Here is a 49,958-nt window from a genome sequence, read left to right on the forward strand (position 1 = left end):
GCTGGACGACGGCGCGAGCGCGACATCGGCCGCCGATCCGCGCCCGCGCATCCTCTTCCACGGCAGTTCGATCACCCACTGCATGGAGGCCGAAGGCGCCAGCAACGGCTGGCCGGCGGTCGCCGCCCGCTTGGCCGGCTTTGATCATCTCAATCTTGGCTGGGCCGGCTCATGCCTGCTCTCGGGCCAAGCCGCCCGCATCATCCGCGACACCCGGGCGGACGCCATCGTGCTGAAGCTGGGGATCAATGTGTTCGATGGCGGGCAACTGCGGGAACGGACCTTCCCGGATTCGGCTCACGCGATGATCTCGATCATCCGAGAGCGGCACAAGACGACGCCGCTGGTCGTGGCCTCGCCGATCTACTCCCCGGGCCGGGAGGATGAAGGCTCGCTAGGCGGTCCCTCGCTGGTGCGGATGCGGCAGTTGTTGCAGGACGTGGTCGCCGCACGGGTGGCGGCCGGCGACGCCGCGATCCGATACCTGGACGGACTGTCGCTGTTCGGGGCGGCCGACGCGCATATGCTGCCCGACGACCTGCACCCGAACACCGAAGGCTATCGGCTGATGGGCGAGCGCTTCAACGCCCTGATGCTATCAGGCGATCAGCCCCTGATCAGGGCTTAGCGCCCGACCAGGGCTTGGACTTCGCGGCCGACCGCGCAGAGGCGGCCTTCTCGCTGCGGTGGATGCCGCCTCTGTTGTTCAGGTTCGCATTGGCGAAGCCACCGGGACGGTGACGAAGAGCGGACATGGGGGCGGCGGCAGGCTTCTCGACTGTTTTTTCGTTCATTTCGGCACCTTAGCACAGTTCCGGCGAAACTCAGCGCGAGGGGCGCAGATGCCCTCGCGCCGAGTCGCAGTCCCGCCCCTAGGCGAGGGCGACCAGGGTCCGGCGACGGGTGACCCGGATGGCGCCTCCGGTCACGCCAAAGCCGACGATCATCATCGCCCAGGCCGCCGGTTCCGGAACCGCCGAGACGCCGCCGAGCGAGAAACTCGCCGAACGGCCGTCATAGAACTGGCTAGGCTGGAAGAAATTCCCCTGATGATAGAGCTTGCCGCCCGGGTCGGCGTAGGCGGGAATTCCAAGACCGTTCGGGTTGTAGAAGCTGATGTCGTAGCTGCCGGCGTCGAGGGCCAAGGCGCCGATGTCGAAGGTCACCAGCTTGATGAAATCGGTCTGGGTGTCGGTCAGCAAATAATTGGCCGCGCTAATGGTGAAGTCGGCGATCGCGGTCCCCGGCAAAGCCCCATTCAGATTGAAGAACCCGACATTGGTCGAGCCTCCCGGCGAGAAGCGGGTGTCGATGGCGAAGGTCACCGAATTGATGGTGGAATCCGCGGCCAGTTCGAAGGTGTCGTAAATCCGGAACGGCAGCAACGCGTTGCAACTGCTGCAATAGCTGGCCTGGACGGGCACAGCCGTCAGGTCGGGAATGGATTGAAAGAGCGTCGCGGCGTTGGCCGACGATGCGGTGGCCAACGCCAAGGCGGCGGCGGCGAGTATCGACTTCATTGTGAGACCCCGATGAAACCGGCCGGCAAATCACTGGCCGTTGGGGTTACGGGCGCGCGGAAGGAGCGGACGCAAAGTCCGCCCACGCGCCCCTAGTTTCACCCGGCGCGCGAAGAAACCGCCCTCAAACGCCAAACAATTCCTTCAGATAGGGGTTCAGCAGGCGTCCATCGGGGTCGAGGCGCCGACGGACCTCCAGGAAGTCGTTCCAGTTGGGATAGAGCAGCGCCAGTTCGCGCGCCTTCAGGCTGTGCAGCTTCCCCCAATGCGGGCGGCCGCCATACTTCAGGAAAATCGGCTGGATGAGTTCGAACAGGAAGTCGTAGTCATCCTTGTAGTGGCAATGGACGGCGACCGACCCGCGCGGACCGCCCTGGAACGGTGAAAGCCAGACATCGTCGGCGGCGATGCGCCGAATCTCGATCGGGAAGAATACGTCGGGGCGCTTGGCCTCGATGGTCGCCACGACCTCCTTCAGCGCGGTCAGGTGATTCTCGAGCGGGAGGTGATATTCCATCTCGTTGAAGCGCACGGGACGCTCGGTCGAGAGCAGTTTCCAGCCCTGGTCGATGGCCTCCTCCGGCTCGGCCGAACCCAGCAGCGCCTGGGCGGCGGACTTGCGCAGCGGCGCGGAGAACCTGGTCAGGTTTCGCAGTTGCTTCAACACCTCCAGGAAGGCGCTGTCGGTGTCGGGACCCCGCGGCTTGGCCGGGGCGTCGGTCTCGTCATGCGAGATGTTGGCGGCCAGGCCGGTGAACGGCACGGCGTAGAATTCGAAATTCCGGTGCTTGGCCCAGCGCTCCTCGGCCTTCGCCAGGGTCTCCTCGAAGGGTTCGACCCAGACTCGGCGATGCAGGTTGCGGTTGGCGATGGTCTTCAGGCGCGCCTGGGTGATGACGCCGAGCGCGCCGAGCGAAACCCGCGCGGCCTGGAAGATGTCGGGGTTCTGGCTCGCATCGCACTCGATGACCTCGCCAGAGACAGTGGCCAGCCGCAGGGCGGTGACGTCGCCGTGGATCGCCTGGATCGTCGCGCCCGTCCCATGGGTGGCGGTGCCCAGGCAGCCGCCCAGCGACTGCTTGTTGATGTCGGGTAGATTGGCCATGGCGCGGCCGCGCTCAGCCAGGGCCGGGCCAAGAACGCCCAGCCGAGTTCCAGCCCAGACCACCGCCTCGTCACCCTGCCAGTCGGACACCCCGGCGACATTGTCCAAGGTCATCAAGGTGCCGTTGGTGGGCACCAGGGCGGTGAAGGAATGACCCGCGCCGGCGACCCGGACCGGGGCCTTGGAGGTCTGCAACACGCCAGCCACGCCAGCCTCGTCGCGCGGCGCGCTGCGCACGGCGGGATAGGCGTAGGCGATGCCCGACCAGTTGCGCCACAACAGATGGTTCTGGCCATCGACGCTGGGCGGCGCCGGTGGCTCAGGCTTGTCTCGGCTGGCGAGATAGACCCCGCCGCCCGCCGCGGCGATGACGCCGGCGCCACCGGCGACCAGAGCTGTCCGACGCGAGATCATTGCTGCCCCTCCTTGCCGGCCATGAAGCGGGTCAGGGCCTTGAAATCATCGGGGGTGCAGGACGCGCATTGACCCATGGCGGGCATGGCCTTGTAGCCCTGGACCACGTGATCGAGCAGCACCGCCTCGCCTTGTTTCCAACGCGGAGCCCAGGCCTTGGCGTCATGCACCAGCGGGGCGCCGGAATCGGCGACGACATGGCAGGCCTTGCAGGAACCGGCATAGAGTTCGGCCAGGCGCGGATCGGCGGGCGCGAGACTGGCCGGATCGGCCGGCGGCCCCGCCTGCGGCGCGCAGGCGGCAAGGATCAGGCTGGCTACGGCCAGCGAGACAAAGTGTTTCAAGCGTCCTCCCCCAAGGCGGCTTCGTCGTCTTTTATATGCGTAGCGCCGCCCGATAATCTGGATGCACCAGGTCGTGATACTCCGGGTGGCGGGTGATGAACCCGGCCACAAACGGGCAGGTCGGGATCACCTTCTCTCCCCGCTCACGCGCGAACGCCATGGCGGCCCGGACCAGCTTGCCGCCGACGCCCTTGCCCTCAAAGGCAGTGGGGACCTCGGTGTGCGGGAACAGAATGCCGGTCTTCAGCAACCGGTACTCCGCATAGGCGACGTCGTCGCCCACCCGCACCTCAAAGCGCCCGTCGGCCTCGTTGTTCACGACCTCAAGGTCATCCGTCCCGGCCATGCCGAAGCTCCTTTTTCACTGAGGCTCAGGACATCACGCGGGACGGCGAAGCGCAAACCTCATCCCAGCCGCCCGATCGCCTCGACCACGGCCGGCGTCTTCTCGACGATGACCATGTGACCGGCCTCGGGAATTGAAACCAGTTCAGAGCCGGCGATCCCCTTCTTGAAGCCGTGCGCGTAGAAGGGCGGCACGAGCCGGTCGCTGTCGCCCCAGACGATCACGGTCTTGGCCTTGACCCGGTAGAGCCGGTCGACCAGTCCGCGCTCCGGGATCGGGAACAGGATGCGGCCGGCCATGCCGAGCTGTCGGGCGTTATTGACGAGGTACGTCTGCAGGAAGTTCGGGTCCTCGACATTGCGGCCCGCCGTCATCATCGCCGCGCCGGCCACCGCGTCGTGGAACAGGATTTGCGGCATTTCGAACGGCAGCAGTGAGAAGATGTCGGCGATCGGATGATCGTCGTCCCAAAGGCCGGCCGGGCAAATCAGCGCCAGCCGTGAGACGTCGTTCGGGGCCACGGCCGCCATCTCGGCGGCTATCATGCCGCCCATCGAGTGACCGACAAGGATCGGATCCTTCAAGCCCAGCGCCTCGATCACGTCCCAGGTGTGGAGGGTGAAATCCAGCATGTCGCGGATGGTCGGCGCTTCCTCGCTGTCCCCATAGCCTGGGATCAGCGGCGCGTAGACATGATGGTTTGCGGCCAGGGCGGCGAGGAACGGATCCTCCGCCGTGACGCCCCCAGCGCCGTGCAGATAGACTAGGTCGGGACCGGTCCCGCCTTCGAAGTAGCGGACCGGGACGTGACGGGTCTGGACGGTTTTCAGTTCCATGTTTCCCCCTCCCCTTACGCGTAGGTCTTGGCGAGCGAGGCGCTGGTCGGGAACTCGCCCGGCAGCGAACCGGACGTCACCCGGTTCTCCAGCGGCTTGGCCCAGAACCGGTCGTCGTCGGCGAAGTCCGGGAACATGTTGCGCAGCTTGGGCATCACCTTCTCGGCGAACAGCCGGGTCGAGTACATGCACTTGTCGGCCGGCATGTTCCCCACATGCATCAGGCAGAAGATGTTGCCGACGTTCAGGCCCTTGATCAGGTCTTCCATCCGTTGACGGACGGTTTCGGGGCTGCCGGCGATGATGTGCCCCTGCTCGACCAGATCCTTCCAGGTCAGCTCGGTGTAGCCGCCGCCCTTGGGCGGAGCGTATTGCGAGAGCGCGCCGGACTGGATGGTCTTGATGGTCCGGTAGCCCGGCGCGTCGGCGAAGCCCGGATAGACGTGTAGGCAGCGATTGTAGAAATAGCTGACGTGTTCGGAATAGAGCCGCTCAGCTTCCTCGTCGGTCTCGGCCACCAGGATGGTCTGGGCGAAACCGGCGCGATAGGGCGACTTGTCAGGCGCGCCGCGCTCCTCGACCCGGTCCCAATATCCCTGCATCAGCGCCTTGGCCCGCAGGTAGCCCGAGAAGCTGAGGTAGGAGTACGAATAGGTGTTGTCGATGCAGAAGTCGTAGGTCTCGACCGAACCGCCGCCGGGGATAAGCACCGGGGGATGGGGCTGCTGGATCGGCCGCGGCCAGATGTTGACGTGCCGCAGCTTGTTGTAGCGCCCGTTCCAGGCGAACGGATCGCGCGTGGTCCAGGCCTTGATGATCAGGTCGTGGGCTTCCTGATACTTCTCGCGGGTCAGGGATGGGATCTGGCCATAGCAATAGTTGGTGTCCATCGAGGTCCCGACCGGGAAGCCCGCCACCAGCCGCCCGCCGGAAATGCAGTCCAGCATGGCGAATTCCTCGGCCACGCGGACCGGCGGATTGTAGAGCGCGATGGAGTTGCCCAGCACGACGATGGCGGCGTTCTTGGTGCGACGCGCCAGGCCGGCGGCGATGATGTTGGGGCTGGGCATGATGCCGTAGCCGTTCTGGTGGTGCTCGTTCACCCCGACCCCGTCGAAGCCGAGCGTGTCGGCGTATTCGAGCAGGTCCATATAGGTGTTGTAGACCTCGTGGCTCTTGGCCGGGTCGAACAATCGCTGGTCGATATCGACCCAGACCGACCGGTTCTTCTCCCGGAAATCATCCGGCAGATACGGCCATGGCATCAGGTTGAACCAGGTGAACTTCATCGCTTGCTCCTCCCATGCCGCCTCTATCGGGCGGTCAGGTGAACGACGATAAGCCAAATGCCTCCGGCGCCAAGCGATAAGCGGCGGCGAGACCACCCAAAGAAAATCTGATCGAGAAGACCCTTCCCATCAGTCGTCACGAGGATATATTGATAATCAATCGCAACTAGGTGACACACGATGCACACCGCCAAGAAGACGTTTAGCTACAGTATGATGCACCTTGTGGTGGCCATCACCGTGGCCTACGCGCTAACTCGCGACTGGCGTGCGGCCTTGGCGATCGGGATGATCGAGCCGATCTTCCAGACCATCGCCTTCGCGCTGCACGAACGCGCCTGGGCGCGAATCGAAGCCAAGGGAACTTCGCCCAAGGACGCTCGTTTGGCGGGCGTCGAAGCTTAAGAATGGGAGCTATGAGATGAGCGTGAACGCCGGACCCAGCGCCAAGGACCGCAAGGCGGTTGCTGAAGGCCTGTCGAAGCTGCTGGCTGACAGCTACGCGGTCTATCTGAAGACCCATGGCTACCATTGGAACGTTCGGGGCCCGAACTTCTCCCAGCTCCATTCACTGTTCATGGCCCAGTACACCGAGATGTGGACGGCCATCGACGAAGTCGCCGAACGCATCCGCGCCCTGGGCGAACTTGCGCCGCAGGGCTACGGCGCCTTTGGCAATCTGTCGGCGATCAAGGACGGCGATCCGTCGAAGAACGCCGAGGCCATGCTCAAGGACCTGATCGAGAGCCACGAGACCCTGATCGCCACGCTCTACGCCAGCCTGCCGGCGGCGCAGGAAGCCGGCGACGAAGTCAGCGCGAGCCTGATTTCAGATCGCCTGACCGCTCACGAGAAGCACGTCTGGATGCTGCGCTCTTCGCTGGGCTAGGCGCAGGGCGTCTTGGCCGCCGTCTCCGCCACCGGGCGCACGACGGCGGTCCAAAGCGCGTAGCCAGCCGAGGTCATGTGCAGGCCGTCGGCGATGAAGATGTCCTTTGGGGTCCCATCGGCCTGCAACATGGTCGGGACCACATCCACATAGTCCAGGTCCGCGCGGGTTGACGCCATGGCGCGGATCTTGGCGTTGACGGCGTCCTGGTCGGTCTTCTGGGCCCAGCGCGCCTTCGACGGCTTGAGCGAGATGAAATAGACCGGAGTCGCGCCGAGCTTGGCGGTCTTCAGGGTCATGAACCGTTCGAAGTCGACGACTACATCAGAGCCCGCCTTGCCCGCATGCAGGTCGTTTTCGCCAGCGTAGAAGAAGATCGCCCGCGGATGATACGGGCCGACCACCCGGTCGAAGTAGAAGTTCACATCCGAGATCTGCGAGCCGCCAAAGCCGCGATTGATGACGGGGATCGGGGCCATGTCCTCGGCCAGCGTGCTCCAGAACCGCACCGACGATGATCCGGTGAAGACCACCTTGCATCGCTCGGGGGGCGTGGCCCGGTCCTGGGCCGCGAAAGCCTCGATCTCAGGCGCCAAGCGCTCGGGTCCGGCGGGTTGAGGTGGGGCCGCCGACGATTGTTGAGCCATGGCGGCGGCCGGCGCGGCGACCGCGACAAGCAAGGCGGCGGAGATAGCGGCAAGGCGATTGAGCATCGTGTCCTCGGGGTGGCCAGAGACAGGCCTTCAAAAACGAAAAAGGCGCCGCGGTCTCCCGCGGCGCCTCTCCGATCAAAGAGCTGTCGCCCTTAGAAGCGGTATTGGAATTCCACGCCGTAGGTGCGCGGGAAGTTCAGCTTCACGGTCCGACGATAGGTGTCGTTCGCGGTCAGAGCCGACGGGCTGGAGCTCTGATAGGCGACTTCGTCGGTGACGTTCTTCACGAAGCCGATGATTGTGTAGCGATCGCCGGCGTCCTTCCAGAGCGCGCGGAGATCGACGATCTCGTTCGACGGGGCGGTGTAGTTCGCCTGGCTGAAGATCGAGGTCTGTTGATCGTCGGTATAGGTGTAGGTGGCGCCGAGCGTCAGGCTGCCGGGCGAGAAGTTGAACGTGTAGTTGGCGCCCAGGTTGATCTTGTTTTCGGGCGTCATCGGCAGACGGTTACCCACCAGGTCTTGCAGGCGAGCCGGGCCGACCGGGCCGACCGGATTGGCGCCCGGGCGCACCGCGCGCGGGTCGTTGGTGTCGACGAAGCAGCAACCTTCTTTGATCTCGGCGTTCAGGTAGGCGTAGCTGCCGAAGATCAGCAGGTTGTCGATCGGCGCCCACTGAGCTTCGAGTTCGACACCCCAGTTGCGGGCGTCGAGGTTCAGGAACTGCGTGCCGGTCGAACCGGTCGCGGCGTTCAGGATCACGCTGATCGGGGCCTGGAAGCCCTTGTAGTCAGCGTAGAAGATCGCCGAGTTCACCTGCAGACGGCCGTCCAGCATGGTCTGCTTCAAGCCGATTTCGTAGTTATCGACATATTCCGGATCGGCGTAGGGCTGCGGCGTCAGGCCGTTCGAGGCCAACCAACCACCCGACTTGTAGCCGCGGCTGTAGCGGGCGTAGGCGTTGGTGTCGCCGCTCGGCTGCCACTGCACGCCCAAAGTGCCGGTCCAAGCGTCGTAGTCGGCCTTCAGGTCGCGGGTGAGCGTGCCGTTCTGGCCGGCGCGCAGGTTGGCGTAGGCGGGGTTCTTCTGGCAATCGGCCAGGGTCGCCACGCCGCAGATGACGAAGGTGGTGAAGTCGACCGCGATGCCTTGGCCAACCGCCTGCGGGATGTTGGCGAACTGGCGCAGCAGGGTGGTGGTGGTCGGGCTACGCGACACATAGCGAGCCGAGTCGGTGCCCTCTTTTTCGTCGGTCGAGTAGCGCAGACCGGCGGTGAGGGTGAAGTTCTCCGCGAATTCCCAGTCGATCTGACCGAAGGCGGCGTAGGAGTTCACTTCCAGGGTGCCGTCCACGAACAGGTAGTTGCCGTTCGGGTTAGCAGCGGCGGCCGTGCCGGTCGCCAGGCTGATCGGGGCGAGCATCGAAGCATCGCCCAGAACGCGCAGGCCCTGCGGCTGGCTGTACTGCTGATGATATTGATAGAGGCCGGCGATCCATTGGAGCGGGCCATCCGAGTTGGACGACAGGTTGATCTCGTTCGACCACCACTTCTGGTTCTCGGTGTAGAAGAAGCGTTCGTTCGGCGAGACGCCCAGCGCGGTGTAGGCGCCGAACGGGGTCGCGGCGTTGATGCTGAACAGGCCCTGGCGAGACGAGCGGTCCTCGTCCCCATTGGTCTGGTAGCTGTAGGACTGGTAGCCGGCCAGGTACTTCAGGGTGGCGAAGCCCAGGTCCCAGGTCATGTCGAAGTGCAGACGGTTGTGGTTGGAGAGCTTGCCCTCCATCGTCTGGTCCATGTTGATCCGATAGGGATCAGCGACGGATGGGTTCACCCCGCCATAGCCGTTGGTCGGGTTGTAATAGAGCGCCGAGTTGCCGAGACCGGTCGCCGACACGGTGTCGTACGGCGTGATCACGCTCTCGAAGATGTTGCCGACGCCGTAGCTGTCGTCCCAATCGAACTTCGTATAGCGCAGGCGGGCGGTGATGTTTTCACCCAGGTCCGCCTCGATCTGAGCTTCGAGGGTGTAGCGCTCGAGGCCGCCGGTGTCGCCGCCGGGGCCTTCGTTCTTGATGAAGCCTTGGTCGCGGCGTTCAACCGAACCGCCGACCAGATAGCGCAGGCCCTCGGTGATCGGGCCGCGGATCATGGCGTCGAAACGGTGGGCGCCATAGTTGCCGACCGCGGCGCGAACCTCGGCGTCGAACTCGTCGGTCGGACGCTTGCCGATGATGTTCAGCGCGCCGCCGATCGAGTTACGGCCGTAAAGCGTGCCTTGCGGGCCGCGCAGGATTTCCGTCCGCTCGATGAACAGCGACGGCGTCGAGGAGTCGGCCATCGAGTTGGAGAAGATGCCATCCGAATAGAGCGCGACGCTGGGGTCGGTGCCGATGGCGTTGGTCAGACGGCCAAAGCCGCGGATCGAGAGACGGTCGTTGTTGGTGTAGGCGACGCTAGGCGTGACGCGCGCCAGATCTTCAACGGTGGCGACGCCCAGAAGGTCGCGCTTTTCGCTGGTGAACGCGGTGACGGCGACCGGCACGTCCTGAAGGCTCTGCTCCCGCTTTTCAGCGGTGACGACAAGCTCTTCGATTGTGAAGGAGTCCTGCGCTAGGGCAGGCGCGGCGGCCGCGGAAAGGGCGGCGACGGACGCGCCCATAACGAAAATACTGCGCAAACGCAGGGGTTGGATCATGTTTTACCTCCCAGCCAGACGCGGGCGTTATGTCACCCGTCGTGTGTACTTGATGATCAAAGCTGGATGTCTCGAACGGCGTTCGAATAGATGAAAAAGCCGGACCGAGCCACTTTACCGCCCCTTGTGGCGTAAGGGTCGCGGTCGCCATCAGGGGCGAAAAGGCTAAGGTGAGGAAAACACAGGACGATTGAGCAATTGGCCAATTATCCTAGCGACGGAGAATTAGAGCCTCCAGGCCGCGAACCGCTGATTCAACGGCCTCATCCTTGGGTCCATGGCCCGGCGCGCCGCGTGAAAGCGCCACAACGGCGATGCCGCGACCCCAGGCCCAGATCGCCTCGGCGATCTTGTGCGCCACCTCCGGCGGGTGAACGGCGGCGAACTCCGCCATGATCGCCTGGCGCAAAACGGCGAAGGCTTCGGCCTCGGCGGCGGTCACATCCTCGCGGCGACCGGCGTCGAGGGCCTCGTACGCCAGTTCATAGAGCTCGGGCTTCTCGCGCAGGAAATTCAGATAGGCCATGCCGGTCGTACGCAGGCCGCCATCCGCCGGGCCGGCGTCATAGGCCTCGCGCATGGCATCGCCGAGTTGGCGGAACCCATCGATCGCCAGCCCCGACAGCAAGGCCGCCTTGTCGGCGTAGTGGTAATAGACCGTACCGGGCGCGACACCGGCGCGGTCGGCGATGGCGCGCAGGGACAGACCGCTCCGGCCGCTTTCGTGAAGGATGTCACGGGCCGCAGCCAGGAGTTGTCCGCGAACATTGCCGACATGGTAGTTGCGGCGGCGCTCGGCCGTGGCCGGCGTCAAGACGCAGCCCCACTCAACGATGCTGTTGCAGCCCCATACATGGTGGGGATCAACCTCGCAGACCGACCAAAGTTATCATTGCTAACTTAACGCTGGATAAGCCGCCCGACGCAATGGCTATCAGGTCAGGGCGACGACCTTCGCGTGCAGAGCGAGCACCAGGTCGGCGGGCGCGAGGCGGGCTTGCAGCCCCCGCTGACCGCCGTTGATGAAGACCCGCTCGTGGGCCAGGGCGGCCTCGTCGATTACGGTCGGGACGACCTTCTTCTGACCGAACGGGCTGACCCCGCCGACCCGATAGCCCGTAATTCGCTCGGCGTCGGCGGGCTTCATCATCTGGGCGGTCTTGCCGCCGACCGCGGCGGCCAGCTTCTTCATCGCCACCTCCTGGTCGGACGCCAGCACCGCGCACACCGGCTTGCCGTCGACCTGCGCCATCAGGGTCTTCAATACCTGGTCGGGCGAAACGCCCAGGCTTTCGGCCGCCTGAAGCCCGACGCGCGGCGCATCGGGGTCGTAGTCGTAGGTATGCAATTCGTAGGCGACGCTGGCCTTGTCGAGGGCCAGCGTCGCAGGGGTCGTCTTGGCCATGGTCCCGATCTAGCCCGCGCTCGAAGCTGCGCCAAGCCGGGCGCCGTTTGCGCGGCCACGCCGCCCTGGCGATCCAAGAACGTCGTTGTGTCTATGCGGGTCAGAAAATTCGCCCATATGTTTTGCAGCATGGCGCGGAAACCGACCCCAGGCGTTTCCGTCTGCGACCGCCCATCGCCCTCCACCACATGGAGCCGCCACCGATGCCAAACTCCGACCTGCCGCTCCCGCCGCCGGCCACCTCCGCCCTGGACCTGATCGGCCGCACGCCGATGGTGGAGTTGTTCGGGTTCGACACCGGGCCCTGCCGATTGTTCGTTAAACTGGAAAGCGCCAATCCCGGCGGCTCGATCAAGGACCGGATCGCCCGCTCAATGATCGAGGCGGCCGAGGCTGACGGCTCGTTGCCGCCCGGCGGGACCATTGTCGAGGCGACGGCCGGCAACACCGGCCTGGGCCTGGCGCAGGTGGGCGTGCTGAAGGGGTACAAGATCCTGCTGGTGGTGCCCGACAAGATGAGCCGCGAGAAGATCCAGCACCTGCGGGCCATGGGCGTCGATGTCCGCATCACCCGCTCCGACGTCGGCAAGGGCCACCCGGAATACTATCAGGACATGGCCCAGCGGCTGGCGGCCGGAATTCCCGGCGCCATCTTCATCAATCAGTTCGCCAACCCGGCCAATCCGAAGGCGCACCAGACCACCACCGGACCGGAAATCCTCGAGCAGATGGAAGGCGACCTGGACGCCGTGGTGGTCGGGGTCGGATCGGGGGGCACGCTGACCGGCCTGGGTCGCTATTTCGCGGAGGCCTCGCCCAAGACCAGGATGGTGCTGGCCGACCCGCAGGGGTCGATCCTGGCGCCCCTGGTCAACACCGGCGAACTGATCGAGCCCGGATCCTGGGTGGTGGAAGGCATCGGCGAGGACTTCGTACCGACCAATTGCGACCTCTCGCTGGTTTCAAAGGCCTATACGATCCCCGACGCCGAGAGCATCGGCGCGGCGCGCGAACTGCTGACCAAGGCCGGCATTTTAGGTGGCTCTTCATCGGGCACGCTGCTGGCCGGGGCGCTGCGCTACTGTCGCGAACAGACGGAGCCGCAGCGGGTGGTCACCCTGGTCTGCGACACCGGCGCCAAGTACCTGTCCAAGGTCTATAATGACAGCTGGCTGGTCGAGCAGGGCCTGACTCAGCGCAATCTGCACGGCGACCTGCGCGACCTGATCGCCCGCTCGCCCGCCGATGGCGGCGCGGTCACGGTCGGTCCCGACGACACCTTACTGACCGCCTATAACCGCATGCGGCAGGCAGATGTCAGCCAGCTGCCGGTGCTGGATGGCGGGCGGTTGATCGGCTTGATCGACGAGAGCGATCTGCTGGACGCCGTTGAGGACTCCAAGCCCGACAAGCGCTTCGCCCAGAGCGTCGCCACCGCCATGACCGCCAAGCTGGACACCCTGCAGGCCGGCGATCCGCTGGACGCCCTGCTGCCGGTCTTCGAGAAGGATCAGGTGGCCATCGTCCTGGATGGCCGCGAATTCGTCGGACTGATCACCCGCATCGACCTCATCAACTATCTCAGGCGCGCAGCGTGACCGACGAGACCCCCACAGGAAAGAACCGCCTGGAATTCTCCACGCGGACAATCCACGGCGGCCAATGGCCAGACCCCACCACCGGGGCGGTGATCACCCCGATCTACGCCACCTCGACCTATGCCCAGACGAGCCCTGGCGAGCACACGGGGTTCGAGTATTCCCGCAGCCAGAACCCCACCCGCTTCGCCTTCGAACGCGCGATCGCCGATCTGGAAAGCGGCACGCGGGGCTATGCCTTCGCTTCCGGCCTGGCGGCGATCTCGACCTTCCTGGAAGTGCTGGACGCCGGTGACCATGTGATCGCCAGCGAGGACCTCTATGGCGGCTCGTTCCGGCTGTTCGACAAGGTGAGGCGACGCTCGGCCGGGCTGGAGTTCAGCTTCGTGGACATGGCCGACCTGGCCGCCATCGAGGCGGCGATCAGGCCCAACACCAAGCTGATCTGGGTGGAGACGCCGACCAATCCGCTGCTCCGCCTGGCCGATCTGGCGGCCATCGCCGAACTGGCCGGGCGACACGGCCTGCTGGCGGCCGCCGACAACACCTTCGCCAGCCCCTACTGCCAGCGACCGCTGGAGTTCGGCTTCGATCTGGTGATGCATTCGACCACCAAATATATCTCCGGCCACTCAGACATCGTCGGCGGCGCCCTGGTGGTGGGACAGAACGCCGAGCTCGCCGAGACGGTGGGCTTCCTCCAGAACGCTGTCGGGGCCGTGGCCTCGCCGTTCGACTCGTTCCTGGCCCTGCGCGGTGTGAAGACCCTGGCCCTGCGCATGCAGCGTCATTGCGAGAACGGCCTGAAAATCGCCCGCTGGCTGGAGAGCCGGTCCGACATCATCCAGGTGATTTATCCGGGCCTGCCCAGCCATCCCCAGCACGACCTGGCGCGCCAACAGATGACCGGGGGTTTCGGCGGGATGATCTCCGCGGTGCTTGATCGCGATCTGGCGGGCACGCGGCGAATGCTGGAACGCACCCGGCTGTTCACCCTGGCCGAAAGTCTGGGGGGGGTGGAAAGCCTGATCGAGCATCCAGCGATCATGACCCACGCCTCGATCCCGGCCGAGACCCGCAACCGTATCGGCATAGCCGACAGCCTGATCCGCCTGTCGGTGGGGATCGAGGACGCCGACGACCTGATCTCCGACCTGGAACAGGCGCTGGCCTGATCATCGTCTCGTCATCCTCCGGTCGTCTAGAAGACCATCCGAGGGACCCAAGCGGCTTGGCAAGTTTGGCGACTCAGCTTGGGCCCCCCGGACCAGCCTTCGGCTGACCGGAGGAAGACGAGGTGGGCGTCAATGCCCGGCGTGCTTGGCCTTCTGTGCGGTGTCCCAGGCGACGAATTCCGGACCGTCGATCAGGCCGTCCTTGTTCTTGTCGGCGCTCGCGAAGTCGGCGGCGGGCAGCTTGTAGGCGACCCACTCGGCCTTGCTGATACGGTCATCCTTGCTGGTGTCGGCAGGGTGGATGAAGCGGCCTTCGGCGGCGGTGGCCATGGTGGCCGAGCCGGCCAGAACGACGCCGGCGGCGATGAAGAGGCTGGTGAAACGCATAGGTGTCCTCCGTTAAGTGGGCGGAGCCTGACGGCGGCTCGTGGCGGAAATGCGCCGATACGGCCGCCTCGCGATCAGGCGAACGCTGCGCCGCGGCGGCGGCGTATCGCCCCGCCGGTGGCGAAGAAGCCAGCGATCAGCATGGCCCAGGTCGCCGGTTCGGGCACCGCGGCGAGATAGATCTCCTTGGTGGTGAAGGCCCGGCCCGAGTTGTAGGCGTCATAGTCCAGGTTCCAGCCCATCGCGTCGAACGCCGCCAGGTCCAGCGACGTCACTCGCCCCATCTGCCCATAGGCCACAGTGGGGTCCATCATGCCCAGGGAGGCGAACCCCGAGATGTTGTCCTTCCAGTGCGAGGCCTGGTTCGCGTCGCCATTGTAGTCGCCAGTCGAGAAGTACCCCGCCTGGTAGGGATTCTGGCCGTCGATCGAGAAGAACGGATTGCCGCCGACCGACCAGTCCAGCATCACCCCGCCGTCCCCGAGCCCCTCGGGATTGTCGCTGTAGCGATAGAGGTCCAGCACCGAAGCGACGGCGTAGTCGTTCAGGTTCAGCAGGGCGAAATCGGGATCCTCGGCCAGCGGCCCTTTCGGCGCGCCGAGGATATCGTAGATGTCCACGCCGCTAACGAAGCCCAACGCATGGCCGATCTCGTGGATGGCGACGCTGATGAAGTCGATGGAGTCCGAAGCGATCCCGTCGCCTGGATTGAAGTCGAACTTGTACTGATTGCTGAACTCGATGGAGCCGTCGGCCGCATCGCCAAAGCCGGTGAAGCCCAGGGCTTTCAGATTGGCGTTGTTGGCGTCCAGATAGGCGTTGTTGCCGCTGAGATCGCTGTCGAGCACGCGGACGCGAGTGTCGACACCCTCTCCGCTCGGCAGCTTGTAGCCCGAAGTGATGACGTCGAGCGCGCCATAGTCCCCCGCCACCGGGCGCAGCCCCGGCAGATTGGCGGCGGCGATGGCGTCGATCTGCGAATTGCCGACCGCGGCGATCTGGCCCTGCACGATCTCGATGGGCACGACGGAGGAGCTACTCGACGTCTGCCCCAGGATCCGGTCGCCGAGCTGCTTGAACCCCACATCGAGATTGATCGTGACGTTGTTTGTGAGGCGCCGGCCCCAGAAGTCAGCCGCGATGCTGAAGCCGGTATAGGCCTCGCTGCCGGCCTCCACCCCGCCCACGTCGTTGAGCACGATCTTGGCCGCCAGGGCCGGTGTCGAGAACGCCACGATCGCCAGGGCGGCGGTCGTCGAAACTAGGGCCTTCCTCATCAGGTCACTCCGCGGTTCACTGACGCAGCGAGACCCGCGAAACACCCGCCGCCCCCTGCGATGGTTAATCTGCGGTAACCGTCACACACCCCAAGTTGAGCCTCAACGATATTCTATTGTAGAGCTTATTGTTTTGCTCAAGCCTCGCACATTCAGTCTATCGCCTTGCCTGCTGGCGGTGACAACTGCGTGGGCGGCCACTTGATCCCGAGTTGCTCAAGATAAGTCGGGTAACGGTCCTGATCGTAATAGTATTTGCGCATCTCGGGCCGGTACTTGGCCATCACCTCGGTGTTGATCTCGATCGGCGGCTTGTCGGTCGCGGCCAGCATCGGCACGTACTTCTGGTCCTTGGTCTGGACCTTCACGAAGTAGTCCTTGGCCTGCGTGCGCAGGTCTGGGCGGGTCAGCACATCCATCATGGTCATCGCCACCACCTTGGAGCCGGCGACCACGCCCTGGTGGGCCACCGGCGTGGCCATGGAGATAGCGTTCGACCAGTGGTGCCCCGGCAGTTCGGGAATGTTCGACGGGTAGTAGATGGACACCGTCGGCAGGGTCCACGAGATGTCGCCGATGTCGTCCGAGCCGCCGCTTTCCGGCTTCTCGACCGGGGTGGCCAGTTTGTCGAGCTGGGTCGCCAGCCCCTTTTCGGGCGCGCCGAGGTTCTTCTGCACCGCCTTGGCGAACGCCTGCTCGTCGGCGCTCCACTTCGGCAGACCGACCTTGTCGATATTGGCCTTGGCGGCCTCGGCCAGCGGACGGTTGAAGTGCTGGGGAGCTGCCGAGCCGAGCACCCGGTGGGTCACGGTCGTATCGGTCATCTTGGCCGCAGCCTCGGCAATGGTATTGCCGGTGTCGTAGCTCTTCTTGATGCCGTCGAAGGACTGTTCGCGGAAATAGTACCAGACGCTCGCCGCCGATGGCACGACGTTGGGCTGGTCGCCGCCGTCGGTGATGACGTAGTGGGAGCGCTGCTCGGGCCGCAGATGCTCGCGGCGCATGTTCCAACCCATGTTCATCAGCTCGACCGCATCCAGCGCGCTGCGCCCGCGCCACGGCGCGCCGGCCGAGTGCGCCGAGGCGCCCTTGAAGCTGTACTCCACCGAGACCAGGCCAGTGCCGCGCGGCTGGCCCCATGCGGTGGCGAGATTGGAGCCGACATGGGTGAAGATCGCCACGTCGGCGCCTTTGAACACGCCATCGCGAACCATGTAGGCCTTGCCGCCCAGCAGCTCCTCGGCCACCCCCGGCCACAGCATCAGGGTCCCGAAGATGTTCTCCTTCTCCATGATCTCCTTGACCGCCAGGGCGGCGACGACGTTCAGGGCCTGACCCGAATTGTGCCCCTCGCCATGTCCCGGCGCGCCCTCGATCAGCGGATCGTGCCAGGGCACGCCTGGCTTTTGCGAAGCTTTCGGAATGCCGTCGATGTCGCTGCCCAGCACGATGACGGGGCCGCCCGAGCCATGGGTCCAGGTCGCGGTCCAGCCGGTCGGCAGGCCGGCGACGCCGCGCTGGATGGTGAAGCCGTTCTTCTCCAGCACATCGGTGACGTATTTGGAGGTCTCGACCTCCTGGAACGCCAGCTCGCCGAACGAGAAGATCGAGTCGTTCATCTGCTGGGCCAGCTTTGCCCGCGCCTCGACGCCGGCCTCGGCGCGAGCCTTGAGGGCTGTGACGGCGGAGGCCGAATAGCTCTGAGCCAGGGCCGCAGGCGCGACCGCGCACATCAGGCTGGCCACAGACATGGCCGCCAGGAACTTCAAAACCATCACCAATCCCCCCGTCACTTCACTAGGCGACAAGGGGCCATGAATTGGCGCCGTCGGAAAAGCGTTTTTCGCCGCCGCCTGCGCCTAAGCTCTAGCGTGGCGAGAGATTGATCACCGCATCGTCGCCCTCGATGTGGACGATCACCACGCCCAGTGCGGGCCCGCCGTCGATTTCCAGCACCATGTTCTGACCGACATAGTCGGCGAAGCTGGCGCCGCTGACCGCGCGGATCTTGCCGATGAAGCTGAGCAGGGCCGTGGCGCTGTGCTCGATCGAAGCCTCGAAGGTCACGGCTTCCAGGGGCTTTTCGACCGTGCCGATGATGCCGGTGCCGCGCTTTGTCGAATGGACCATGTCCTTACCTCACCAACTTCAACGTACCGGTGATCGCGTCGATCTTGAGAATATCGGCCGGCCCGATGCCGACGCAGGTAGGCGTGCCGGCCTCCACCACCGTGCGGCCGGCGTCGCGGATCAACATCACCGGCAGACCGGCCGCCTCGGCCTCGTCAGCCAGCGCCAGCAGAGCGGCCTCGGACTCGCAACGCAGCACGACCTTGGGCATGCCGACATCGAGCCAGCCGATCTGCTGCTCGCGCGGCGCGCGCAACAGCCCGCCGACGGCGGCATGGGCCACCTGGGCCGCAAGCTTGCCTGGCGGCAGGTTCAGCGCCTGATTGACCACGATGACTTGCTTCATGCCCCTCCCATGCCCGGCCAGCGGCCCGGCCTGCAAGAGGCGCGATCAGCCGGGCCGCCGATTTGGCGCAGGGCGGCCCGGCTAGCCCCTCAGTGCGAGGACGACAGCTTCATCATCACCAGGCCCGAAACGATGAGCACGGCGGCCAGCACCCGCATGAGGCTGAGCTGCTCGCCCAACACGACGACGCCGACCACGAACGCCCCCACCGCGCCGATGCCGGTCCAGATCGTATAGGCCGTGCCCAGCGGCAGGGTCCGCATCGCCATCGACAGCAGGCCGAAGCTGGCGATCATGGTGACGATAGTGATGGCGGTGGGCGCCAGACGGGTGAAGCCTTGCGACTGCTTCATGAAATAGGCCCAGACGATCTCGAGCACTCCGGCCGAGACAAGCAAAATCCAGGGCATGCCAGCCCTCCTGTAAAGGGCCGGGCCGTCCCGGTGTTTCTACCCATGTTGGGGGAGGACGTCCTCGCGCGGCTTACTTAGGCCAACGAGCCCTGAGCTTCAACGTCAAGCCGGCGCGTCCCGTGGTCGCGACCTAGAATTTGTCAGGAACGTCAGACCCTTGGGCGTCTATGGCGGAGAGGGTGGGATTCGAACCCACGGTACCCGTAAAGGTACGCCGCATTTCGAGTGCGGTGCTTTCGACCACTCAGCCACCTCTCCGGAGACGACAATCGGGCCTTCCGAAGAAGATGGCCCGCTGAGCGAGGCGCGGAACCTACTCATCCGGCCTCTCCAGATCAAGCGGGTGTTTCAGTTCTTTTCAGCGCGGGTAAAGGACCATCTGGGTGCAGCGAAACAGGGCGATGGTCTTGCCGGTTTCCTGGTGCGTGGCGACGGCGTCCCAGACCTGGGTCATGTGGCCGCCATGGGCGAGGCGCGCCTCGCACAGAACCGTGTCGCCTTCGCGCGCCGTGCCGAGGAAATTGCTCTTCAGCTCAATGGTGGTGAAGCCGGCGCCGCCCTCCGGCAGCGAGATCCGGCAGCCGTAGCCGGCGGCCGAATCCAGCAGGGCGATGACGCTGGCCGCATGCATGAAGCCGTTGGGCGCCATGTGCTTCTTGGTCACCTTCACCTGGCTGCGCAGATAGCCCTGGCGGGCCTCCAGCACTTCCAGGCCAAGCTCGCCGGGCAGGAAGCCTTCCTGCATGGCGTTGAGCTGAGGCACCGGGTTGTCGCCCAGCTCGGGGAAGACGTCGGCCATCGGCTTTTCCTTAAGCGTCTGCGGCCAGGACCGCGACGCCGTCCTGGTCGGCGAACAGGGTGTCGCCGGGCGTGAAGATCACCCCGCCGAACGCCACCGGAACGTCGAGGTCGCCGTCGCCGCGCTTTACGCTGCGCATGGGGTTGGTCCCCAGCGCCTTGACGCCCAGATCGAGGGTGGCGAGCACCGCGGCGTCGCGGACCGCGCCGAACACCACGACGCCGGCCCAGCCGTTCTTCACCCCGTCGGCGGCCAACATGTCGCCGACCAGGGCGCGGTGCAGCGAGCCCCCGCCGTCGACCACCAGGACGCAGCCCTGGCCGGGCGTCGCCAGCGTGGCCTTCACCACCGAATTGTCCTCATGGCAGCGGACGGTGCGGATCGGCCCCGAGAAAGCGATCTTGCCGCCGAGGTCGCGAAACTGAGTCTCACAGACCTCGATGGTCCCCTCATGCTGATCGCAGAGGTCGGCGACGGAAATCTGGCTCATGCCGTAGCGGTTCCCTTGTAGGCGTCACGCAGTTCGCGCTTCAGCACCTTGCCGATGTGGCTGCGCGGCAGTTGATCGACCAGTTGCAGGTCCGCCAGACGCTGGGTCTTGCCGAGCTTGGCGTTGACCCATTCCTTGAGCGCGTCCGGGGCGATCGTCTGGCCAGGCTTCAGGGCTACGAACGCCACCGGCGTCTCGCCCCATTTGTCGGAGAGCACGCCGACCACGGCGGCTTCCAGCACCGCCTCGTGGAGGACGATCTCAGCTTCCAGGTCGGACGGGTAGATGTTGAAGCCGCCCGAGATGATCATGTCCTTCTTGCGGTCCATGAGCGTCAGGAAGCCGTCCTCGTCGAAGCGGCCGACGTCGCCGGTGCGGATGAAGCGCAGACCCTCGGGGTTGTACCACTCGGCTTCGGAGGTCTTGCCCGGCTGGTTGTGGTAGCCGACCATCATCGCCCCGGAACGGCCGACGACCTCGCCGATCTCGCCCTGAGCCACCTCCTTGCCGTCCTCATCGATCAGCCGGATGTCGTGGCCCGGCAGTGGCTTCCCGACGGTGTGCAGCTTGTCGGGATGCTCGTGGGCCACCAGGCCGCAGGAGCCGCCGCCCTCGGTCATGCCGTAATATTCGACCAGCCCGCCCGGCCAGCGCTTCAGCACGTCGGCCTTGATCTCCGGTGAGAAGGGCGCGCTGGTCGAGAACTTCATCTGGAAGCTGGAGAGGTCGTAGGAGTCGAAATCGGCCCGCTCCATGATCCGGCGATACTGGACCGGCACCAGCATGGCGTGGGTGACACGGTGCTTTTCCGACAGCTTCAGGAACTGCTCGGCGTCGAACTTCGGCATCAGCACGGCGGTGCCGCCGTTGGAGATGGTCGGCAGGTAGGAGACCAGCGTGGTGTTGGAATAGAGCGGCGTGGACACCATGGTCACCGCGCCCATCGGATAGGCGCCGCGACGGATTTGGCCCCAGCGCATGCGGTGCGGCTGGACGATACCCTTGGGCGCGCCGGTCGTGCCCGACGAATAGATGATGTTGAAGCCCTGGTCGGGATCGATCGTCACCGGCTCGGGCTTGGAGCCCTTGGGCGCCAGCCACTCCTCGAAGGGCACGCCGGCCGATGAGCCGTCGAGCGCCACGCGCTTGGCGGTGATCTGATCGGCGACGCCTTCCAATTGCTTGGCGACGCCGGCGTCGAGGAAGAAGACCTTCGCCCCGCAGTCGTTCAGCATCATGACCAGGCTATCTGCCGTCGAGGACGGCGCCAGCGGGGCGACGATCGCGCCGGCGCGCAGGATGCCGAAAAAAGTCGCGCCATATTCGGCCGAGGTGGTGGCGCAGACGGCGGCCACGTCGGCGGTCTTCAGGCCGTCGCGCTGCAGGGCCACGGCGATGCGGTCCATCAGTTCATCGAGCTCAGCGTAGGAGATCGTGCGGTTGGCGTCCACCAGGGCCGCCTGGGCGCCCAGGTCCTTGGCCTGTTCGCGGATGACATCTGCGAGCGTCCCGAAGTCCTGGGTGAGAATCTGTTCCGCGGACATGCTTGCTCCCAAATGCTTGTTTGAATTCTGCTGGGGTTCCTAAACCCCGAATCCGCCGAGGCTGCAATCGCCGCTTGCCGCCGGGGGCTTACCCGAGGGAAAGTATGAAGGCCCGCTCCGGCATTTTGGCGGCGCACGAAGATTGAAGACCAACGGGCCGCTAGAGCCCACCGCATTCCTGGGACGAAATCACATTATGGCTGACGAGATGATCTCGCTTGGGGCCAAGCTGAAATTGCTGGCCGACCTCAAGCCCGACGCCCCCGCGGTGAGCTGCGGCGATACGACCCTCACCTATTTGCAGTTCCATAAGCTGACCAACCGCGCCGCGCGCGGCCTGCTGGCCCATGGCGTGAAACTGGGCGACTTGGTGACGCTTGGCCTGCCGAACTCGACCGACTTCGCGGTCGCTTGCTGGGCCATGTGGAAGGTCGGGGCGACGCCGCAGCCGATCTCGTTCCGCCTGCCGAAGGGCGAGCTTGAGGCGATCATGGAGCTGGCGAAGACGCCGGTGGTGATCGCCCAGTTCGATCACCAGATCGACCGCCCGCTGCTGTCGGTCGACGACCTGCTGGCGCTGTCGGACGACGAGAGCGACCTCCCGGACGTCACCGCGCCGGTGTCCAAAGCCCCGACCAGCGGCGGCTCGACCGGCCGCCCGAAGCTTATCCTGGCCGGTCAGCCGGGGGTCAGCACCAAGGACATCCCCGAGGTCGGCGGCTGGCGCCTGAAGCAGAACTCCATCGCCCTGCTGCCCGCTCCGCTCTACCACAACGCCGGGTTCGGCATGATGATGGCGGCCTTCAGCCAGGGCGCGCACATGGTGCTGCTGCCCCGCTTCGAAGCCGAGGCCACCCTGGCCGCCATCGAGAAGCACAAGGCGAGCTGGATCTATCTGGTCCCGACCATGATGAACCGCATCTGGCACCTTCCGGAGGAAACCCGCGCCAAATACGACCTCTCCTCGCTGGAAACGCTCTGGCACCTGGCCGCGCCCTGCCCGGCCTGGCTGAAGGAGGCCTTCATCAACTGGGTGGGGGCTGAAACGGTCATGGAGCTCTACGCCGGGACCGAGGCCCAGGCGGTGACGACGATCTCCGGCGCCGAGTGGCTGGAGCATCGCGGCTCAGTGGGCAAGGTCACGGTCGGCGAGATGATCGCCGTGGGCGAAGACGGCCAGACCCTGGCCCCGCGCGAAGTCGGCGAGATCTATATGCGGCGTCCAGACGGCGCGCCGCCCTCGTACAAATATCTCGGCGCCACGGCCAAGACCCTGCCCGGCGGCTGGGAAAGCCTGGGCGACATCGGCTGGTTCGACGAGGACGGCTATCTCTACCTAGCCGACCGGCGCACCGACATGATCCTGGTCGGCGGCTCCAACGTCTATCCCGCCGAGATCGAAGCGGCGCTCGAAGAGCATCCGGAGGTGCAGTCCTGCGCGGTGATCGGTTTCCCGGACGACGACCTAGGCAATCTCATTCACGCGATCGTGCAGACCAAGGGGTCGCGCGACGAGGCCTCGCTGCGGGCGCACCTGGCCCAGCAACTGGTGACCTACAAGCAGCCGCGCAGCTACGAATTCGTCGATGAGCCGCTGCGCGACGACGCTGGCAAGGTGCGCCGCACCGCCCTGCGCGACGAGCGGCTGGCCAAGATGAAGACGCAGCAGCCGGCCTGACAAAACCTCGTCATCCTCCGGTCGCCTGAAAGGCGATCCGGGGGACCCAAGCGGCGGTTCTAGGTTTGCAACTCAGCTTGGGTCCCCCGGATCAGCCTGCGGCTGACCGGAGGATGACGAATGGCGGCTCAGCGGTTGAAGCCCATGCTGCACCGCGATATGCCAAATCCATTCTTCAAAAGATATTTCCGGGGAAACGCATGAGCATAAAAGGCAAGGCCTACATCATGGGGGCGTACGAGCATCCGCTCCGTGACGCGCCCGACAAGTCGACGCCGCAGCTTCACGCCGAGTGCGCCAAGGGCGCCTTGGAAGATGCGGGCCTGACCAAGGACGACATCGACGGCTATTTCTGCGCCGGCGACGCCCCCGGTTTCGGGGCCATGTCGATGATCGACTATATGGGCCTGCGCAATGTGCGGCACATGGACTCCACCGAGACCGGCGGCTCCTCCTACCTGCTGCATGTCGGCCACGCCGCCCAGGCGATCGCCGAGGGCAAATGCTCGGTGGCCCTGGTCACGCTCGCCGGCCGTCCGCGCCAGAACAAGTTCTTCCCCGGCGGCGGCGGCAAGCCCGGCCAACTGACCGACGGCCCGCCCGAGGCCGGCTATGAGAACATCTACGGCGGCTCGACCCACAACACCTACGGCATGTGCGCCATGCGCCACATGTACGAGTATGGCACCACCTCCGAGCAACTCGCCTGGATCAAGGTCGCGGCCAGCCATCACGCCCAGTACAATCCCAACGCCTTCCTGAAGGACGTGGTGACGGTCGAGCAGGTCGTGAACTCGCGCATGATCTCCGACCCGCTGCATCTTTTGGACTGCTGCGTCGTCACCGACGGCGGCGGCGCGCTGATCGTGGTGTCGCCCGAGGTCGCCAAGACCCTGAACCGTCCCAAGGTGAAGATCATGGGCGCCGGCGAGTCCCCCAAGGGTCCGATGGGCGGCCGCGGCCTGGACCTGACCCATTCGGGCGCGGTCTGGTCCGGCCCCATCGCCTTCGGCGAAGCCGGCGTCACCCCGGCCGACATCAAGTACGCCTCGATCTATGACAGCTTCACCATCACCGTGCTGATGCAGCTGGAAGATCTGGGCTTCTGCGAAAAGGGCCAGGGCGGCAAGTTCGTCGCCGACGGCAACCTTATCTCGGGCGTCGGCAAGCTGCCCTTCAACACCGACGGCGGCGGGCTCTGCAACAACCACCCGACCAACCGCGGCGGCATCACCAAGGTGATCGAGGCGGTGCGTCAGCTCCGCGGCGAGGCTCACCCCAAGGTGCAGGTCCCCAACTGCGACATCGCCCTGGCTCACGGCACGGGCGGCTCGCTCGGCACGCGCCACGGCGCGGCGACCCTCATCATGGAACGGGAGGCTTAAGAGCTATGACCGACGTTCAAGACCGTCCCACCACCATGACTCGGAACATCCCGGCCCCGGCCGTGACCATCGAGAGCAAGCCCTTCTGGGATGCGGCGACCGAAGGCAAGTTCATGATCAAGCGCTGCAACGCTTGTGGTGAAGCCCACTGGTATCCGCGCGCGCTCTGCCCGTTCTGCTTCTCCGAGAAGACCGTCTGGGAAGAGAGCCCCGGCGAGGGCGTGATCTATTCCTACAGCGTCATGCACCGCTCGCCGTCCGGCCCCTACGCCATCGGCTATGTGACCCTGGCCGAAGGCCCCGCCGTCCTGACCAACTTCGTCGACGTGGCGCCCGACGGGCTCTCCATCGGCCAGAAGGTCAAGGTGAAGTTCCAGCCGACCGAAAACGGTCCGCCGGTCCCGGTGTTCGCCCCGGCGTAAGACCAATCCCCCTCCCCTTGAGGAGAGATTAGGTGAGGGGGTGGCCTATCGGCTTCCCCCTCGCCGATGATCGAGGCTGAGATGCGCCGCTACGCGCCGCTTCCCCTCACCCGGCCTCTCCCCCAAGGGGAGAGGAGAGTCGCTGAGCCACACCGTCGGCCTCGCGCGGATGGCGCAGGCGGTGCACCTGCAGGTGCGCGAACCTTACGTCCTCAATCCGCGCGCCGTATTCCGCCCGCCGCCGCGCCCAGGTGTTCCAGGCCCAGCGGATCGGGTGCTCCTTGCTCAGCCACATCCGCCAGTCCTCGCGGTTGCCGGTCCCCGGCCACAGCTCGGTGCGGTCGACAGCGCGCAGGACCGAGCGCCTGATCACCCGCGGCATGATCACGGTGCGCTCATAGTCCAGCCAGACGAGATGGCTGGCCCGGCTCCAGACAATGTCGCGCACCTTCCCGTAGTTGCCGTCGCTGACCCAGGCGTCCTGGCCAACCGCCTCGCTGACCCGCCGCACGAACTCATCGGGGTCGTGGCTGTTGAGATCCTTCCAGCCGGCCTGCCAATTGATCGCATCGAGTTCGATGTGCGGCAGGCCAAGGGTCCCGGCCAATCGCTTGGCCAGGGTCGACTTGCCCGAACCTGAACTCCCGACAACTGCAATCCGCATCAGGTCTCTTGCGTCTCCGACAGCTCCGCCAGGACTTCCCGCGTATGTTCGCCCAGCCGCGGCGGGTGGCGGCGGATGCTGGAGGGCGTGCCGGTGAACTTCACCGGCGGCTTCATGGAGATATAGGTCCCGGCGTGCGGGTGATCGTACTTCTGGAAGAAGCCGACCGCCTTCAGGTGCGGATCGCTCGGCAGGTCGTCGAGGCGATTGGTGCGGGTGACCGGGATCGACAGCGGCTTGAGCAGAGCCAGCCATTCATCGGTGGTCTTGGTGACCGTAACCGTCTCGACCAGGGCGTAGAGTTCATGGATGTGCTTGCCGCGCGCCTTGGCCTGGAAGCGTGGGTCCTTGGCGAAGGTCTCACCCCAGCCTGCCACCTCGAAGAAGATGTCCCATTGCTTGTCGGTGTAGGGCAGCAGGCCGATGTGGCCGTCCTTGGTGGGGAACGGCTTGCGGTGCGGATTTACCACCCGCTGATATCCCCACTGGCCGGTCGGCGGATCGAAGGCGTGATCGTACAGGTGCTCGACCAGGGTGAAGCTGGTCATGCACTCCAGCATCGGGACCTCAATAAACTGGCCCTGCCCGGTCTGGCTGCGGCTGAACAGGCCCGCGGTGATCGCCTGGGCCATGAACAGGCCGGAGACCTTGTCGGCCACCAAGGTCGGCAGGATGCGCGGGGTGGGATTGCCGTCGGTGCGCGGCAGGATGTCGGCCAGGCCGCAGGCCGACTGGATCAGATCGTCATAGGCCGGCTCCCCGGCATAGGGACCCTCCGAGCCATAGCCGGCTGCGTGGACATAGACGACGTCAGGCCGCAGGGCCTTTACGTCCTCATAGGCCAGATCGAGGCGCTTGAGGCCTTCATAGCGGATCGAGGTGGCGAAGACGTCGCAGCTCTTGATCAGCTGCTCCAGGCTGCGGCGCGACTTCGGGTCGGCCAGGTTGAAGATCACCGAGCGCTTGTTGCGGTTGATGGTCAGGAAGATGGGGCCAAGATCGCGCGGCCACCCCTCCGGCGTGTGGCCGGGCCAACGCATGATGTCGCCGCCATCGCCGCTCGCCGAGCCCGGATCCTCGAGCTTGATGACCTCGGCGCCCTGGTCGCCGAGCATCTGGGTCGCATAGGCCCCGAACACCACGCTGGTGAGATCGAGGATGCGCACGCCCTTCAACGGCCCGGTGGCTTCTCCAGCCAACTGCTTTACTTCCGCCACGTCAGGCCTCCCCTCTGCGAACCACCTCGTTATGATCGCCTCAAAGATCGCGCATTGACGCGGGGGAGGGCTAGTGGACTTCGCGCTTTCCGACGAACACAGGATGCTGAAGGAGCTGGTCGCCCGGTTCGTTCAGGACGAGCTCATGCCGCTGGAGCCCGGCGTCCTCGCCCGCGAAGCTGACGGCAAGGGCCTGGGCATCGGGCCGGCTGAGCAGAAGCGGCTGGACGAGGTGTCCAAGTCGCTGGGCCTCTGGGGCCTGGACGCGCCCGAGGACGTTGGCGGGGTGGACCTGCCGGCCGTGGCCATGGTCGGGGTCAATGAAGAACTGGGCAAGACGGTCACGCCCTACACCCTGCCGCCGGACAGCCCGAACCTGCGGATGCTGGCCGCGACCGTGAACGAGCGCCAGCGGGAGGCCTATCTGGCCCCCTATGTGCGCGGCGAAACCATCAGCGCCATCGGCATCTCCGAGCCCGGCGCCGGGGCCGATCCTGCCGGTATGATCACCCGCGCCGTACGCGATGGCGACGACTGGATCATCAGTGGTCGGAAAATATGGATCAGCCGCGCCGAGGAAGCCGACTTCACGATCCTGATGGCGGTGACCGACAAAGAAAAGGGCGCGCGCGGCGGCATGTCAGCCTTCCTGGTCGACAAGGGAACGCCCGGCTTCAACGTGCTGCGCAAGATCCCGATGATCGGCGGCCAATCGACCTATGAGATCGCGCTGGACGATTGCCGGGTTGAGGGTTGGAAACTGCTCGGCCAGGAAGGGAACGGCTTTGCGCCCATGCAGCTGCGGCTAGGCACCCGGCGGATCGAGATGGCCTCGTGGTCGATCGGCATGGCTCAGCGGGCGCTGGACATGATCTGCGAGTCCGCCCCGCAGCGAAAGACCTTCGGCCTGCCGCTCAGCGAACGCCAGGCGATCCAGTGGTGGGTGGCCGACGCCGCCACGCGCATCCACGCCGCCCGGCTGATGACCTATGACTGCGCCTGGAAGCTCGACCAGGGACGGGACGTCCGCCAGGAGATCTCGATGATCAAGGCCTACTCCACCGAGATGGCCTGGGAGGTCGTGGACCGGGCGATGCAGACTTTCGGCGCCATGGGCGTGACCAAGGAACTGCCGCTGCAACTGATGGCGACCCGCCTGCGCACCATGCGAATCTATGATGGCCCCACCGAAGTGCATAAATGGGTGGTGGCCCGCAACCTGATGGGATCGAGACGATGAAGACCGCTTACGGCGACCACCTCACGGTGACCCTGGACGGCCACGTGGCGACCGTCATGATCGACCGCCCGCCGAACAATCACGTCTCGGTCGAGCTGATGGCCGATCTGGCCGACGCCCTGGAAAACCTCGACAACTCCAACGCCTGCCGCGCCGTGGTGCTGGCCTCGGCCGGCAAGGCGTTCTGCGCCGGCGCCGACCTGGTGGCCCCGGACGGCATCGCCGGCAAGGGCATGGGCGGCATCAATGCGCTCTATGACCAGGCCGTGCGGTTGTTTTCGGTGGAAACCCCGATCGTCGCCGCCGTGCAGGGCGCGGCCGTGGGGGCCGGGTTGGGCCTGGCCCTTATCGCCGACTTCCGGGTCGCCGCGCCCGAGGCGCGGTTCACCGCCAATTTCGTGAAGCTGGGCTTCCATCCGGGCTTTGGCCTGACCCACACCCTGCCCCGGCTGATCGGCCAGCAGCGCGCCAACCTGATGTTCCTGACCGGGCGCCGGGTGAAGGCCGAAGAGGCCCTGGCCTGGGGCCTGGTCGACGAGGTCGCGCCGCTCGCCGATTTGCTCAGCTCGGCTCAGGCGCTGGCCGCCGAGATCGCCGAGAACGCCCCGCTAGCGGTGATCGCAACCCGCAAGACCCTGCGCCAAGGCCTGGCGGACGCTGTGCGCGCCCAGACCAACCACGAGCACGCGGAGCAGACCATCCTGCGCGCCACCGAGGACTTCGCCGAGGGCGTCCGCGCGGTGCAGGAACGCCGGCCGGGACGCTTCACCGGACGCTGAGGGGCCCATGAACTCGCCGACTACAGCCACCGTTGTCGTCAGTCGTCGCTTCGACGCCTCGGCGGAGCGGGTGTTCGACGCCTGGCTCGATCCGGCGCTTGCGGCGAAATTCCTGTTCGCCACACCGACCGGACATCGTCAAGGTCGAGATCGCCCCCCGCGTCGGCGGCCGCTTCCTGATCGTGGACCGCCGGCCGGAGACTGGAGAGGCCGAGCACTTCGGCCGCTATGTCGAGATCGACCGGCCGCGCCGCCTGGCGTTCGACTTCGCCGTCGAGAAAGGCATGCAGGACGCCACCCGCGTCACCATCGAGATCAACCCGGCGGGCGCGGGCTGCGAAATGACCCTGACCCACGAAGGGGTCTGTCAGGATTATGCCGAACGCACGCAAGGCGGCTGGATGACGATCCTGGAAGGGCTTGCGGCGGCGCTCTGAAGGTTACGTCGCCTTGCCGAGCTGGGAGGCAGCGCGGGCCAACTCGGTGATCCGGCCCCAATCGCCGGCGCGGACGGCGTCGGCGGGCGCGACCCAGCTGCCGCCGACACAGATCACGTTGGGCAGGGCCAGGTAATCGGGAGCGTTCTTCGCATCGACCCCGCCGGTCGGGCAGAAGGTCGCCTGCGGAAACGGGCTGGAGAACGCCTTAAGCGCGCCGACGCCGCCGACGACATTGGCCGGGAACAGCTTGAAGTGGGTGAATCCTGCGTGCAGGCCCGCCATCAGTTCGGTCGCCGTCGCCACGCCCGGCAACAGCGGCAGCGGACCATCGAAACGCTCGCCCTCGATGAGGCCGGGACTGACGCCGAATTTCGCGCCAGCATCGGCCGCTGCCTGCCGAGCCGAAGCGGTGAGGATGGTCCCGGCGCCGGCCACCGCGCCCTCGACCTCGCCGGCGATCCGGCGGATGCACTCGACCGCCACCGGCGTCCGCAAGGTGACTTCCAGGGCGTAGAGCCCACCGGCGACCAGGGCCTTGGCCAGGGGAACGGCGTGCGCCTCTTCCTCGATGATCAGCACCGGCACCACGGGCGCCAGCTTCAGAATCTCAGCAAGGGTCAAAGGACGCTCCCTTCCATCTGTTCGAGAACCCGGGCCGCGCCGACCAAGGCCGCGAACGGGTGGACGACAAGGTGGGTCGGGATCTCGCGGGTATAGTCGGAAAGCCGCCCCTTGTCCTCGAACCGCCGGCGGAAGCCGCCAGAGGCCAGGCGGTCGGCCATGCGCGGCGCCATGCCGCCCGAGACATAGACCCCGCCGCGTGCGCCGCAGGTCAGGGCGATGTCGCCGGCCACCGAGCCGAGGATCTCGCAGAACCGGTCGAGCGCCTCGTCGGCCAGCAGGTCGCCGCCCGTTTGGCCGGCGGCCATCACTTCCTTCTCGTCCTTCAGGTCGGCCGCCACGCCGCGCACATCGGCCAGGCCGCGATAGAGGGCGTAGAGCCCCGGGCCCGACAGTAGGCGTTCGATCGACACCCGGCCGTGGGTGCGGCGGAGCGAGGCCCAGATGGCCGCTTCCACGCCGTCATAGGGCGCGTAGGCCGCATGGCCGCCCTCGCTGGGAATGGCGATGTCGCCGCGCTCAGTGCGCACGACCATGGCGGTGCCAAAGCCCGTGCCCGCGCCCAGCGCGAGGATCGGCGTACCTTCCGCGCCGCGCGTCACCGGGCCGATGGTCCGCAGATCGTCGGCGTCGAGCACCGGCGCGGCCAGCGCCTGAGCCGCGAAATCATTGATCAGGCGCGCGGCGTGGAACTCGAAGGTTCCGATCAGCTCACCCTCGGAAATCCGCCAGTCGAGATTGGTGAACTCAATCTCGCCATCCACCACCGGGCCGGCCACGGCGATGGCCGCGGTGTGCAGTTTCTGACGACCAACGGTGGTCTCGATGTACTCGCCAATAACCTCGGTCAGCGAGCCGTACTCCTGGGCGGGATAGGTCTTGGGATTGCGGATCCGGCCGGCGGAATCCACCAGGGCGAGCCGGGCGTTGGTGCCGCCCACATCACCGACCAGGCCGGTATAGACTGTCTTCACGCGGCGTCTCCGAAGAGGGCGCTGGCCCCCAGTTCTGCAGGTCCGGCGGCTTTGCGCATCCAGCCGAACAGCTCACGCCCATAGCCGAAACCGGCGGGCGGCGTCACGGCCCTCGGTCGCGCGGCGAGCTCGGCGGCGTCGACCTTGATCTCCAACACCCCGGCATGGGCGTCCAGCCGGATGATGTCGCCCTCACGAACATAGGCCAGCGGACCGCCGTGAGCGGCCTCCGGCGTGACGTGGATGGCCGCAGGAACCTTGCCCGAGGCGCCCGACATCCGCCCGTCGGTGACGAGCGCCACCTTGAAGCCCTTGTCCTGCAGGACGCCCAGCACCGGCGTCAGGCTGTGCAGTTCGGGCATGCCGTTGGCGGTGGGGCCCTGGAAGCGCACCACGGCGATGAAGTCGCGGTTGAGTTCGCCGCGCTTGTGGGCTTCCAGCAGGTCGTCCTGGTCTTCGAACACCAGGGCGGGGGCCTCGACGATCAGGTTGGCGTCCTTGACCGCGGAGGTCTTGATCACCGCGCGCCCAAGGCCGCCCTTGAGCAGCCGCATGCCGCCCTCGGCCTGGAAGGGATCGGTGGCCGGCCGCAGGATGTCGAGGTTCAGGGACTGGGCCGCCCCGTCGCGCCAAACCAGCTTGCCGTCCTCCAGGAACGGTTCCTGCTGATAGCGCCGCAGGCCGCCGCCGGCGACCGTGACCACGTCCTCGTGAGCCAGGCCCGCATCGAGCAGTTCACGCACCACGAACGCCATGCCGCCCGCCGCGTGGAAGGCGTTCACGTCCTCCGACCCATTCGGATAGACCCGCGCCAGCAGCGGCGTGATCTTCGACAGTTCGTCGAAGTCCTGCCAGTCGATGACGATCCCGGCCGCCCGCGCCATCGCCACCAGATGCAGCGTGTGGTTGGTCGAGCCGCCGGTGGCCAGCAGGCCGGCCAGGGCGTTGACGATGGACTTCTCGTCCACCACCGAGGCCATCGGGGTATAGGCGTTGGTCCCGTTCGCGATCTCAATGGCGCGCTTGGGCGCCGCAGCGACCAGGGCGTCGCGCAACGGGGTGTTCGGATGGATGAACGCCGAGCCCGGCAGGTGCAGGCCCATCATCTCCATCATCATCTGATTGGAGTTGGCGGTGCCGTAGAAGGTGCAGGTGCCTGGCCCGTGATAGGACTTCATCTCGCTTTCGAGCAGTTCGTCACGTGTCGCCTTGCCTTCGGCGAACAGGCCGCGCACGCGGGCCTTCTCGGCGTTCGAAAGGCCAGAGCTCATTGGGCCGCCGGGCACGAAGATCACGGGCAGATGGCCAAAGGCCAGCGCCCCGATCACCAGGCCCGGCACGATCTTGTCGCAAATGCCCAGCATCAGGGCCGCGTCGAAGGCGTCGTGGGTCAGGGCGATCCCGGTCGACATGGCGATCACGTCTCGCGAAAACAGCGAGAGCTCCATGCCGGGGCGCCCCTGGGTGACGCCGTCGCACATGGCCGGCACGCCGCCCGCGTACTGGGCCGTCGCCCCGACCTCCTCGGCCGCCGCCTTGATGATCGGCGGGAACCGCTCCAGCGGCTGGTGGGCCGACAGCATGTCGTTATAGGCCGAGACGATCGCCACGTTCGGCGCGGTCGGATTGCGCATCCGCTGCTTATCGCCATCCGGACTGGCGGCGAAGGCGTGGGCCCAGTTGGCGCAGGACAGCTTGGCGCGGCCTGGCCCGTCGTGCCGGGCCGCCTCCATCCGCCGAAGATAATCGGCCCGGCCCTCACGGCTGCGCTCGATGATGCGGGCGGTGACGGCGGCGGTGACGGGATGCAAGGCGACGGACATCAAGCTAGCTCCGACTGTTACGGGGTCCAGAGAACGCGCACCGGCGCTTTAGCCTGTTCCAGCAGCGCGTGCACGGGAAGACCACCGCCGCTTTCGATGATCTCGCGCTTGGTCTCGCCCGAGATCAGGACCAGGGTAAGGCGAGCCTGAAGCAAGGCCGGCATGGTCATGGTGACCCGGGCGACCGGGGGCGAGCCGACGCCGGCCGGAACGCCCAGGCAGAACCGCTCGCCGGCCGGATTTATGCCCTCGTCCATCACCGGACTGCCGGGAATCAGCGACGCCACATGGCCGTCCTCGCCCATGCCCAGCAGCATGACGTCATAGGGCGCCAGCGCCTTCACCTCCGGCTCGGCGCGCAGGGCCGCTTCCCTCACATTGGCCACGTCGAAGCTCAGCGGCGTGAACCGCGCCGAGGCGGCCTTGGCGACCAGAAGGCGATCACGCACCAGGCGTTCGTTGGAGTCGGGCGAGGTCGGGGCCACGAACCGGTCGTCCGACAGCGTCACCGTGACGGAACCCCAATCGATCGGCGCCTGCGCGAGCAGGTCGTAGACCGGCGCTGGGGAGCGGCCGCCTGTGGCGACCAGAACTGCGGCGCCGCGTTCGGCGATGGCGGCGGAAAGCGCGGCTTGCACGGCGGCGGCGGCGGCTTGGGCCAAGTGGGCTGGGTTTGCGAAGGTTTCAAGCATCTCCCGCCCCATAACGCAGCTATGGCGCAAAGGCCCCGCTGAATCGTTCGTGAAACGTGGAAAGCGATCACCGTTCGGAACTTCCTGCCCGGTCGGGAGCTATTTCCTCGGTTCCGCGCCGGCGCCTCCTCCCTAGGCGCGCGCTTACCCACACAATCAGGAGATCTTTCGATGAGGATCGCTCAAGTTCCGCCGCTCTATGAAGCCGTGCCGCCGCGGTTCTATGGGGGGACCGAACGTGTGGTGGCGCACCTCACCGACGCCCTGGTGGAGTTGGGCCACGACGTCACGCTGTTCGCCAGCGCCGAGGCCCAGACCAAGGCCGAGCTGGTCAAGGTCCGCGATCAGGCGATCCGGTTGGATCCGGCGCTGCTGAAGTCCGATCTGGCGGCTCATATGTCGATGCTGTGGGACGTGCGCCGTCGGGCTCATGAGTTCGACGTCATCCACTTCCACACCGACATGCTGCACTTCCCGTTCTTCGAGGACATGGCGGCCAAGACCCTGACCACCCTCCACGGCCGGCTCGACCTCAAGGACCTGCCCGGCGTCTATTGGCGCTGGAACCAGTTCCCGTTGGTCTCGATCTCCGACGATCAGCGCACGCCCATCCCGTTCGCCAACTGGGCGGGCACGGTGCACCACGGCATGCGGGCCGACCTCTACAAGCCGAACTACGAGCCGGGGCGCTACCTCGCGTTCCTGGGGCGCATCTCGCCGGAAAAGCGGCCTGACCGCGCCATCGCCATCGCCAAGCGGATGGGTATTCCGCTGAAGATCGCCGCCAAGGTGGACGCCGCCGACACGCGCTATTTCCAGGAGAAGATCGAGCCGCTGATCCTCGGCCAGGATCTGATCGAGTTTGTGGGCGAGATCGGCGACGAGGCCAAGTCGGGCTTCCTGGGCGGCGCGCAGGCGCTGCTGTTCCCCATCGATTGGCCGGAGCCGTTCGGCCTGGTGATGATCGAGGCCATGGCCTGCGGCACGCCCGTGGTCGCCTATGGCTGCGGCTCAGTTCCGGAGGTGATCGAGGATGGCGTAACCGGTTTCATTGTCAGCAATGAAGACGAGGCCGTCGCAGCCGTCGCTCGCACCGCAAGCTTGAACCGCCGGGACGTCAGGCGCAGATTTGACGAACGCTTCTCGGCGACCGCCATGGCCAGGCGCTATCTCGATCTCTACGCCAACCAAAGCGTGACCCGACCCGACATCGCCCTCGTCGCCAATGGTTAGGGACGAGGCCAACGGTTGAGGACAGGGATGGACGACCTCGCGCCTGCGCCGGACGCACATATCGAATTGGGAGAGACGGGTGAGCCCCGCGTTCCCCACCGCCTCTTCGCCCTGAAAGACAAGGACACCTTCGTGGTGGCCGACGCCTTTGGCGACATCGTCGGTACGGGCGACGGGCTGTTCCACAATGACACCCGCATCCTGTCGCGCTTCCGCCTGCTGCTGGGCGGGCAGCCGCCGTCGCTGCTGTCGGCGGCGATCGCCCAGGACAACGTGTTCTTCACCTCGCATGGCGCGAACCAGGCGCTGCCAGCGCCTGGAGGGCCGGTCGGCCCGCCAGGCGTTCTGCATGTCGAGCGCAAGCGGTTCCTGTGGGAGGAACGGCTATACGAGCGTATCTGCTGCATGAACTACAGCCGCGACGTGGTGCTGCTGCCGCTGTCGCTCGAGTTCGGCGCGGACTTCCGCGACATGTTCGAGGTGCGCGGCATGCGCCGCCCCCAACGCGGGCTCATCCATCCGCCCGAGGTCGACGGTCGCAGCGTCCGGTTCCGCTATGAGGGCCTGGACAAGGTCGAGCGGACCAGCGTGATCTCGTTCTCCGACCCGCCAGGCCGGATCGGCGGCCAACGCGCCGACTACATGTATTCCCTGCAGCCTGAGGGCCGGTTGGAGCTCTATCTGGAAGTCGGCGCCCACAACGGCGCCATTCCCAGCCGCGAGCGCTTCCGCTACGCCGCCGCTCGCGCCCGATGGGATATGCGCGCGCGCCGTCGCCATGGCGCGCGGATCAAAAGCTCGGGCCGGCTGTTCAATGAATGGCTGGAGAAATCCCGGGCCGACCTGGCCCTGCTGACCACCCGCATGGAAACCGGCCCCTATCCCTATGCCGGAATTCCCTGGTTCTCGACCGCCTTCGGGCGCGACGCGATCATCACCGCCTGGCAGATTCTCTGGTTCGAGCCTTCGCTGGCCAAGGGCGTGCTAACCTATCTGGCGGCGCACCAGGCCGAGGAGGTCTCCTCCTTCCGCGACTCCGCGCCCGGCAAGATCATGCATGAGACCCGCAAGGGCGAGATGCCGGCCTTGGGCGAGGTGCCGTTCGCCCGCTATTACGGCGGGGTCGACACCACGCCGCTGTTCGTGGCCCTGGCCGGCGCCTATGCCGAGCGCACGCGAGACCTAGCGCTGATCGACGACCTGTGGCCGGCCCTGACCGGGGCGATCCGCTGGATCGAGCAGTTCGGCGATTCCGATGGCGATGGGCTGATCGACTACAAGCGCGGCCAGGACTCTGGACTTTCCAACCAGGGTTGGAAGGACAGCGAGGACAGCGTCTTCCACGCCGATGGCCGGTTCCCGAACGGACCGATCGCCCTGGTCGAAGTTCAAGGCTACGCCTTCGCCGCCTATCGAGCGATGGCCAAGCTGGCCCACCATCGCGGAGACCAGGACAACGCCGCCCGCTGGGCCGCGCGCGCCGAGCAGATCCGCGACACTGTGGAACGGCGCTTCTGGATGGAGGACCTCGGCACCTACGGCATCGCCATCGACGGCGCCGGCGAGCTCTGCCGCGTGCGGACCAGCAATCCAGGCCACCTGCTATTCTGCGGCCTGCCCAGCCCCGACCGAGCGCGCAAGGTGGCCCAGCAGTTGATGTCGTCAGCCTTCGATTCCGGCTGGGGCGTGCGGACACTGGCCACCGGCGAACCGCGCTACAATCCGATGAGCTATCACAATGGCTCGGTGTGGCCGCACGACACCGCGATCTGCGCCATGGGGCTGTCGCGGTACGGCGAGCGCGACGGGGTAGTCAACCTGACCTCTGGCCTATTCGAGACCGCCAACACCTTCGAGATGCGGCTGCCGGAGCTGTTCTGCGGCTTCCCGCGCATGGCCGGCGAACCGCCGGTGGCCTATCCGGTCGCCTGCCTGCCGCAGGCCTGGGCCGCCGGCTCGATCTTCATGATGCTGCAGGCCTGCCTGGGCGTCACCGTCGATGGCTGGAACCGCGAGGTGCGGGTCTCCGACCCTCGCCTGCCGATCGGCATCGACCGGCTCGAGATCGACGGGCTGAGGATCGGCGACGAGAAGGTCGACCTCTTGTTCGAGCACGCCGGCCGCCGGATCGACGTGCAGGGCCGCGGCCCGACCGGCATCCCCGTACGGGTTCGCTAGGCCGATCGACGAGGCGTATGAGCGATCCGCAGGATATTGGCCGCGCCTGGCGATCCCATCGGCAGGCCGGCCAGGATGATCACCCTTTGGCCCGGCGTCGCCAGCCCCGTCGCGACGGCCTGCTCCACCGCCACGCGGGCGAGGTCCTCCGGATCGGTGAGGTCGGGCACCACCCGCGCCTCGACGCCCCAGGCCAGGGCGAGCTTGCGCGCGGTCTTCAGATGCGGCGTCAGGGCCAGGGTCGGCTGCAGCGGCCGCTCGCGCGCCAGCCGCAGGGCGGTCTGGCCGGTGGTCGTGAAGGCCGCGATACAGGCCGTCGAGGCGATCTCGGCGGCGCGGTGGGCGGCGGCGACCAAGGCGTCGGCGTCGGCGTCTTCAACGGGGTATTCGGCCGCCATCAGCTCGGGCCAACGTGGATCGCGCTCCACCCGGGTCAAGATGCGGTTCATGATCGTGACCGCCTCGACCGGATACTCCCCGGCCGCGGTCTCGGCCGACAGCATCACCGCATCAGCGCCCTCATAGACCGCCCCGGCCACGTCGGAGGCTTCGGCCCTGGTGGGCGTCGGCGCGTGGATCATGGATTCCAGCATCTGGGTCGCGACGATCACCGGAATGCCGCGTGTTCGGGCGGCGCGGATCAACGCCTTCTGCACCACCGGCACGTCCTCGGGGTTCAGCTCCACGCCCAGATCGCCGCGCGCGACCATCACCGCCTCGCAGAGATCGAGGATTTCATCCAACGCCTCGAGCGCGGCCGGCTTTTCGATCTTGGCCAGAACCGCGGCCCGGCCTTGGACAATCTGACGAAGCTCAGCCATGTCGGACGCGCGCTGTACAAAGGACAGCGCCACCCAGTCGACGCCTTCCTGCAGGGCGAAGTTGAGGTCTTCGCGATCCTTGGGCGTCAGCGCCGGCACCGGAATGGCGTGACCCGGCAGGTTGAGCCCCTTGTGGTTCGAAAGTTGATCGCCGGAAATCACCACCGTGTCGGCGAAATCGGGGCCGCAGCGCCTGACCTTCAAGCGAACCCGGCCGTCGTCCAGCAGGATGTCGGAGCCCGGCCCGAGGGCGGCGAACACCTCGACCAGCGGCACCCCGACCCGCGAGGCGTCGCCCGGTTCAGACGAGGTGTCGAACCGGAAGTCCTGGCCCTCTTTCAGGCGGACGGTCCGGTCAGCGAATTCACCCAAGCGGATCTTGGGTCCTTGCAGATCGGCCAGCACGGCGAGCGGCCGCCCGAGGGCCGCCTCGGCGGCGCGCACATTGGCGATCGTGCGGGCGTGGTCTTCGTGGGTCCCATGGCTGAAGTTCACTCGGAAGACATCGGCTCCGGCCGTGGCGAGCTCGATGACCTTGGACGCATCGCGGCTGGCGGGGCCGAGCGTGGCGACAATGCGGGCGCGGCGGGCGCGGATCATCTGACCTCCGTGAAGTGCCTGGGCAACCGGTGTCTATACCCGTTCGCCGCCGACGCGAGGCCGGGCCAGCCCAATATGGTCAAACGCGAGGACATGGCGAACCTTTCCCGATTGGCGTCATGATCACGCCCGACCGCCCCAACACCGCCGCCTTTGCGCGGCTCTTTCCTGAACCGAAGCCAGCTTCGCGGATTGCAGCCTGATGACCCAAAGCCTTGACCTCTTCCCCATCGGCAATTGCGCGGCCAGCGGCCTGATCGACCGAGCCGGCCGGCTGGTGTGGGCCTGTGTGCCCCGCGTCGATGGCGACCCGGTGTTTTCGGCCCTGCTGAACGCCGATCCGGAAGAGCACGCCGACGCCCAGGGCTATTGGGCGGTGGAGCTCGAGGACCAGGTCAGCGTCCGCCAGAGCTATCTGCGCAACACCCCCATCGTCGTGACCGAGATCACTGACAAGTCCGGCGCCGTGGCCCAGGTGATCGATTTCTGCCCGCGCTATCGGCAGTTCGGACGGGTCTATCGGCCGGTCGCTTTCATCCGCCTCATCCGGCCGATCGCCGGCGTGCCGAAGATCCGCATCAAGCTGCGCCCGACCGTGAACTGGGGGGAGCGGGCAGCGGACCGAACCTCCGGCTCCAACCACATCCGCTTCATCGGCGGCGAGATGACCCTGCGCATGACGACCGACGCGCCGATCTCGCACATCAGCGGGGAGCGGCTGTTCCGGCTCGAGGAACCGGTCTCGATGTTCCTCGGCCCTGACGAGGGGTTCGACGCCGATCTCACCGCGACGACGGAGCGGATGCTCAAGGAAACCACCGCCTATTGGCGCGGCTGGGTCCGGACCCTGTCGGTGCCGCTGGAGTGGCAACAGGCGGTGATCCGTTCGGCCATCACCTTGAAGCTGTGCGCGCATGAGGAAACCGGCGCCATCGTGGCGGCCCTGACGACCTCGATCCCGGAGCACGAGGGCAGCCAACGCAACTGGGACTATCGCTATTGCTGGCTGCGCGACGCCTATTACGTGGTCCAGGCGCTGACCCGCCTGGGCGCCGCGGACATGCTGGAAAACTATCTCGGCTATCTACGCAATATCGTCGACCGCTCGAAGGGCGGCCACGTCCAGCCGCTCTACGGGGTAGGGCTTGAGCCCTCGCTGACCGAGCGCTTCGCCGAACATCTGGCCGGCTACCGCGGCATGGGACCGGTTCGGGTCGGCAATCAGGCGCACGAGCACCTGCAACATGACGTGTACGGACAGATTATCCTGTCGACCGTGCAGGCCTTCTTCGACGAGCGGCTGTTCCGGCCGGCGACCGTCGAGGATTTCCGCAGTCTGGAGCCGGTCGGCGAGCGCGCCTTCGAGCTCCACGACCAGCCCGACGCCAGCCTCTGGGAGTTCAGGGGTCGGGAGAACGTCCACACCTATTCGGCGGTGATGTGCTGGGCGGCCTGTGATCGGCTAGGAAACGCTGCGGCCAAGCTCGGTCTGACAGAACGGGCCGCCTTCTGGAACGATCGCGCCGCTACGGTGCGGGCCACCATCGAGGAAAAGGCCTGGAACAAGGACCTTGGCCGGTTCGCCGCCACCTTCGGGGGGGACGAATTGGACGCCAGCCTGCTGCAACTGGTCGATGTGCGCTTCGTCAGCCCCGACGATCCGCGCATGGCCGCCACCATCGCAGCGGTCGAGAAGGGGCTGCGCCGCGGACCCTATATGCTGCGCTACGCCATTCCCGACGACTTCGGCGAGCCGAAGACCGCCTTCAATATCTGCACGTTCTGGCTGATCGAGGCCCTGCACCTGTCCGGCCGCGCCGACGAGGCCCGGACGCTGTTCGAGGAGATGCTGGACCGGCGAACCGCTGCCGGACTGCTGTCGGAGGACATCGCGTTCGACGGCGCCGAGCTCTGGGGCAACTATCCGCAGACCTATTCGCTGGTCGGCCTGATCAACTGCGCGACCATGCTGTCGCGGCCCTGGTCATCGGTGCGCTGAATCCTTTTGCCGAATCATGGATTCCTAGTGGGTGACGCTGAAAGGGCGACCCATGAGAGACATGACCGAGGTCCTTCGACGCTTCGAGGCCCATGCGGCCGACGAGGATCGCAAGGCGACGCATGAAGTCTATGGCGAGAGCTTCGAAGACGCGGCCTTCGCCTTCATTGAGCGATGGCGGCCGGGCGCCGATGAAAACGGCGAGATCCAGGTCCAACTGACCGACTGCGAGAGCGGCGAGCGTCAGTGCTTCCGCCTGGACCTGGACAGCGGCGTATCGGGTTCGTGCGATTGACCTCCGCGCCGGACAAGCCGGCGCGGAGACGTTGATCACTCGTAGACGAAGGCCTTATCGTCGAGATCGATGGCCGGCAGCTCGTCCTTCTCAGCCCAGTAGTCCTGGGTGTGGCGCCACTCAGGCTTGTTCCCACTCTTGGGCAGCAGGTGCATGCCGCGCATCAGGTAGCCTGGGTTGAAATTCTCCGGATCGATCCACGGCTCGTGGACAATTTCCTTGTACTCGGGACGCAGGGCCGGAACCACGCGCTTCGCACCCTTGGCCTTCATGTGGTTAAGCAGGCGCGGCACGAAATCGCCGATCAGATCGGCCCGCAGCGTCCAGCTGGCGCGGAAGTAGCCGAACACCCAGATCAGGTTCGGCACGCCCGTGAACATCCTGCCGCGGTAGTTCACGGTCTGCGAGAAATCGAGCGGCTTGCCGTCGATGTGGAAATCGATGTCGCCCAGCACATTGAGGTCGAAGCCGGTCGCCGTGACGATGATGTCGGCTTCCAGCGTCTCGCCAGACTTCAGCAGGATGCCGTTTTCCGTGAAGCGTTCGATCTCGTCGGTGACCACAGAAGCCTTACCGGAGGCGATGCCTTGGAACAGGTCGCCGTTCGGCACGAAGGCGATGCGCTGGCGCCAGGGCCGGTAGCGCGGCGTGAAGTGCTTATCGACGTCATAGTCCTCGCCGAGGAAAGCGCGGACCCCGGCCAGCAGATCCTTGGTGACCGATTCCGGCTCCTCAAGCGCCCGGCGGGTGAAGGCGGCCTGGTCGAACAGGATCTTCTTGCGGACGATCTCGTGGACCCAATTCTCGTCGATCTCCAGCTCGCGCAGGGTGTCGGCCAGTTCGTTGGCGTTGCGGCCGGGAATGAAATAGGTCGGTGAGCGCTGCAGCAGGGTGACGTGCGCGACGTCGGCGGCGATGGCCGGGACCAGGGTCGCAGCCGTGGCGCCCGAGCCGATGACGACGACCTTCTTGCCCTTGTAGTCGAGGTTCTCGGGCCAGGTCTGAGGGTGGACGATCAGTCCCTTATAGGTCTCCATCCCCGGCCACTCGGGCGTGTAGCCTTCGGAGTGGCGGAAGTAGCCCTGGCACATCCAGAGGAAGTTGGTGGTGAAGGACCCGGGCTCGCCGGTGTCGGTCCGCACCGTCTCCAACGTCCACAGGTTGTCCTGGCTGGACCACCGGGCTGAAGTGATCTTGGTCTTGTACTGGATATGACGGGCCAGATCGTGGTCTTCGATCACCTCGCCCATATAGGCCAGGATCTCTTCGGCCGTGGCGATGGGCGTGCCCTTCCACGGCTTGAACCGATAGCCGAAAGTGTAGAGGTCGCTGTCGGACCGGATGCCGGGATAGCGGTGGGTATGCCAGGTGCCGCCAAAGCTCTCCTGGCTCTCCAGCACCGTGAAGCTCGTTCCCGGGCTTTGCTCGGTCAGGTGATAGGCTGAGCCGATCCCCGAAATGCCCGCCCCGACGATGATGACGTCGAAGTGTTGAGTCTTGGCCTTCGCCTTCACGGCAAGCGTATCCGTCCCGGTCATCCGTTCCCGTTCTTCTGTTGTTGGCGGTTGTGTCCGCTTTTCGCTTCATCGGAAGGGTACGTCCCACCCGGCTCAGCTCCTTGACTGAAATCAATATAGGTTATCGCTGATAACCGAAAGTGGGAGCTTGGCGCCGTGCCGTAGTTCGGTGGCCAGGACGTGGCTCAAATGCGAGTCAGCAACCATGAGTCGTAGGGATGGGTTCACCTCTCCCAAGCATGATCGCTCCATGTTCCGACTGCCTGCGATACCGGCGCTCCTGTTCAGCTTTCGCGGCGAAATTGGCAGGATCGCGTTTATGACGGGTCACGCGTTGATCCTCGGCCTCATGCTGCTGCTGAGCGCGTTGGTCACACCCTTTTTTGGAAATCTGCATGGCTCAGATCTAGCCATCCTGATCACAACCGTGGTCGTCGGCTCAGCCTTCATGATAACGGCGCTGGCGCTCTATTTTTGGCCAACCCTGGCGTTGGGGGCCAAGCGTGCACGAAGCCTCGGCGTCCCACTACCGTTCGCCTTCGCCATAGCCTTGGGCCCAACGGTGGCGCTCATGACGGCGCTGTTCCTTGGCGTCGCGACCTCACTCGATCCGCGTCCGCTGATGGCGACTGTCGGCGTCTTGAATTCAATCGTCTTCCTGACGCTCTGCATGTGGCCTCCGCAGCCACGGAGCCCTCAGTCGTACCAGGCGCGGTCCGAGCGTTCGATCAAGGCGAAGGCGCCGGCCGGACCCCAGCTGCCAGCCGCATAGGGCTTCGGCGCCATGCCGGAATCGCGCCAGGCCTGCGCCACGCCGTCGATCCATTCCCAGGCGCGCTCGACCTCGTCCCGGCGCACGAACAGCGTGCGGTTGTTCTGAATCACGTCGAGGATCAACCGCTCATAGGCGATGCGCCGCCGGGCGTTGGGGCCGGAATAGGCCTTCGCCAGCGACAGCGAGAGCGGCAGCGATTGCAGCCGCATGCCGCGCTCGGACAGCCCCGGCGCCTTGTTCATCAGCAGCAGTTCGATGTCCTCGTCCGGCTGCAGGTCGATGACCAGGCGGTTGGCGGCAAGGTCCGCCTTGGCCGCGCCGTCGAAGATCGAGTGCGGAACCGGCTTGAACTGGATGGCGATCTGGGTTCGCCGCTCGGGCAGGCGCTTGCCGGTGCGCAGGAAGAAGGGCACGCCGGCCCAGCGCCAGTTGTCGATATCAACGCGCAGGGCGACGAAGGTCTCGGTGTCGGTCGGCTGACCACGTTCGGCCTCGTAGCCGCCCACCGAAGCCCCGCCCGACACGCCGGGCGTGTACTGGCCGCGCACGCTGACGGTCTGCACGTCGGCGCGGGTGACCGGTCGCAGCGAGCGCAGCACCTTGACCTTTTCGTCGCGGACCGAGTCCGGCTCCATATCCGACGGCGGCTCCATGGCCACCAGGCACAGGAGCTGCAGCATGTGGTTCTGCACCATGTCCCGCAGGGCGCCGTACTCGTCGTAATAGGGCCAGCGATCGCCGACCCCCTCGGTCTCGGCCACGGTGATCTGCACGTGGTCGATGGTAAGGTTGTTCCACAGCGGCTCGAACAGGGTGTTGGCGAAGCGCAGCGCTAGCAGGTTCTGGACCGTCTCCTTGCCCAGGTAGTGGTCGATGCGGAAAATGCTGTCTTCCGGGAAGACCTCGGCCACCGCGCCGTTGATGACCCTGGAACTCGCGAGGTCGCGGCCGATCGGCTTCTCCAGCACGATCCGCGTCTTGGGGGTGGCGAGGCCAGCCTGGGACAGGGCGGCGCAGACGCGGCCGTAGATACTGGGCGACAGCGCCAGGTAGAAGATCGGAATGCGCGCCTCGCCGAGCGCGGCCTTCAACTCAGCCGCGCCTTCCGGCGTCGTGGCGTCGGCGCCGACATAGTCCAGGCGCGTCTCGAACCGCGCCCAGGCCTTGGCGTCGAGCCCGGCCGGGCCGGCGCGCGAGCCGACAGATTCCTTCACCTCGGCGATGAAGGCCTCCCGGCTCATCTCGGCGCGGGCGGTGGCGATGATGGCGAACCCGTCAGCCAGGAAGCCGTCGGCGTCCAGGAAGTACAGCGAGGGAAAGAGCATCTTTTGGGCGAGGTCGCCCGTGCCGCCGAACAGAACGATCACATCGGCGAGAGGCTGCTCTGCCATCGGTGTCACCTTTTCGCGAGATTGCACTTATCAGCGCGCATAGCTGCGTTCGGGGATGCAACGTCAAGTCCTTCTCACGGGTTCATTTCGTTGAACCGAGGAAATTGGATCGAACCGGGGCCACAGGCGTTCCTCGTGGCTCTCGGGCGAAAGTAAACATGAGCGTAGACGAATTGAGCATCGGGCTGAGCAAGCCCCCAGCACGGCTGGCGCTGGACGGCGCCGCACTGTTCCTTGATCTGGACGGCACCTTGGCGCCGATCGCCGAGCGTCCGGAAGATGTCCGCCCCGACCCGCGCCGCACCGACCTGCTGCAAAAGCTGGGACAGCGCCTCAACGGCCGGCTAGCGGTCGTCAGCGGCCGCTCGCTTTCCGAAATCGACCACATTCTTGAGAACCGGGTGACCTGCGTCGCGGCCATCCATGGCTTGGTGCGCCGCGACGCCCACGGGGTGATCGGCGAAGCTGCGCCCCATCCTGGCCTGACCACCGCGCGCACGGCCCTGCGCGAGTTCGCCGCGCGCGATCCGCGCCTGCTTATCGAAGATAAGGCGCTCAGCCTCACCATGCACTACCGCCAGGCTCCAGACCGGGCGCGGGACGTCATTGACCTGGCCGAGCACATCGCCACGCTTACCGGTCTCACCCTGCAACCCGGCGACATGGTCGTCGAACTGCGCACCCCCGGCGCCAGCAAGGGCGACTCGATCCGCGCCTTCATGACCGAGCAGCCGTTCCGCGGCCACCAACCGATCTTCCTGGGCGACGATCTTACCGACGAGCACGGGTTCTTCGCCGTCCGGCAACTTGGCGGCTACGGGATCCTGGTCGGCCCCGAACGCAAGACCACCGCGACCTATCGAATGGAGGGTGTCGAAGCCGCCCTCACCTGGCTGGAGGCCGCAGAATGAGCCGGCTGATCGTCGTCTCCAATCGCGTCAACCCGCCGACCGGCAAGGGCGACGAAACGGTCGGCGGTCTGGCCATGGCGCTCGCCGCGGCCCTGCGGGAGTATTCGGGCCTGTGGTTTGGCTGGAGCGGCAAGACCACGCCGGAGTTCACCGGCCACCTGAATCTGCAGCGGGTCGAGGGCGTGACGGTCGCGACCGTCGACCTCGAAGAGGCCGACCTCAACGAATACTACAACGGCTACGCCAACAAGACGCTGTGGCCGCTGTTCCACTATCGTCAGGATCTGACCGCCTACGACCGCTCATTCGACGAAGGCTACGAGCGGGTGAACCGGCGGTTCGCCGAGACGCTGCGGCCGCTGATCGAGCCCGACGACCTGATCTGGATCCACGACTATCATCTCATCCCTTTGGCGCGCGAGCTACGCAGCCTGGGCGTCAAAAACCGGATCGGCTTCTTCCTGCACATCCCGTGGCCAGCTCACCAGCTGATCACCACCTTGCCCCGCCACAAGAAGCTGGTGGAGGCCCTGTTCGCCTACGACCTAGTCGGTTTCCAAACCCCCGAGTACCGCCAGGCGTTCGAGGAATATGTGCTGAGCGAGGCCGATGGCGTGGCGGTGGGGCTTAACACCCTGCGCGCCTTCGGCCGCACCGTTCAGGTCGGCGACTTCCCTATCGGCATCGACGCGGCCGAGTTCGGCGAGATGGTCAATTCCGAGCGCGCCCATCGCACCTATGACGTGATGACGGCGCACACGGCCTTCCGCAAGATGATCGTCGGCGTCGACCGGCTCGACTATTCCAAGGGGCTGGAAGAACGGTTCCTTGGCTTCGAGCGCCTGCTCGCCGATCACCCGCATCTGCGCCGCGAAGTGCTGATGCTGCAGATCGCTCCGGTCAGCCGCGAGGGCGTCGAGGCCTATCAGGAGATCCGCGCGCGGCTGGACGCCCTGTCGGGGCGCATCAACGGTGAATATGCCGACATCGACTGGAACCCGGTCCGCTATGTGAACCGCAACTACCGGCGCGACGAACTGGCCGGCGTCTATCGCGCCGCCAAGGTCGGCCTGGTGACGCCGCTGCGCGACGGCATGAACCTTGTCGCCAAGGAGTTTGTCGCCGCCCAGGATCCGGACGATCCCGGCGTGCTGGTGCTGTCGCGGTTCGCGGGCGCCGCCAACCAGATGCCCGAGGCGCTGTTGATCAATCCCAACAGCCCCGAGGACATCTCCGAGGCCCTGAACCGGGCGCTCAACATGGAGTTAGGGGAGCGAATCGCGCGTTGGCGCGCTCTCTTCGACAATGTTCAGCGCGAAGACGTCACCGCCTGGCGGGACGCCTATGTGGGCGCGCTCGCCGCCATCCGGACAGGCGCCCACCGCAAAGCCGCCGAGGGACCGCTCTATGGCGAACAAGCTCGCCCGCTATCAGTCCATGAGAGACTTTACCCGGACGGCGGAGCCCAGCGGCCGGGAGAAGGCCCAGCCCTCGAAACAGCTGCGCTACGTGATCCAGAAGCACGCGGCGACGAGGCTTCACTACGACTTTCGTCTGGAACTGGACGGGGTCTTCAAGTCCTGGGCCGTGACCAAGGGACCCTCCCTAGACCCACACGATCGTAGGCTGGCGGTCGAGGTCGAGGATCACCCGCTCGACTACGGCGACTTCGAAGGCACGATTCCCAAGGACCAGTACGGCGGCGGCTCGGTCATGCTGTGGGACCGCGGCTATTGGGCGCCGGAGCCCGGAACCGACCCGCATGAAGGGCTGGAAAAGGGCGACCTGAAGATTGTGCTCGAGGGCGATCGCCTGCACGGCGGATTCGTCCTTATACGGATGAAGCATGATCGCAACGGCGGCAAGCGCAACAATTGGCTGCTGATCAAGCATCGCGACGAGTTCGCCCAGGAGGGCGACGCCGACGCCTTGCTGACGGAAAACGCCACCTCGGTCGCATCGGGTCGGACGATGGACGCCATCGCCGAAGGCAAGGGCAAGGGTCCGACCCCGTTCATGAAGGCGAAGAAGACCAAGGCTCGCTCCGACGATGTGTGGCAGAGCAAGCCTAGATCGGCCACGCCGGCGCCCAAGCCGCTGGCTGCGCCGCCCGCGCCGAAACTGCGGCCCGCAGCCTTGCCCAGTTTCGTCGAGCCCCAGCTCTGCAAGTCGGTCGAACGGCCGGCGAACGGGGCGGGCTGGGGCCATGAGGTCAAGTTCGACGGCTATCGCCTGCAACTGCGCGTCGAGGGCGGCAAGGCCGTGGTCCGCACCCGCAAGGGCCTGGACTGGACCGAGCGTTTCGGCGCGATCGCGGCGGCCGCCTCTGCCCTGCCCGACTGCATCCTCGACGGCGAGGCCGTCGCCCTGGACCACGAGGGCCAGCCAAGCTTTTCGGCGTTGCAGGCTGCGCTGGCGGAAGAGAAGACCGGCGATCTGATCTATTTCGCGTTCGACCTGCTGTTCGGGGGCGGGGCTGACCTGCGCGATTTGCCGCTTCGCGAGCGCAAGGAGGCCCTGAAGCTGGTGCTGCAGGGCGATGATCCCCGGATCCGCTATGTCGAGCATTTCGAAACCTCCGGCGAGGCGGTCTGGCAGTCGGCCTGCCGGCTCAACCTCGAAGGCATCATTTCCAAACGGCTGGACGCCGCCTACCGATCAGGTCGCTCCGAAAGCTGGACCAAGGCCAAGTGCCGCGCCGGCGAAGAAGTGGTGATCGGCGGCTGGACCGGCGAAAAGGGCCAGCTTCGCTCGCTGCTGGCCGGCGTCTACCGCGACGGCCAGCTCGCCTATGTCGGCCGCGTCGGCACCGGCTTTGGGCGGGAGACGGTGGCGCGCGTGCTGCCGAAACTGGAGGCCGTGGCGAGCGCCGCAAGCCCGTTCAAGGGCGCCAACGCTCCGCCCAAGGCGGCCAATGTCCATTGGGCCAAGCCGGAACTCGTCGCCGAGATCGCCTTCGCCGGCTTCAGCGGCGACGGAAATATCCGCCAGGCCGCCTTCAAGGGCCTTCGCGAAGACAAACCCGCCTGCGAAGTCGAGGCGGAAAAGCCCGCACCCGCCGAAGCCATCGAACTTGCCGAACCCACGCCGCGCCCGATGGCCCGGAAAGGAAAGTCCAGCATGGGTGAACCCGTCGTCATGGGGGTGACCATCTCCAGCCCCGACAAGGCGCTTTGGCCAAACTCGGCCGACTCCCCCGAGCCGGTGACCAAACTCGAACTGGCGCGGTACCTGGAAGAGATCGGTCCGTGGATGATGGAGCACATCAAGGGCCGCCCCTGCTCGATCATCCGCACGCCGGACGGCATCGGCGGCGAGCAGTTCTTCCAACGCCATGCGGGCAAGGGCTCGTCCCCGCTGATCAACCAGGTCGAGGTCAGCGGCGATCATGCCGCCTATCTGCAAGTCGACCGGATCGAAGCCCTGGCGGCCCTGGCTCAGATCGGGGCGACCGAATACCACCCGTGGAACTGCCGGCCGCATGAACCGGACGTTCCCGGCCGATTGATCTTCGACCTCGATCCAGGCCCTGGCGTGACCTTCGACGATGTGGTCGCCGCCGCGCGAGACGTACGCGACCGGCTGGAGGAGGTCGGGCTGACCGCTTTTTGCAAGACCACGGGGGGCAAAGGCCTTCATGTCGTGACGCCGCTGAGCCCGCCGAAGAGAAAGCTCGACTGGCCGACCGCCAAGGCCTTCGCCAAGAAGCTCTGCGAGCAGATGGCGGCCGATGAGCCGGACCGCTACGTGGTCAACATGGCCAAGAAGCTGCGCAATGGGCGGATATTCCTGGATTACCTGCGTAACGACCGGCTCTCCACTGCGGTGGCGCCGCTGTCGCCGCGGGCCAGGGAGGGAGCCAGCGTCTCCTTCCCGCTGAACTGGAGCCATGTGAAGGCGGGCCTTGATCCGCTGCGCTACACCATCCGCACCGCGCCGGCCCTGCTCAAGAAGACCACCGCCTGGGCGGACTACGCCGAAAGCGAAAGATCGCTGGAAACCGCCATCAAGCGTCTGGGCTGAAACAAGCCCGCCTCATCTGGGGCGCGAAGATGAACCTAACCCAAACCGGATGGTTCAGCTTGGGCTCAGCAGCGTCCCCTCATGATGTCTCCAACAGTTGAGTAGGAGATCGCCATGAAGAAGATCCTGACCGCCGCCGTCGCCCTGTCCGTCCTGGTCGGCGCTGGAGCGGCGAACGCCCAGCCCTACCGCAACGATCATCGCGATCACCGCGACGACCGCCGCGTCGAGCAGCAATACGACCGCCGCATGGACAAGGCTGAACGCAAGTATGATCGCGACGTCCGCAAGGCCGAGCGCAAGTACCGCGCCGCCGCCTATCAGCGCCCTAGCGGCTACACCTATCGCCATTGGAACCGCGGCGACCGCCTGCCCCCGGCCTACCGGGCCGATCGCTACCGGGTCGATTATCGCCACTACGGCCTGCGCGCCCCGCCGCGCGGCTACTACTACACCCGCGTCGACAACGACGTGGTCCTGACCGCCGCCGCCACCGGCCTGGTCGCCTCGGTCATCGTGGGGATGTTCCAGTAGTGGAGTTCCTCTCCCCGCTGGGGCCTGTTGCGAAATTCGCTGATCGTGATTCCCTGGTGGTGAGCCAGGGAGTCGGTGATGTCGGTGAAG

At 66.1% G+C, this 49,958-nt stretch carries 46 protein-coding genes, 1 tRNA gene and 3 pseudogenes (1 of these 50 running past the window's edge); 19 read left to right on the top strand and 31 right to left on the bottom strand.

What is annotated here, in order from left to right; translation table 11 throughout:
- Window positions 1-628, top strand: the 3' portion of a protein-coding gene (locus tag Q8M13_RS08245) for a GDSL-type esterase/lipase family protein (protein WP_305299311.1). 443 nt of this gene lie to the left of the window's left edge; only the last 628 of its 1,071 coding nucleotides appear in the window; its start codon lies beyond the left edge, outside the window; the stop codon is at window positions 626-628.
- Here Q8M13_RS08245 and Q8M13_RS08250 read toward each other — a convergent pair.
- From Q8M13_RS08250 to Q8M13_RS08280, 7 genes are all read right to left on the bottom strand, one after another.
- Complete coding sequence (locus Q8M13_RS08250; protein WP_305299312.1) at window positions 618-755, bottom strand: hypothetical protein; 138 nt, start codon at window positions 753-755, stop codon at window positions 618-620. The genes Q8M13_RS08245 and Q8M13_RS08250 overlap by 11 nt on opposite strands.
- Before the next feature lie 117 nt (window positions 756-872).
- The gene (locus Q8M13_RS08255) at window positions 873-1,520 is read right to left on the bottom strand and encodes a PEPxxWA-CTERM sorting domain-containing protein (RefSeq protein ID WP_305299313.1); all 648 of its coding nucleotides are present in this window, start codon (window positions 1,518-1,520) and stop codon (window positions 873-875) included.
- A gap of 124 nt (window positions 1,521-1,644) precedes the next feature.
- On the bottom strand, window positions 1,645-3,039 hold the full coding sequence (locus tag Q8M13_RS08260) for a D-arabinono-1,4-lactone oxidase (protein WP_305299314.1): 1,395 nt from the start codon (window positions 3,037-3,039) through the stop codon (window positions 1,645-1,647).
- The gene (locus Q8M13_RS08265; protein ID WP_305299315.1) at window positions 3,036-3,383 is read right to left on the bottom strand and encodes a cytochrome c5 family protein; all 348 of its coding nucleotides are present in this window, start codon (window positions 3,381-3,383) and stop codon (window positions 3,036-3,038) included. The genes Q8M13_RS08260 and Q8M13_RS08265 overlap by 4 nt, the downstream gene beginning before the upstream one ends.
- Before the next feature lie 31 nt (window positions 3,384-3,414).
- Window positions 3,415-3,729 (bottom strand): GNAT family N-acetyltransferase, encoded by a 315-nt coding sequence (locus Q8M13_RS08270; RefSeq protein ID WP_305299316.1) that lies wholly within the window; start codon window positions 3,727-3,729, stop codon window positions 3,415-3,417.
- Window positions 3,730-3,788: 59 nt separating this feature from the next.
- Window positions 3,789-4,565 (bottom strand): alpha/beta fold hydrolase, encoded by a 777-nt coding sequence (locus Q8M13_RS08275; protein ID WP_305299317.1) that lies wholly within the window; start codon window positions 4,563-4,565, stop codon window positions 3,789-3,791.
- 14 nt (window positions 4,566-4,579) lie between these two features.
- A complete protein-coding gene (locus tag Q8M13_RS08280; protein WP_305299318.1) occupies window positions 4,580-5,854 on the bottom strand; it encodes an LLM class flavin-dependent oxidoreductase in 1,275 nt (424 codons plus the stop codon).
- Between the two features lie 180 nt (window positions 5,855-6,034).
- On the opposite strand from Q8M13_RS08280, the gene Q8M13_RS08285 reads away from it, so the two are divergent.
- The gene (locus Q8M13_RS08285) at window positions 6,035-6,259 is read left to right on the top strand and encodes a DUF2061 domain-containing protein (RefSeq protein WP_305299319.1); all 225 of its coding nucleotides are present in this window, start codon (window positions 6,035-6,037) and stop codon (window positions 6,257-6,259) included.
- 16 nt (window positions 6,260-6,275) lie between these two features.
- Window positions 6,276-6,743 (top strand): Dps family protein, encoded by a 468-nt coding sequence (locus tag Q8M13_RS08290; RefSeq protein ID WP_305299320.1) that lies wholly within the window; start codon window positions 6,276-6,278, stop codon window positions 6,741-6,743.
- Here Q8M13_RS08290 and Q8M13_RS08295 read toward each other — a convergent pair.
- From Q8M13_RS08295 to ybaK, 4 genes are all read right to left on the bottom strand, one after another.
- Window positions 6,740-7,456, bottom strand: coding sequence for a GDSL-type esterase/lipase family protein (locus Q8M13_RS08295; RefSeq protein ID WP_305299321.1), 717 nt, complete (start codon window positions 7,454-7,456; stop codon window positions 6,740-6,742). The two genes, Q8M13_RS08290 and Q8M13_RS08295, sit on opposite strands and share 4 nt — an antisense overlap.
- A 92-nt stretch (window positions 7,457-7,548) precedes the next feature.
- Entirely contained in the window at window positions 7,549-10,092 is a 2,544-nt protein-coding gene (locus Q8M13_RS08300; protein WP_305299322.1) for a TonB-dependent receptor, read from the bottom strand.
- 211 nt (window positions 10,093-10,303) lie between these two features.
- Window positions 10,304-10,906: a TetR/AcrR family transcriptional regulator gene (locus Q8M13_RS08305; RefSeq protein ID WP_305299323.1), complete on the bottom strand. Its 603-nt coding sequence runs from the start codon at window positions 10,904-10,906 to the stop codon at window positions 10,304-10,306.
- Between the two features lie 120 nt (window positions 10,907-11,026).
- Window positions 11,027-11,497: a Cys-tRNA(Pro) deacylase gene (gene ybaK, locus Q8M13_RS08310; RefSeq protein ID WP_305299324.1), complete on the bottom strand. Its 471-nt coding sequence runs from the start codon at window positions 11,495-11,497 to the stop codon at window positions 11,027-11,029.
- A gap of 203 nt (window positions 11,498-11,700) precedes the next feature.
- Between ybaK and Q8M13_RS08315 the strand changes: the two genes are divergently transcribed.
- Together Q8M13_RS08315 and Q8M13_RS08320 are read left to right on the top strand one after the other, a co-directional pair.
- The gene (locus tag Q8M13_RS08315) at window positions 11,701-13,095 is read left to right on the top strand and encodes a pyridoxal-phosphate dependent enzyme (RefSeq protein WP_305299325.1); all 1,395 of its coding nucleotides are present in this window, start codon (window positions 11,701-11,703) and stop codon (window positions 13,093-13,095) included.
- Complete coding sequence (locus tag Q8M13_RS08320) at window positions 13,092-14,270, top strand: cystathionine gamma-synthase (protein ID WP_305299326.1); 1,179 nt, start codon at window positions 13,092-13,094, stop codon at window positions 14,268-14,270. The genes Q8M13_RS08315 and Q8M13_RS08320 overlap by 4 nt, the downstream gene beginning before the upstream one ends.
- Window positions 14,271-14,399: 129 nt before the next feature.
- On the opposite strand, the gene Q8M13_RS08325 is transcribed toward Q8M13_RS08320, so the two are convergent.
- The 11 genes and pseudogenes from Q8M13_RS08325 to Q8M13_RS08370 all read right to left on the bottom strand — a co-directional run bounded on the left by Q8M13_RS08325 (window position 14,400) and on the right by Q8M13_RS08370 (window position 21,656).
- Complete coding sequence (locus Q8M13_RS08325; protein WP_305299327.1) at window positions 14,400-14,657, bottom strand: hypothetical protein; 258 nt, start codon at window positions 14,655-14,657, stop codon at window positions 14,400-14,402.
- Window positions 14,658-14,731: 74 nt separating this feature from the next.
- A pseudogene (locus Q8M13_RS20990) lies at window positions 14,732-14,833 on the bottom strand (PEPxxWA-CTERM sorting domain-containing protein); the annotation flags it as partial.
- Window positions 14,834-14,899: 66 nt separating this feature from the next.
- Window positions 14,900-15,934: pseudogene (locus tag Q8M13_RS08330) on the bottom strand (NF038122 family metalloprotease); the annotation flags it as partial.
- Window positions 15,935-16,086: 152 nt separating this feature from the next.
- Window positions 16,087-17,709: an amidohydrolase gene (locus tag Q8M13_RS08335; protein ID WP_305299329.1), complete on the bottom strand. Its 1,623-nt coding sequence runs from the start codon at window positions 17,707-17,709 to the stop codon at window positions 16,087-16,089.
- Between the two features lie 91 nt (window positions 17,710-17,800).
- Window positions 17,801-18,064, bottom strand: coding sequence for a hypothetical protein (locus tag Q8M13_RS08340; RefSeq protein WP_305299330.1), 264 nt, complete (start codon window positions 18,062-18,064; stop codon window positions 17,801-17,803).
- Window positions 18,065-18,068: 4 nt separating this feature from the next.
- Complete coding sequence (pth2, locus tag Q8M13_RS08345; RefSeq protein ID WP_305299331.1) at window positions 18,069-18,410, bottom strand: aminoacyl-tRNA hydrolase; 342 nt, start codon at window positions 18,408-18,410, stop codon at window positions 18,069-18,071.
- 89 nt (window positions 18,411-18,499) lie between these two features.
- Window positions 18,500-18,820 carry a multidrug efflux SMR transporter gene (locus Q8M13_RS08350; protein ID WP_305299332.1) on the bottom strand — a complete coding sequence of 107 codons (321 nt, stop codon included), beginning with the start codon at window positions 18,818-18,820 and terminating at the stop codon, window positions 18,500-18,502.
- Between the two features lie 171 nt (window positions 18,821-18,991).
- Window positions 18,992-19,081, bottom strand: a tRNA-Ser gene (locus Q8M13_RS08355).
- A gap of 100 nt (window positions 19,082-19,181) precedes the next feature.
- Complete coding sequence (locus tag Q8M13_RS08360) at window positions 19,182-19,622, bottom strand: PaaI family thioesterase (RefSeq protein WP_305299333.1); 441 nt, start codon at window positions 19,620-19,622, stop codon at window positions 19,182-19,184.
- Window positions 19,623-19,632: 10 nt separating this feature from the next.
- Window positions 19,633-20,112 carry a ribonuclease E activity regulator RraA gene (rraA, locus tag Q8M13_RS08365; RefSeq protein WP_305299334.1) on the bottom strand — a complete coding sequence of 160 codons (480 nt, stop codon included), beginning with the start codon at window positions 20,110-20,112 and terminating at the stop codon, window positions 19,633-19,635.
- Window positions 20,109-21,656, bottom strand: a complete 1,548-nt coding sequence (locus tag Q8M13_RS08370) for a class I adenylate-forming enzyme family protein (RefSeq protein ID WP_305299335.1) — start codon at window positions 21,654-21,656, stop codon at window positions 20,109-20,111. The genes rraA and Q8M13_RS08370 overlap by 4 nt, the downstream gene beginning before the upstream one ends.
- Before the next feature lie 196 nt (window positions 21,657-21,852).
- Between Q8M13_RS08370 and Q8M13_RS08375 the strand changes: the two genes are divergently transcribed.
- The 3 genes from Q8M13_RS08375 to Q8M13_RS08385 all read left to right on the top strand — a co-directional run bounded on the left by Q8M13_RS08375 (window position 21,853) and on the right by Q8M13_RS08385 (window position 25,141).
- On the top strand, window positions 21,853-23,334 hold the full coding sequence (locus Q8M13_RS08375; protein ID WP_305299336.1) for an AMP-binding protein: 1,482 nt from the start codon (window positions 21,853-21,855) through the stop codon (window positions 23,332-23,334).
- Between the two features lie 200 nt (window positions 23,335-23,534).
- Window positions 23,535-24,719, top strand: coding sequence for a thiolase domain-containing protein (locus tag Q8M13_RS08380; RefSeq protein WP_304808813.1), 1,185 nt, complete (start codon window positions 23,535-23,537; stop codon window positions 24,717-24,719).
- Window positions 24,720-24,724: 5 nt separating this feature from the next.
- Window positions 24,725-25,141: a Zn-ribbon domain-containing OB-fold protein gene (locus Q8M13_RS08385; RefSeq protein WP_305299337.1), complete on the top strand. Its 417-nt coding sequence runs from the start codon at window positions 24,725-24,727 to the stop codon at window positions 25,139-25,141.
- Between the two features lie 106 nt (window positions 25,142-25,247).
- Here the strand turns inward: Q8M13_RS08385 and Q8M13_RS08390 are convergent, their stop codons facing one another.
- Together Q8M13_RS08390 and Q8M13_RS08395 are read right to left on the bottom strand one after the other, a co-directional pair.
- Window positions 25,248-25,805: a hypothetical protein gene (locus Q8M13_RS08390; protein WP_305299338.1), complete on the bottom strand. Its 558-nt coding sequence runs from the start codon at window positions 25,803-25,805 to the stop codon at window positions 25,248-25,250.
- Window positions 25,805-27,022: a CaiB/BaiF CoA-transferase family protein gene (locus Q8M13_RS08395; protein ID WP_305299339.1), complete on the bottom strand. Its 1,218-nt coding sequence runs from the start codon at window positions 27,020-27,022 to the stop codon at window positions 25,805-25,807. The genes Q8M13_RS08390 and Q8M13_RS08395 overlap by 1 nt, the downstream gene beginning before the upstream one ends.
- A gap of 73 nt (window positions 27,023-27,095) precedes the next feature.
- Between Q8M13_RS08395 and Q8M13_RS08400 the strand changes: the two genes are divergently transcribed.
- The 3 genes from Q8M13_RS08400 (at window position 27,096) to Q8M13_RS08410 (ending at window position 29,478) form a co-directional block, all read left to right on the top strand.
- Complete coding sequence (locus Q8M13_RS08400; RefSeq protein ID WP_305299340.1) at window positions 27,096-28,262, top strand: acyl-CoA dehydrogenase family protein; 1,167 nt, start codon at window positions 27,096-27,098, stop codon at window positions 28,260-28,262.
- A complete protein-coding gene (locus Q8M13_RS08405) occupies window positions 28,259-29,041 on the top strand; it encodes an enoyl-CoA hydratase/isomerase family protein (RefSeq protein ID WP_305299341.1) in 783 nt (260 codons plus the stop codon). The genes Q8M13_RS08400 and Q8M13_RS08405 overlap by 4 nt, the downstream gene beginning before the upstream one ends.
- A gap of 98 nt (window positions 29,042-29,139) precedes the next feature.
- Window positions 29,140-29,478, top strand: a complete 339-nt coding sequence (locus Q8M13_RS08410; RefSeq protein ID WP_305299342.1) for an SRPBCC domain-containing protein — start codon at window positions 29,140-29,142, stop codon at window positions 29,476-29,478.
- 3 nt (window positions 29,479-29,481) lie between these two features.
- On the opposite strand, the gene eda is transcribed toward Q8M13_RS08410, so the two are convergent.
- Genes eda through pgl form a run of 4 tightly spaced genes read right to left on the bottom strand, consistent with a single transcriptional unit; the run spans window position 29,482 to window position 33,591 of the window.
- Window positions 29,482-30,102, bottom strand: a complete 621-nt coding sequence (gene eda / locus Q8M13_RS08415) for a bifunctional 4-hydroxy-2-oxoglutarate aldolase/2-dehydro-3-deoxy-phosphogluconate aldolase (protein WP_305299343.1) — start codon at window positions 30,100-30,102, stop codon at window positions 29,482-29,484.
- The gene (gene glk, locus Q8M13_RS08420; RefSeq protein WP_305299344.1) at window positions 30,099-31,076 is read right to left on the bottom strand and encodes a glucokinase; all 978 of its coding nucleotides are present in this window, start codon (window positions 31,074-31,076) and stop codon (window positions 30,099-30,101) included. The genes eda and glk overlap by 4 nt, the downstream gene beginning before the upstream one ends.
- On the bottom strand, window positions 31,073-32,887 hold the full coding sequence (gene edd / locus Q8M13_RS08425) for a phosphogluconate dehydratase (RefSeq protein WP_370869994.1): 1,815 nt from the start codon (window positions 32,885-32,887) through the stop codon (window positions 31,073-31,075). The genes glk and edd overlap by 4 nt, the downstream gene beginning before the upstream one ends.
- A gap of 29 nt (window positions 32,888-32,916) precedes the next feature.
- The gene (gene pgl, locus Q8M13_RS08430; protein WP_305299346.1) at window positions 32,917-33,591 is read right to left on the bottom strand and encodes a 6-phosphogluconolactonase; all 675 of its coding nucleotides are present in this window, start codon (window positions 33,589-33,591) and stop codon (window positions 32,917-32,919) included.
- Between the two features lie 171 nt (window positions 33,592-33,762).
- On the opposite strand from pgl, the gene Q8M13_RS08435 reads away from it, so the two are divergent.
- Complete coding sequence (locus Q8M13_RS08435; RefSeq protein WP_305299347.1) at window positions 33,763-34,824, top strand: glycosyltransferase family 4 protein; 1,062 nt, start codon at window positions 33,763-33,765, stop codon at window positions 34,822-34,824.
- 27 nt (window positions 34,825-34,851) lie between these two features.
- Window positions 34,852-37,002: an amylo-alpha-1,6-glucosidase gene (locus Q8M13_RS08440; RefSeq protein WP_305299348.1), complete on the top strand. Its 2,151-nt coding sequence runs from the start codon at window positions 34,852-34,854 to the stop codon at window positions 37,000-37,002.
- On the opposite strand, the gene pyk is transcribed toward Q8M13_RS08440, so the two are convergent.
- Window positions 36,999-38,423, bottom strand: a complete 1,425-nt coding sequence (pyk, locus tag Q8M13_RS08445; RefSeq protein WP_305299349.1) for a pyruvate kinase — start codon at window positions 38,421-38,423, stop codon at window positions 36,999-37,001. The genes Q8M13_RS08440 and pyk overlap by 4 nt on opposite strands.
- 202 nt (window positions 38,424-38,625) lie before the next feature.
- On the opposite strand from pyk, the gene Q8M13_RS08450 reads away from it, so the two are divergent.
- Both Q8M13_RS08450 and Q8M13_RS08455 read left to right on the top strand, forming a co-directional pair.
- Entirely contained in the window at window positions 38,626-40,422 is a 1,797-nt protein-coding gene (locus Q8M13_RS08450; RefSeq protein WP_305299350.1) for a glycoside hydrolase family 15 protein, read from the top strand.
- Between the two features lie 52 nt (window positions 40,423-40,474).
- The gene (locus tag Q8M13_RS08455; protein WP_305299351.1) at window positions 40,475-40,717 is read left to right on the top strand and encodes a DUF5961 family protein; all 243 of its coding nucleotides are present in this window, start codon (window positions 40,475-40,477) and stop codon (window positions 40,715-40,717) included.
- A gap of 35 nt (window positions 40,718-40,752) precedes the next feature.
- On the opposite strand, the gene Q8M13_RS08460 is transcribed toward Q8M13_RS08455, so the two are convergent.
- Complete coding sequence (locus tag Q8M13_RS08460; protein WP_305299352.1) at window positions 40,753-42,255, bottom strand: NAD(P)/FAD-dependent oxidoreductase; 1,503 nt, start codon at window positions 42,253-42,255, stop codon at window positions 40,753-40,755.
- Window positions 42,256-42,930: 675 nt separating this feature from the next.
- Window positions 42,931-44,400 carry a glucose-6-phosphate dehydrogenase gene (gene zwf / locus Q8M13_RS08465; protein WP_305299353.1) on the bottom strand — a complete coding sequence of 490 codons (1,470 nt, stop codon included), beginning with the start codon at window positions 44,398-44,400 and terminating at the stop codon, window positions 42,931-42,933.
- Window positions 44,401-44,558: 158 nt separating this feature from the next.
- On the opposite strand from zwf, the gene otsB reads away from it, so the two are divergent.
- From otsB to Q8M13_RS08485, 4 genes and pseudogenes are all read left to right on the top strand, one after another.
- Window positions 44,559-45,311, top strand: coding sequence for a trehalose-phosphatase (gene otsB, locus Q8M13_RS08470; RefSeq protein WP_305299354.1), 753 nt, complete (start codon window positions 44,559-44,561; stop codon window positions 45,309-45,311).
- Window positions 45,308-46,657: pseudogene (locus Q8M13_RS08475) on the top strand (trehalose-6-phosphate synthase); the annotation flags it as partial. The gene otsB and the pseudogene Q8M13_RS08475, both read left to right, overlap by 4 nt.
- Before the next feature lie 91 nt (window positions 46,658-46,748).
- Entirely contained in the window at window positions 46,749-49,334 is a 2,586-nt protein-coding gene (gene ligD / locus Q8M13_RS08480) for a DNA ligase D (RefSeq protein WP_370869993.1), read from the top strand.
- Window positions 49,335-49,448: 114 nt separating this feature from the next.
- Window positions 49,449-49,868 carry an RcnB family protein gene (locus Q8M13_RS08485; protein ID WP_305299356.1) on the top strand — a complete coding sequence of 140 codons (420 nt, stop codon included), beginning with the start codon at window positions 49,449-49,451 and terminating at the stop codon, window positions 49,866-49,868.
- Window positions 49,869-49,958: the final 90 nt, after the last annotated feature.

The sequence above is a fragment of the Phenylobacterium sp. genome (assembly GCF_030681155.1).
Classification (GTDB): Bacteria; Pseudomonadota; Alphaproteobacteria; order Caulobacterales; family Caulobacteraceae; genus Phenylobacterium.

Bases quoted from the DNA above. Each gene is read 5' to 3' on its own strand.
- Q8M13_RS08250 (WP_305299312.1), bottom strand. From the start codon at position 755: ATGTCCGCTCTTCGTCACCGTCCCGGTGGCTTCGCCAATGCGAACCTG.
- Q8M13_RS08255 (WP_305299313.1), bottom strand. From the start codon at position 1,520: ATGAAGTCGATACTCGCCGCCGCCGCCTTGGCGTTGGCCACCGCATCG.
- Q8M13_RS08260 (WP_305299314.1), bottom strand. From the start codon at position 3,039: ATGATCTCGCGTCGGACAGCTCTGGTCGCCGGTGGCGCCGGCGTCATC.
- Q8M13_RS08270 (WP_305299316.1), bottom strand. From the start codon at position 3,729: ATGGCCGGGACGGATGACCTTGAGGTCGTGAACAACGAGGCCGACGGG.
- Q8M13_RS08275 (WP_305299317.1), bottom strand. From the start codon at position 4,565: ATGGAACTGAAAACCGTCCAGACCCGTCACGTCCCGGTCCGCTACTTC.
- Q8M13_RS08280 (WP_305299318.1), bottom strand. From the start codon at position 5,854: ATGAAGTTCACCTGGTTCAACCTGATGCCATGGCCGTATCTGCCGGAT.
- Q8M13_RS08285 (WP_305299319.1), top strand. From the start codon at position 6,035: ATGCACACCGCCAAGAAGACGTTTAGCTACAGTATGATGCACCTTGTG.
- Q8M13_RS08290 (WP_305299320.1), top strand. From the start codon at position 6,276: ATGAGCGTGAACGCCGGACCCAGCGCCAAGGACCGCAAGGCGGTTGCT.
- Q8M13_RS08295 (WP_305299321.1), bottom strand. From the start codon at position 7,456: ATGCTCAATCGCCTTGCCGCTATCTCCGCCGCCTTGCTTGTCGCGGTC.
- Q8M13_RS08300 (WP_305299322.1), bottom strand. From the start codon at position 10,092: ATGATCCAACCCCTGCGTTTGCGCAGTATTTTCGTTATGGGCGCGTCC.
- ybaK (WP_305299324.1), bottom strand. From the start codon at position 11,497: ATGGCCAAGACGACCCCTGCGACGCTGGCCCTCGACAAGGCCAGCGTC.
- Q8M13_RS08315 (WP_305299325.1), top strand. From the start codon at position 11,701: ATGCCAAACTCCGACCTGCCGCTCCCGCCGCCGGCCACCTCCGCCCTG.
- Q8M13_RS08325 (WP_305299327.1), bottom strand. From the start codon at position 14,657: ATGCGTTTCACCAGCCTCTTCATCGCCGCCGGCGTCGTTCTGGCCGGC.
- Q8M13_RS08335 (WP_305299329.1), bottom strand. From the start codon at position 17,709: ATGGTTTTGAAGTTCCTGGCGGCCATGTCTGTGGCCAGCCTGATGTGC.
- Q8M13_RS08340 (WP_305299330.1), bottom strand. From the start codon at position 18,064: ATGGTCCATTCGACAAAGCGCGGCACCGGCATCATCGGCACGGTCGAA.
- pth2 (WP_305299331.1), bottom strand. From the start codon at position 18,410: ATGAAGCAAGTCATCGTGGTCAATCAGGCGCTGAACCTGCCGCCAGGC.
- Q8M13_RS08350 (WP_305299332.1), bottom strand. From the start codon at position 18,820: ATGCCCTGGATTTTGCTTGTCTCGGCCGGAGTGCTCGAGATCGTCTGG.
- Q8M13_RS08360 (WP_305299333.1), bottom strand. From the start codon at position 19,622: ATGGCCGACGTCTTCCCCGAGCTGGGCGACAACCCGGTGCCTCAGCTC.
- rraA (WP_305299334.1), bottom strand. From the start codon at position 20,112: ATGAGCCAGATTTCCGTCGCCGACCTCTGCGATCAGCATGAGGGGACC.
- Q8M13_RS08370 (WP_305299335.1), bottom strand. From the start codon at position 21,656: ATGTCCGCGGAACAGATTCTCACCCAGGACTTCGGGACGCTCGCAGAT.
- Q8M13_RS08375 (WP_305299336.1), top strand. From the start codon at position 21,853: ATGGCTGACGAGATGATCTCGCTTGGGGCCAAGCTGAAATTGCTGGCC.
- Q8M13_RS08380 (WP_304808813.1), top strand. From the start codon at position 23,535: ATGAGCATAAAAGGCAAGGCCTACATCATGGGGGCGTACGAGCATCCG.
- Q8M13_RS08385 (WP_305299337.1), top strand. From the start codon at position 24,725: ATGACCGACGTTCAAGACCGTCCCACCACCATGACTCGGAACATCCCG.
- Q8M13_RS08390 (WP_305299338.1), bottom strand. From the start codon at position 25,805: ATGCGGATTGCAGTTGTCGGGAGTTCAGGTTCGGGCAAGTCGACCCTG.
- Q8M13_RS08405 (WP_305299341.1), top strand. From the start codon at position 28,259: ATGAAGACCGCTTACGGCGACCACCTCACGGTGACCCTGGACGGCCAC.
- pgl (WP_305299346.1), bottom strand. From the start codon at position 33,591: ATGCTTGAAACCTTCGCAAACCCAGCCCACTTGGCCCAAGCCGCCGCC.
- Q8M13_RS08435 (WP_305299347.1), top strand. From the start codon at position 33,763: ATGAGGATCGCTCAAGTTCCGCCGCTCTATGAAGCCGTGCCGCCGCGG.
- Q8M13_RS08440 (WP_305299348.1), top strand. From the start codon at position 34,852: ATGGACGACCTCGCGCCTGCGCCGGACGCACATATCGAATTGGGAGAG.
- pyk (WP_305299349.1), bottom strand. From the start codon at position 38,423: ATGATCCGCGCCCGCCGCGCCCGCATTGTCGCCACGCTCGGCCCCGCC.
- Q8M13_RS08450 (WP_305299350.1), top strand. From the start codon at position 38,626: ATGACCCAAAGCCTTGACCTCTTCCCCATCGGCAATTGCGCGGCCAGC.
- Q8M13_RS08455 (WP_305299351.1), top strand. From the start codon at position 40,475: ATGAGAGACATGACCGAGGTCCTTCGACGCTTCGAGGCCCATGCGGCC.
- Q8M13_RS08460 (WP_305299352.1), bottom strand. From the start codon at position 42,255: ATGACCGGGACGGATACGCTTGCCGTGAAGGCGAAGGCCAAGACTCAA.
- zwf (WP_305299353.1), bottom strand. From the start codon at position 44,400: ATGGCAGAGCAGCCTCTCGCCGATGTGATCGTTCTGTTCGGCGGCACG.
- otsB (WP_305299354.1), top strand. From the start codon at position 44,559: ATGAGCGTAGACGAATTGAGCATCGGGCTGAGCAAGCCCCCAGCACGG.
- ligD (WP_370869993.1), top strand. From the start codon at position 46,749: ATGAGAGACTTTACCCGGACGGCGGAGCCCAGCGGCCGGGAGAAGGCC.
- Q8M13_RS08485 (WP_305299356.1), top strand. From the start codon at position 49,449: ATGAAGAAGATCCTGACCGCCGCCGTCGCCCTGTCCGTCCTGGTCGGC.